General features: G+C 58.3%; 43 protein-coding genes and 1 tRNA gene (1 of these 44 cut by a window edge). 26 read left to right on the forward strand and 18 right to left on the reverse strand.

Annotated elements, in window-relative coordinates; genetic code table 11:
• Window positions 1-18 carry the start of a homoprotocatechuate degradation operon regulator HpaR gene (gene hpaR / locus QOL67_RS15150; RefSeq protein WP_283426808.1) on the reverse strand. 423 nt of this gene lie to the left of the window's left edge, so the window shows 18 of its 441 coding nt (coding positions 1-18); it begins with the start codon at window positions 16-18; its stop codon lies beyond the left edge, outside the window.
• A 235-nt stretch (window positions 19-253) separates the two neighbouring features.
• On the opposite strand from hpaR, the gene QOL67_RS15155 reads away from it, so the two are divergent.
• The 8 genes from QOL67_RS15155 to QOL67_RS15190 all read left to right on the forward strand — a co-directional run bounded on the left by QOL67_RS15155 (window position 254) and on the right by QOL67_RS15190 (window position 9,322).
• Complete coding sequence (locus QOL67_RS15155; RefSeq protein WP_283426809.1) at window positions 254-1,426, forward strand: substrate-binding domain-containing protein; 1,173 nt, start codon at window positions 254-256, stop codon at window positions 1,424-1,426.
• 79 nt (window positions 1,427-1,505) lie between these two features.
• Window positions 1,506-2,282, forward strand: coding sequence for an ABC transporter ATP-binding protein (locus QOL67_RS15160; protein WP_283426810.1), 777 nt, complete (start codon window positions 1,506-1,508; stop codon window positions 2,280-2,282).
• Window positions 2,275-2,997 carry an ABC transporter ATP-binding protein gene (locus tag QOL67_RS15165; RefSeq protein WP_283426811.1) on the forward strand — a complete coding sequence of 241 codons (723 nt, stop codon included), beginning with the start codon at window positions 2,275-2,277 and terminating at the stop codon, window positions 2,995-2,997. The genes QOL67_RS15160 and QOL67_RS15165 overlap by 8 nt, the downstream gene beginning before the upstream one ends.
• A gap of 34 nt (window positions 2,998-3,031) precedes the next feature.
• Window positions 3,032-4,063 (forward strand): branched-chain amino acid ABC transporter permease, encoded by a 1,032-nt coding sequence (locus QOL67_RS15170; RefSeq protein WP_283426812.1) that lies wholly within the window; start codon window positions 3,032-3,034, stop codon window positions 4,061-4,063.
• A gap of 2 nt (window positions 4,064-4,065) precedes the next feature.
• Complete coding sequence (locus tag QOL67_RS15175; RefSeq protein WP_283426813.1) at window positions 4,066-5,121, forward strand: branched-chain amino acid ABC transporter permease; 1,056 nt, start codon at window positions 4,066-4,068, stop codon at window positions 5,119-5,121.
• Between the two features lie 66 nt (window positions 5,122-5,187).
• Window positions 5,188-6,360 carry an MFS transporter gene (locus QOL67_RS15180; protein ID WP_283426814.1) on the forward strand — a complete coding sequence of 391 codons (1,173 nt, stop codon included), beginning with the start codon at window positions 5,188-5,190 and terminating at the stop codon, window positions 6,358-6,360.
• A 131-nt stretch (window positions 6,361-6,491) separates the two neighbouring features.
• Complete coding sequence (locus tag QOL67_RS15185) at window positions 6,492-7,514, forward strand: aspartate-semialdehyde dehydrogenase (protein ID WP_283426815.1); 1,023 nt, start codon at window positions 6,492-6,494, stop codon at window positions 7,512-7,514.
• A 167-nt stretch (window positions 7,515-7,681) separates the two neighbouring features.
• On the forward strand, window positions 7,682-9,322 hold the full coding sequence (locus QOL67_RS15190; RefSeq protein ID WP_283426816.1) for a DUF4139 domain-containing protein: 1,641 nt from the start codon (window positions 7,682-7,684) through the stop codon (window positions 9,320-9,322).
• Between the two features lie 75 nt (window positions 9,323-9,397).
• Here QOL67_RS15190 and QOL67_RS15195 read toward each other — a convergent pair whose 3' ends face one another.
• Window positions 9,398-10,048 (reverse strand): carbonic anhydrase, encoded by a 651-nt coding sequence (locus QOL67_RS15195; RefSeq protein WP_283426817.1) that lies wholly within the window; start codon window positions 10,046-10,048, stop codon window positions 9,398-9,400.
• A 150-nt stretch (window positions 10,049-10,198) separates the two neighbouring features.
• Here QOL67_RS15195 and QOL67_RS15200 point away from each other — a divergent pair, with 150 nt between their 5' ends.
• From QOL67_RS15200 to speB, 4 genes are all read left to right on the forward strand, one after another.
• A complete protein-coding gene (locus QOL67_RS15200) occupies window positions 10,199-10,579 on the forward strand; it encodes a hypothetical protein (RefSeq protein ID WP_283426818.1) in 381 nt (126 codons plus the stop codon).
• Between the two features lie 84 nt (window positions 10,580-10,663).
• A complete protein-coding gene (locus QOL67_RS15205) occupies window positions 10,664-12,055 on the forward strand; it encodes a leucyl aminopeptidase family protein (RefSeq protein ID WP_283426819.1) in 1,392 nt (463 codons plus the stop codon).
• Window positions 12,055-12,918, forward strand: coding sequence for a C40 family peptidase (locus QOL67_RS15210; protein ID WP_283426820.1), 864 nt, complete (start codon window positions 12,055-12,057; stop codon window positions 12,916-12,918). The genes QOL67_RS15205 and QOL67_RS15210 overlap by 1 nt, the downstream gene beginning before the upstream one ends.
• Window positions 12,915-13,880, forward strand: coding sequence for an agmatinase (gene speB / locus QOL67_RS15215; protein ID WP_283426821.1), 966 nt, complete (start codon window positions 12,915-12,917; stop codon window positions 13,878-13,880). Before QOL67_RS15210 ends, speB begins: the two co-directional genes overlap by 4 nt.
• Before the next feature lie 82 nt (window positions 13,881-13,962).
• Here speB and QOL67_RS15220 read toward each other — a convergent pair whose 3' ends face one another.
• The 3 genes from QOL67_RS15220 to QOL67_RS15230 all read right to left on the reverse strand — a co-directional run bounded on the left by QOL67_RS15220 (window position 13,963) and on the right by QOL67_RS15230 (window position 17,120).
• Window positions 13,963-14,799, reverse strand: a complete 837-nt coding sequence (locus QOL67_RS15220; RefSeq protein ID WP_283426822.1) for a GNAT family N-acetyltransferase — start codon at window positions 14,797-14,799, stop codon at window positions 13,963-13,965.
• Window positions 14,800-14,818: 19 nt separating this feature from the next.
• The gene (locus tag QOL67_RS15225; protein ID WP_283426861.1) at window positions 14,819-15,166 is read right to left on the reverse strand and encodes a DUF2794 domain-containing protein; all 348 of its coding nucleotides are present in this window, start codon (window positions 15,164-15,166) and stop codon (window positions 14,819-14,821) included.
• A gap of 295 nt (window positions 15,167-15,461) precedes the next feature.
• Entirely contained in the window at window positions 15,462-17,120 is a 1,659-nt protein-coding gene (locus QOL67_RS15230; RefSeq protein ID WP_283426823.1) for a DUF6504 family protein, read from the reverse strand.
• A 114-nt stretch (window positions 17,121-17,234) separates the two neighbouring features.
• Here QOL67_RS15230 and QOL67_RS15235 point away from each other — a divergent pair, with 114 nt between their 5' ends.
• Window positions 17,235-17,672 carry a c-type cytochrome gene (locus QOL67_RS15235; protein WP_283426824.1) on the forward strand — a complete coding sequence of 146 codons (438 nt, stop codon included), beginning with the start codon at window positions 17,235-17,237 and terminating at the stop codon, window positions 17,670-17,672.
• A 45-nt stretch (window positions 17,673-17,717) separates the two neighbouring features.
• Here QOL67_RS15235 and QOL67_RS15240 read toward each other — a convergent pair whose 3' ends face one another.
• Entirely contained in the window at window positions 17,718-17,999 is a 282-nt protein-coding gene (locus tag QOL67_RS15240; RefSeq protein ID WP_283426825.1) for an I78 family peptidase inhibitor, read from the reverse strand.
• A 143-nt stretch (window positions 18,000-18,142) separates the two neighbouring features.
• Here QOL67_RS15240 and QOL67_RS15245 point away from each other — a divergent pair, with 143 nt between their 5' ends.
• From QOL67_RS15245 to QOL67_RS15255, 3 genes are all read left to right on the forward strand, one after another.
• On the forward strand, window positions 18,143-19,276 hold the full coding sequence (locus QOL67_RS15245; protein WP_283426862.1) for an S-(hydroxymethyl)glutathione dehydrogenase/class III alcohol dehydrogenase: 1,134 nt from the start codon (window positions 18,143-18,145) through the stop codon (window positions 19,274-19,276).
• 3 nt (window positions 19,277-19,279) lie between these two features.
• Window positions 19,280-19,570: a hypothetical protein gene (locus tag QOL67_RS15250; protein ID WP_283426826.1), complete on the forward strand. Its 291-nt coding sequence runs from the start codon at window positions 19,280-19,282 to the stop codon at window positions 19,568-19,570.
• Between the two features lie 72 nt (window positions 19,571-19,642).
• Window positions 19,643-20,755, forward strand: coding sequence for an ATP-binding protein (locus QOL67_RS15255; RefSeq protein ID WP_283426827.1), 1,113 nt, complete (start codon window positions 19,643-19,645; stop codon window positions 20,753-20,755).
• Between the two features lie 4 nt (window positions 20,756-20,759).
• Here QOL67_RS15255 and QOL67_RS15260 read toward each other — a convergent pair whose 3' ends face one another.
• Window positions 20,760-22,628 (reverse strand): DUF3604 domain-containing protein, encoded by a 1,869-nt coding sequence (locus QOL67_RS15260; protein ID WP_283426828.1) that lies wholly within the window; start codon window positions 22,626-22,628, stop codon window positions 20,760-20,762.
• A gap of 223 nt (window positions 22,629-22,851) precedes the next feature.
• Window positions 22,852-23,475 carry a TetR/AcrR family transcriptional regulator gene (locus QOL67_RS15265; RefSeq protein WP_283426829.1) on the reverse strand — a complete coding sequence of 208 codons (624 nt, stop codon included), beginning with the start codon at window positions 23,473-23,475 and terminating at the stop codon, window positions 22,852-22,854.
• A 135-nt stretch (window positions 23,476-23,610) separates the two neighbouring features.
• On the opposite strand from QOL67_RS15265, the gene mbfA reads away from it, so the two are divergent.
• From mbfA to QOL67_RS15285, 4 genes are all read left to right on the forward strand, one after another.
• A complete protein-coding gene (gene mbfA, locus QOL67_RS15270) occupies window positions 23,611-24,585 on the forward strand; it encodes an iron exporter MbfA (RefSeq protein ID WP_283426830.1) in 975 nt (324 codons plus the stop codon).
• A gap of 52 nt (window positions 24,586-24,637) precedes the next feature.
• A complete protein-coding gene (locus QOL67_RS15275; RefSeq protein ID WP_283426831.1) occupies window positions 24,638-25,567 on the forward strand; it encodes an AEC family transporter in 930 nt (309 codons plus the stop codon).
• Window positions 25,568-25,606: 39 nt separating this feature from the next.
• Window positions 25,607-26,440, forward strand: coding sequence for an S-formylglutathione hydrolase (gene fghA, locus QOL67_RS15280; RefSeq protein WP_283426832.1), 834 nt, complete (start codon window positions 25,607-25,609; stop codon window positions 26,438-26,440).
• 101 nt (window positions 26,441-26,541) lie between these two features.
• Window positions 26,542-26,994 (forward strand): YaiI/YqxD family protein, encoded by a 453-nt coding sequence (locus QOL67_RS15285; protein ID WP_283426833.1) that lies wholly within the window; start codon window positions 26,542-26,544, stop codon window positions 26,992-26,994.
• On the opposite strand, the gene QOL67_RS15290 is transcribed toward QOL67_RS15285, so the two are convergent.
• The 5 genes from QOL67_RS15290 to QOL67_RS15310 all read right to left on the reverse strand — a co-directional run bounded on the left by QOL67_RS15290 (window position 26,991) and on the right by QOL67_RS15310 (window position 31,421).
• A complete protein-coding gene (locus tag QOL67_RS15290) occupies window positions 26,991-28,169 on the reverse strand; it encodes a serine hydrolase domain-containing protein (protein ID WP_283426834.1) in 1,179 nt (392 codons plus the stop codon). The genes QOL67_RS15285 and QOL67_RS15290 overlap by 4 nt on opposite strands.
• Window positions 28,170-28,236: 67 nt before the next feature.
• Complete coding sequence (locus QOL67_RS15295) at window positions 28,237-28,518, reverse strand: ArsR/SmtB family transcription factor (protein WP_283426835.1); 282 nt, start codon at window positions 28,516-28,518, stop codon at window positions 28,237-28,239.
• A gap of 220 nt (window positions 28,519-28,738) precedes the next feature.
• Window positions 28,739-30,478: a tetratricopeptide repeat protein gene (locus tag QOL67_RS15300; protein WP_283426836.1), complete on the reverse strand. Its 1,740-nt coding sequence runs from the start codon at window positions 30,476-30,478 to the stop codon at window positions 28,739-28,741.
• 99 nt (window positions 30,479-30,577) lie between these two features.
• The gene (locus QOL67_RS15305; protein WP_283426837.1) at window positions 30,578-31,057 is read right to left on the reverse strand and encodes an SRPBCC family protein; all 480 of its coding nucleotides are present in this window, start codon (window positions 31,055-31,057) and stop codon (window positions 30,578-30,580) included.
• Complete coding sequence (locus tag QOL67_RS15310; protein WP_283426838.1) at window positions 31,050-31,421, reverse strand: ArsR/SmtB family transcription factor; 372 nt, start codon at window positions 31,419-31,421, stop codon at window positions 31,050-31,052. Before QOL67_RS15310 ends, QOL67_RS15305 begins: the two co-directional genes overlap by 8 nt.
• A gap of 116 nt (window positions 31,422-31,537) precedes the next feature.
• Here QOL67_RS15310 and QOL67_RS15315 point away from each other — a divergent pair, with 116 nt between their 5' ends.
• From QOL67_RS15315 to QOL67_RS15325, 3 genes are all read left to right on the forward strand, one after another.
• Window positions 31,538-32,500 carry a DMT family transporter gene (locus QOL67_RS15315; RefSeq protein ID WP_283426839.1) on the forward strand — a complete coding sequence of 321 codons (963 nt, stop codon included), beginning with the start codon at window positions 31,538-31,540 and terminating at the stop codon, window positions 32,498-32,500.
• Window positions 32,501-32,571: 71 nt separating this feature from the next.
• Entirely contained in the window at window positions 32,572-33,195 is a 624-nt protein-coding gene (locus QOL67_RS15320; protein ID WP_283426840.1) for an HAD family hydrolase, read from the forward strand.
• A complete protein-coding gene (locus QOL67_RS15325; protein ID WP_283426841.1) occupies window positions 33,192-34,109 on the forward strand; it encodes an ornithine cyclodeaminase family protein in 918 nt (305 codons plus the stop codon). Before QOL67_RS15320 ends, QOL67_RS15325 begins: the two co-directional genes overlap by 4 nt.
• 117 nt (window positions 34,110-34,226) lie before the next feature.
• On the opposite strand, the gene QOL67_RS15330 is transcribed toward QOL67_RS15325, so the two are convergent.
• Entirely contained in the window at window positions 34,227-35,468 is a 1,242-nt protein-coding gene (locus QOL67_RS15330; protein ID WP_283426842.1) for an MFS transporter, read from the reverse strand.
• Between the two features lie 146 nt (window positions 35,469-35,614).
• Here QOL67_RS15330 and zapE point away from each other — a divergent pair, with 146 nt between their 5' ends.
• Both zapE and QOL67_RS15340 read left to right on the forward strand, forming a co-directional pair.
• Window positions 35,615-36,679, forward strand: a complete 1,065-nt coding sequence (gene zapE, locus QOL67_RS15335) for a cell division protein ZapE (protein ID WP_283426843.1) — start codon at window positions 35,615-35,617, stop codon at window positions 36,677-36,679.
• A 299-nt stretch (window positions 36,680-36,978) separates the two neighbouring features.
• Window positions 36,979-37,578, forward strand: coding sequence for a hypothetical protein (locus QOL67_RS15340; protein WP_283426844.1), 600 nt, complete (start codon window positions 36,979-36,981; stop codon window positions 37,576-37,578).
• Window positions 37,579-37,640: 62 nt separating this feature from the next.
• On the opposite strand, the gene QOL67_RS15345 is transcribed toward QOL67_RS15340, so the two are convergent.
• Window positions 37,641-37,716, reverse strand: a tRNA-Trp gene (locus QOL67_RS15345).
• A 126-nt stretch (window positions 37,717-37,842) separates the two neighbouring features.
• Between QOL67_RS15345 and QOL67_RS15350 the strand changes: the two genes are divergently transcribed.
• Window positions 37,843-38,571 (forward strand): lysophospholipid acyltransferase family protein, encoded by a 729-nt coding sequence (locus QOL67_RS15350; RefSeq protein WP_283426845.1) that lies wholly within the window; start codon window positions 37,843-37,845, stop codon window positions 38,569-38,571.
• A 9-nt stretch (window positions 38,572-38,580) separates the two neighbouring features.
• Here QOL67_RS15350 and QOL67_RS15355 read toward each other — a convergent pair whose 3' ends face one another.
• From QOL67_RS15355 to QOL67_RS22085, 3 genes are all read right to left on the reverse strand, one after another.
• Window positions 38,581-39,681 (reverse strand): acyltransferase family protein, encoded by a 1,101-nt coding sequence (locus QOL67_RS15355; RefSeq protein ID WP_283426846.1) that lies wholly within the window; start codon window positions 39,679-39,681, stop codon window positions 38,581-38,583.
• A gap of 1 nt (window position 39,682) precedes the next feature.
• Window positions 39,683-40,684, reverse strand: a complete 1,002-nt coding sequence (locus QOL67_RS15360) for a sterol desaturase family protein (RefSeq protein ID WP_283426847.1) — start codon at window positions 40,682-40,684, stop codon at window positions 39,683-39,685.
• A gap of 195 nt (window positions 40,685-40,879) precedes the next feature.
• Window positions 40,880-40,948: EF-Tu C-terminal domain-related protein (locus QOL67_RS22085; RefSeq protein WP_283427986.1), on the reverse strand; the 69-nt coding region annotated here is incomplete at its 5' end.

Here is a 40,948-nt window from a genome sequence, read left to right on the forward strand (position 1 = left end):
ATTGGTCTTGCCTGTCATGTTACATACATGCACTGGAATGTTTCAAAAGGCAATTTGTTTGGGTGTGACATCCTTGCATTGCGACGCCACGTGACGGACACATCCGCCATCTCGTCATGCATGAAATTGGTCTGGTTTCCCCTCCGGCGTCGACCTACGTAATTTCCCCGAATTGACCCTTTTTGCCTCGGCCACCTACCATGACCACAATCGCCGCAATCCAAATTGCGGTTGAGTTCAGGGAGGAACACTCATGAAGAAATGGCTCATCTCGGGCGCGATTTCTGCTTTGGCGCTGACCAGCGCCGCATCCGCAGACATCAAGATCGCCCATGTTTATGGCAAAACCGGCCCCTATGAGGCTTACGCCAAGCAATCCCACGACGGTCTGATGCTGGGTCTGGAGTACGCCACCGGCGGCACCATGGAGATAAACGGCGAAAAAATCGTCGTGATCGAGAAAGACACCCAGCTCAAGCCCGACAACGGCAAAGCCCTGCTCGAAGAAGCATATGGCGACGACGAAGTGGACCTCGCTGTTGGCCCGGTCAGCTCCGGCGTGGCACTCGCCATGCTGCCAGTGGCAGAAGAATACGAAAAACTGCTGATTGTGGAGCCCGCCGTAGCCGATAGCATCACCGGCGCCAACTACAACCGCTACATCTTCCGCACCGGCCGCAACAGCTCGCAAGACGCCGTGGCCAACGCCATCGCTCTCGCCGGTGAAGACGTGCACATTGCCACGCTGGCGCAAGACTACGCTTTTGGCCGTGACGGCATCTCCGCCTTCCGCGAAGCACTCGAAGGTCAGGGGCAGTCGATCACGCATGAAGAATACGTACCCACCGACACCACCGACTTCACCGCTGCGGCAGAGCGTATCTTTACCGCGATGAAAGACCTTGAGGGCGACAAAAAGCTCTTCATCATCTGGGCCGGTGGCGGCAATCCAATGGGCAAAATTCAGGCCATGGACCCGTCGCGTTTTGGCGTTGAGATCGCCACAGGCGGCAACATCTTGGCCGCAATGAAAGCCTACAAAGATTTCCCGGGCCTCGAAGGCGCAACCTACTACTACTATGACATCCCGAAAAACGACGTAAACAACTGGCTGGTGAAAACCCACCAGGACCGTTTTGGCACCCCGCCTGATTTCTTCACCGCAGGTGGCATGTCCGCAGGCATCGCCGTGGTTGAAGCGATCAAAAAGGCCGGTGGCACCGACACCGAAGAGCTGATCACCGCGATGGAAGGCATGGAGTGGGAGACCCCCAAAGGCACCATGAAGTTCCGTGCCGAAGACCATCAGGCGATGCAGACCATGTACCACTTCAAGATCAAAGTGGACGACAACGTCGAATGGGCCATCCCGGAGCTTGTACGCGAGCTGTCGATCGACGACCTGCCAATCCCGGTCCGCAACTAAGACCGTCACTTTATCTCCATGGCTGGTTCCGGACTTTGTGCCGGGGCCAGCCTCCTTTCCCTCTTAGGGACCGCACAAAATGCCCCACCCCATTCTGGAAACCACCGACCTGACCGTGCGCTTTGGCGGTCACGTGGCGGTTGACCACATCACCTGCAACTTCAACGCGGGCGAATTGACCGCAATTGTTGGCCCCAACGGTGCAGGTAAAACCACCTATTTCAATCTGATCTCCGGTCAAATTCCCGTCTCCGAAGGCCACGTAAAGTTAAACGGCACCGACATCACCCGCATGTCTGTGGCCCAGCGCACCCACCGCGGCATTGGCCGCGCCTTCCAGCTCACCAACCTGTTCCCAAACCTCTCCGTGCTGGAAAACATCCGCCTTGTGGTGCAATCAAAAGCGGGTCGCGGCTTCAACATCCTGTCGATGGCCGACAGCCACGTTGAACTAACTGGCCCGGCCTATGAGTTGCTGGAGCGCATCAACATGACGGATCAGGCAGACCAAGTGGTCTCCGAACTGTCCCACGGCGACCAACGCAAACTGGAGGTCGCGCTGCTAATTGCGCTGGACCCGCTGGTCTATATGTTTGACGAACCCACTGCGGGCATGAGCGTGGACGAAGCCCCCGTGGTGCTTGACCTCATTGCCGACCTCAAAACCCGCAAAGACCGCGCCATCCTTCTTGTGGAGCACAAGATGGACGTGATCCGCACCCTCGCGGACCGCATCATCGTGCTGCACAACGGCGCTTTGGCAGCCGATGGCGATCCCGCCGAAGTCATGGCGTCGGATGTGGTGCAAGAAGCCTACATGGGCCGCGATCTTGAGGAGGCTTTGGCCAATGTCTGATCCCATCCTGAAACTTGAGGGCGTGTTCACCAACATCGCCCAATATCACATCCTGCAAGGTGTCGAGCTGACCGTGCCGCGCGGCGAAGTCACCATGCTTCTGGGCCGCAACGGGGTGGGCAAAACCACCACTTTACGCACCATCATTGGCCACTGGCGCGCCCATCAAGGCAGTGTGATGTTTGACGGCCAAGACATCACCAAACTGCCCACCCCAGCAATTGCCCGCGCTGGCATCGGCTTTGTGCCCGAAGACATGGGCATCTTTGCTGATCTGACGGTGGAGGAAAACATGATCCTTGCCGCTATGTCTGGTGCAATTGACGACAGCCGTCTGCAATGGCTCTTCACCGTGTTTCCAGCGTTGGAAACCTTCTGGAAAAAAGACGCGGGCACATTGTCTGGTGGTCAGAAACAGATGTTGTCCATCGCCCGCGCCATGATCGAAGAGCGGGCGCTCTACCTAATTGACGAGCCCACCAAAGGCCTCGCGCCCGCAATCATCACCACCATGGCCCGCGCCATCAAAGAGCTGAAACAACAGGGGGCCTCGATCCTGTTGGTGGAGCAAAACTTTGCCGTGGCCAAAGCCCTGGGCGACAGCGCCAATGTGATGGACGACGGCCGCATGGCCTGGTCCGGTCAAATGTCCGAGCTGACCCAAAATGCCGAGCTGCAAGAGCGGCTGATGGGCCTCAGCATGGAGGCCCACTGATGTCCCCGAACACACTTAAACTGGAGGTCCGCCCATGAGCGCCGCCCCCAAACACGCCCCCACCATGGCGCAAATGTCCCTCGCAGAGCGGCTTGCGCCTTATGCACCAATCCTTTTGGTCATTGGCCTTGTGATTGCTGGCTTTCTGGCCATTCCTGCCACCTCAAGCTGGCTCACGTTGACCGTTTCCGGCCTTGCCATGGGCATGATGATCTTCATCATGGCCTCGGGCCTCACGCTGGTCTTTGGTCTGATGGACGTGATCAACTTCGGCCACGGCGCATTTGTCTCTGTCGGGGCCTTTGTTGGCGTCTCTTTCCTGCTCTTGCTGGAACACATGACCGGCGCGCCCAACCTGCTTTGGAACTTGACTGCACTGATGGTGGCCATTGTGGGGGCCATGGCCGCAACCGGCCTGATGGGCTACGCCTTTGAACGGGTGATTGTGAAACCGGTCTACGGCCACCATCTCAAACAAATCTTGGTCACCATGGGCGGCCTGATCGTGGTGGAACAGCTCATCATCGTGCTCTGGGGCCCGGAAGAGATTTACATCACCCGCCCCGAAAGCCTGAAAGGTGCCATCACATTTGCAGGCGCCGCTCTGGAGAAATACCGCCTAGTGGCCGTTGCCATTGGCCTCGTGGTGTTTCTAACCATGCGCTACACCCTGCGCCGCACCAAAATTGGCCTAATTGTGCGCGCCGGTGTGGAAAACGGCGAGATGGTGCAGGCCTTGGGCTACAATCTCCGCATGGTCTTCATTGGCGTCTTTGTCGCGGGCTCCGCCCTTGCAGGTCTCGGCGGCGTGCTCTGGGGACTCTATCAAGAGGTCATCACCGCCCACATGGGCAACCAGACCATGATCCTTGTGTTCATCGTGGTGATCATCGGCGGGCTTGGTTCCGTTGAAGGCTGCTTCATCGGCGCGTTGATGGTGGGCCTGCTACAAAACTACGTGGCCTTCCTGGAACCCAAAGCCGCCCTGATTTCCAACATCGCCCTGATGGTGGCGATCCTGATGTGGCGCCCAATGGGCATGATCCCCGTGGTAAAGGCGAAATAGACATGCTGAAAACCCTTGTTTCCGGCGACACCCCGCGTTCGCCCATCCTGCTGGCGGTCCTGCTCGCCATACTCGTTTGCCTTGCTTTGGCCCCGTTCCTCTTCCCCGGAGTACGTTCCGTGGACACGGCCGCCCGCATCTGCATCTTTATCGTGCTGGTGGCCTCTTATGACCTGCTGCTTGGCTATGGCGGCATCGTGTCCTTCGCGCATACCATGTTCTTTGGCCTTGGCGCTTACGGCGTTGCACTGGCCAGCACGCATATGGGCCGCGGCTTTGATGCGCTCTTGGTCGGCTCCGTCGCGGGGGCCGGTTTGGCCGCGCTGCTCGCGCTGGTGATCGGCCTGTTTTCCTTACGTGTCCGCGCGATTTTCTTTGCCATGATCACGCTTGCTGTGGCTTCCGCCGTGGCCGTGTTGGTCAGCCAGCTTTCCACCCTGACCGGAGGCGAAGACGGCTTGTCCTTCAAAATCCCGCGCGCCTTGGGGCCAGCCTTCAAAATCATGGACGGCGAAATCTTCGGCGTGAAAGCCAATGGCAAACTGCTGAAGTACTACCTCGTCTTTATCTCCTGCTTTGTGCTCTTCCTATTCATGCTGCGCGTGGTGAACTCACCTTTTGGCCGTGTGTTGCAAGCCATTCGTGAAAACGACTTCCGGGCCGAAGCCATCGGTTACCGCGTGGTGCATTACCGCGTCGCCGCCACCTGTCTGTCCGCTGCCATTGCCGCCCTCGCAGGCGCACTCTACGCCATCTGGCTGCGCTACGTTGGCCCGGACACCACACTCTCCATGGAGATCATGATCGACATCTTGCTGATGGTGGTGATTGGCGGCATGGGCACCATGTACGGTGCGGTGATTGGTGCAACCCTGTTTGTGCTGGCGCAAAACTACCTACAGAACGTGCTCAGCCTTGCCGGTGAAAGCGTTTCCGCCCTACCTCTGCTGCCAGACCTGCTCAACGCAGACCGCTGGCTGCTCTGGTTGGGTGTGCTCTTCATCCTGTCGGTCTACTTCTTCCCCACCGGCATCGTGGGGCGTTTGCGCGGCAAGTGACCACGCCTCTTGCAATTCCCCGTCGCTTGCGGTCCTGTCACCGTTGGCGATGGGGAGATACTTAACATGCGCATTGATTTAATCCTGCTGTGTCTGGCCTATGTGCTCAGCCAGTTTTTCCGCGCCTTCCTTGCCGTTCTCACCCAAGTGCTTGAGACCGACATCGGTGCCACGCCAGCCGATCTCGCCTTTGCTTCTGGACTTTGGTTCCTGGTCTTTGCCGCGATGCAAATCCCAGTAGGGGCCGCGCTCGACAGCATCGGCCCACGCCGCACCTCAGCTTTGCTGTTGCTGATCGGCGGCGGAGGCGGCGCAGCGCTTTTTGCCGTGGCCACGCAACCGCTGCACATCACCATCGCCATGGGGCTCGTTGGCGTTGGCTGTTCCCCGGTGCTGATGGCGAGCTACTTCATCTTCGCCCGCATGTACCCACCCGCCCGCTTTGCCACGCTGGCGGCGCTCATGCTCGGCGTTGGCTCGGTTGGCAACCTGATTGCCGCCTACCCCACCGCCTGGGCTGCCGAGACCATCGGCTGGCGCGCCACGCTCTGGGTGCTGGCCGGGATCAGCGCCACCATCGCAGCCGGCCTCTGGGCCTTGGTGCAAGACCCGCCCAAGGCGGACAGCACCGAAAAAGGCTCCGTGCTGGATCTCCTGAAGATCCCAGCACTTTGGCTGCTCTTCCCACTGATGTTTGTAAACTACATGCCAGCTGCCGGCATTCGTGGTCTTTGGATTGGGCCTTACCTGTCAGACGTCTTCACACTCACAACCAGTGAAATTGGCCAGGCCACTCTGGTCATGGGCCTTGCCATGATCATCGGCACCTTTGCCTACGGCCCAGCAGATCGCATTTTTGGCAGCCGAAAATGGGTGATCATCGGCGGCAACCTGATCGGCGCCATTGGTCTCATTGGCTTAACGGTCTTTGCCGACATCAGCCCTCTGCGGTCCGTCCTGCTGATGTCGATCGTCGGTTTTGCCGGTGCCAGCTTCCCGGTGTTGATTGCCCACGCCCGCAGCTTCTTTCCGGCCCACCTCACCGGGCGCGGCGTGACCCTGATGAACCTCTTTGGTATCGGCGGCGTGGGTGTGATGCAGTTTGGCTCTGGCAAGCTGCACGCCGCAATTGCCCCCACCAATCCCCTGCTGGCTTATCAAAGCCTGTTTGGTCTGATGGCTGGTTTGCTCCTACTTGGCGCGCTGATCTACTGCTTCTCCCAAGACCGAATGGATTGATCAAAACCTGCGGCTCAGACGCATAGATCGCAAAGCGGAATACCCCTCATAAGCAATTTCCCTTGCCCGCCCCCTTTTTTCTTGGGCCAAACAGGGCTAAGAGGGCGCGTCGTTAGAAATGGAGACCTCAGATGGGTTATCGCATCGTCGTCGCTGGCGCCACGGGCAACGTGGGCCGCGAAATGCTGAACATTCTGGAGGAACGTCAGTTCCCCGTGGATGAGATTGCTGTGTTGGCAAGCCGCCGCAGCCAGGGCACCGAGGTCACGTTTGCCGACAAAACCCTGAAGATTCAGGACATTGAACAGTTCGACTTCGCGGGCTGGGACATGGCGCTGTTTGCCATTGGCTCCGACGCGACCAAAAAATACGCACCGCTTGCTGCGCGCGCAAACTGTGTTGTGATCGACAACAGCTCGCTCTACCGCTACGATCCGGACGTGCCGCTGATTGTGCCAGAGTGCAACGCAGGCGACATTCACGGCTATTCCAAGAAAAACATCATCGCCAACCCAAACTGCTCTACCGCACAGATGGTTGTCGCGCTGAAGCCGCTGCACGACCGCGCAAAAATCAAACGCGTTGTGGTGTCGACTTACCAGTCGGTGTCCGGCTCTGGCAAAGACGGCATGGACGAGTTGTGGGAACAGACCAAAGCGGTCTACAACCCCACCAAAGACGTGCCGCCCAAAACCTTCACCAAAGAGATCGCATTTAATGTGATCCCGCACATCGATGTCTTTCTGGACGACGGCTCCACCAAAGAAGAGTGGAAGATGGTCGCCGAAACCAAGAAAATTCTCGACACCAAGATCAAAGTCACAGCAACCTGTGTGCGTGTGCCTGTGTTTGTGGGCCACTCGGAATCGATCAACATCGAATTCGAGGAGTTCCTGGACGAAGACGAAGCCCGTGACATCCTGCGCGAAAGCCCCGGTATCATGGTGATCGACAAACGCGAAGACGGCGGCTACGTGACCCCAAAAGAATGTGTTGGCGACTTCGCGACGTTCATTTCGCGCGTGCGCCAAGACAGCACTTTGGACAACGGCCTGAACCTATGGTGCGTGTCTGACAACCTGCGCAAAGGTGCAGCATTGAACGCGGTACAGATCGCCGAAACACTGGGCCGCGAAGTGCTCAAGAAGGGCTAAGTCCTTTTAAAGTAGAATTCAAAGGGCGCCCTCTTGGGCGCCCTTTTGCGTTGGTGAGACCCTGAGTTTCCGGCAACTCCCCGCCCAAGCATTCCCCACACGCAAAGCTGACTTGCCACTCTTGCCTGTCCGTGTTGGTCTCACGTCAAACAACACACAGGTGATTGATGAAACACGTGATTTTTGCCACAGCCCTTTTCCCTCTGGCCACACCGCTTTGGGCCGATGACATTCGCCTCAACGCGCCGGTCACGGCGGCTACGCTCTATTCAGAAGGCGCAACCTTGACCCGCGCGGTGCCATACTCCGCCCCCGCTGGCACCCACGAGTTGCTGATCACCAACCTGCCTGAATCACTCGATCCAATGTCTGTTCGGGTTGCTTTAGACGGTGCCAAACTGGGCGCTGTAACTGTGCGCCATGAGCGCACCCTGCCCAATGTGCAGGAAGACAGCCCCGAGCTGACCGCCGCAAAGGACAATCTGGATCAGGCGCAAGCAGATCTTCGCGCCGCCGAGGATGCCCGTGCTGACGTGCTGATGAAAGCAGACGCCGGCAAGGCCCGCCTCGCATACCTGTCAACGTTGAAAGGGCCATCTGATACGGCGGCAACGCCAGAAACCATCAGTGCCACGCTGAGCTTGATTGGACAGGAAACTCTTGCGGCCCGCCAGGACATCGCCGCAGCCGAACGCGAGGCCCGCGCCGCCACCAAAAATTTGGAAGACCTGCTGGAAGCTTATGCCGAGGCCCATCAAACCGTTGATGCCCTGACGCCAAGCGAAAGCGAAAACGCCATGCTGGCAATCTCGATTTCCGCTGAGGGCGCGTCTGAGGGGACCCTCACTCTGACCCACCTCACGCAGTTTGCCCGCTGGGTGCCTGCCTATGACGTGCACCTCAACAACGTCGAGACGCCACAACTGAACATCGAACGGGGTGCGTTTGTGAGCCAGTTCACCGACGAGGATTGGACCGACGTCGCGATCACCCTCTCAACCAGCCGTCCTGACGAACAATCCGAGCCCAGCGGCCTCTCTCCGTGGCGCCGTCATATCGAGGAAGAGCGACCGGTTCTCCCCAAAAGTGCGGGCCGCCTTGCCGAACTCAGCATGCAAGCTGCACCAATGGCAGAGACCGCCGTATTGGAGGATGCAGCCGGATACGCGGCCACCCATAGCTTTGGCGACGGCATCAACGCCACCTACATCTACCCGACCCCCGTCTCCGTGTCCTCCACCTCTGACGCGCTGCACCTCGCGCTTGGCACTTTGGATTTGACACCCGAAACCTACGCGCTCGCCAATCCAATGCGCGATGAAACCGCCTTCCTGATGGCCGAAGTCACCAACGACGCAGGTGAGTTGATCCTGCCAAGCTATGAGGCAAACTTCTTCCTCAATGGCACCTACATCGGCCAACAGAATATGCCACTGATTGCCGAAGGTGACAGTGTCGACTTCTCTTTTGGCCCCATCAACGGCCTGCGCCTGTCGGACAAAATCACCAACAAAGTCACCGGCGACAAAGGCGTGCTCACCACCCGTAATGAGCAAACCGAAACCCGCGTGCTGACCGCTGAAAACCTCACAGGCCGCACTTGGGACCTGCGCTTGCTGGGCCGCGTGCCTTTCAGCGAGCAGGAAGACCTTGTGATCACACATCAGGCCGCACCTGCGCCCACCGAAACCAACTACGAAGATCAACGCGGTATTCTGATGTGGGAACGGTCGCTTGATGCAGGCGCGAGCATCGAAGTCGAATTGTCCCACAAAATTCAGTGGCCGTCCGAAATGATTCTGCGCTGACCGGAGCCGCCACACAAAAAAGCCCGCGTCATTCGCGGGCTTTTTAACGATTAAGTCCATTTTCAATCAGGCTATTTACACCTGAGAAAACTCGTTACTACCGCTGTCATAGGCCTCAAGCCCACCTTCAGCGATGTTGTGCCACAACCCGTGCAGCGTCAGTGCGCCAGCATCGACACGCTCTTTCACAAACGGGAAGGTCATCAGGTTGTTCAAAGACACCAGCACTGACCGTTTTTCCAACGCCCGCGCCTGCTCTTCATTGTCTTCAATGTCAGCCACATCCTCATAACCGGGACGCAAAACATCCATCCAGCGGCCAACAAAGCTGTCCTTGGCTTCCAACGCGGGGGCGTTGCCTTTGCACATATCAATGCAGCCCTGAACCCCGCCACATTGGCTGTGGCCCAGTACAACCACATGCGCGACCTTTAACGCAGTGACTGCATATTCCACAGCCGCACTGGTGCCGTGCTGATTGCCATCGGGCTTAAACGGCGGCACCAAGTTGGCAATATTTCGGTGAATAAAAAATTCACCTTGGTCGGCCCCAAAAATCGACGTCACATGCACACGGCTGTCGCAACAGCTGATAATCATCGCGCGGGGATGCTGCCCTTCGGTCCCCAAATGCCGATACCAGCTCTGGTTTTCCTCATACGTGGTGGCCTTCCACCCTTGGTAACGCTGCACCAAATAGGACGGCAGGGGCTTTACATGATCCATGGTATCTCCTCACGCAGTTTCAGGGGGAATAGTGCATATTTGTCTGTAATTCGAGGGATAATCATACGTCGTAGAAACTTTTTGAGAAGGTTTGTCGGCCAAAGATATTCCTAACCGTTTGGGTGAAACGGACAAAACTTAGGGTGAGATATGTCACAAGTGGCAAAACTGAAAATGAGCGAACAGGCCGTCGTCGATCAGGACGAATTGGCCCGTGTTTTTATACGCATGAATCCAGATGAGGCCGAAGAGACCTTCATGGGATTGGTCAAATCTTTGACCGATCATCTCGCGATGGGCGAGCATCATCTGAACGCTGACAACCTATCTGAACTGGCTGACACCATGTCTTTGGTTGAGCTGATTGCCGGCCGTCTCTGCATGACCGCGCTGTCGCAGGTCGCTGGTGACGTGGTGTCCTGCTGTGATCGCGGCGACCACGTGGCCCTTTCCGCCACCCACGCCCGTCTGATCCGCGTCGGCGAAGGTGCTTTGCGGGAAATCTGGGATCTGAAGCGCAGCTACATCTGATCGGCGCGCCAATCCGCTTGCAGGGGGCGCACCAACCGTTAGGCTGGATGTCAAACAGCTTACGACCGGTCAGAAAGGTGCGCCATGTCCCTCACATTTGCTTCCGCTCAAAGCGGCCCGTCCATCCCATTGCATGTGGTGGACAGCGACCGCTTTGAAGCCTGGCGCGATGCCCAAACACAAGCCGCGCGTACCTACCTGATCGCCACCGGCTTCAAGCCAACCATTGGTAAATCCATCTTGATCCCAGACGCCTCCGGCGCGCCTGTGATGGCCGTTTCCGGCTTTGGCACGCCACACACCCGCGCCCGTGGTCGTTTTGCACTTGCCGCTACCGCAGCCTCTTTGCCGGCTGGCACTTACTCTCTTGTTGGTGGGCTGCCCGCAGGCGATCTGGAAACCGAAGCGCTTGGCTGGCTGCTCGCGCAATACGCCTTTGACCGCTATGCCAAAGCCTCCGGCGCCACAGCCCAACTGATCTGCCCCCCCGGTGTGGATGCTGCCAAAGTCGAGGCCATGGCCGCAGGCGAAGCCCTCACCCGCGACCTGATCAACACCCCCGCCTCTGACATGGGCCCGCAAGAGCTTGAGGACGCCGCCCGCGCGCTGGCCCTGAATTACGGCGCGATCTGCACCGTGACCAAAGGCGCCGCCCTGATCGAGCAAAATTTCCCGATGATCCACGCCGTGGGTCGCGCCGCCGCAGAACACCGCGCGCCGCGCCTGATCGACATGCGCTGGGGCAGCGACGGGCCCACGCTGACGTTGGTGGGCAAAGGCGTGTGTTTTGACACCGGCGGGCTGAACCTCAAGCCCGGCGGCTCCATGGCTCTGATGAAAAAGGATATGGGCGGCTCCGCCACCGTTCTGGGCCTGGCTCACATGATCATGGCACTCAACCTGCCCCTGCAACTGCGCGTCTTGATCCCTGCCGTGGAAAACGCCGTGTCTGGCGACAGCTTCCGCCCCGGCGACATCCTCACAGCCCGCAACGGCCTGACTGTCGAAATCAACAACACCGACGCCGAAGGCCGCCTTGTGCTGGCCGATGCGCTGGCTTTTGGGTCCGAGGAAAACCCCGACATGATCCTGTCCATGGCCACCCTCACCGGCGCCGCCCGCGTCGCTGTTGGCCCTGACCTCTCGCCGTATTATACCGATGACATCGGCTTTGTGAGCGCGCTCGAAACAGCCGCCACCGCCGTGTCTGATCCGGTCTGGCGCATGCCGTTCTGGGAACCGTATGAAAAGATGATCGAACCGGGCATTGCCGATCTCGACAACGCACCCGCTGGCGGCTTTGCCGGTTCCATCACCGCCGCGCTTTTCCTGCGCCGCTTTGCCAAAGATCAACGCTACGCCCACTTCGACATCTATGGCTGGAACCCAACCCCGTCTCCAGCCCGCCCCAAAGGGGGCGTTGGCATGGGGGCCCGCGCCATTTTGGCTGCCCTACCCGAGGTTTTGTCACTCTGATGGATAAGCGCCTGACCCCAAGTACCGGCAAAGTTGCTGCCGCACATCTGCGTGGCTTGGTCACGGCTGACCGTTTTGTCGAGCCCACACCGTACCGCGTGGCCATGGTGGTCACCGACCTGCTGTCAGGCCCACAGGGCACACGCGAACGCCAACTCCTGCGCGGCGAGGTGGTGAACGTGGTGCACACGATTAACGGCATGGCCTTTGGCTATACCGAGAAAGACGGCTACGTTGGCTGGGTTGATATTGGCGATCTTCTGAGCCACCCAAAACAGACCCCAACCCACAGTGTCTTCGCCGCCCGTAGCTACGCCAAAACCACACCGGGCTTAAAAACCATGGGCCACGTGACCCCACTGTCTTTTGGCACCCGCCTTGTGGTCCTCTCAGAAGACGACGGCTGGTCCCGCATCGCTTGGGACGGGGGCCAGATCACCCGTGATCTGTACGTGCCCAATCAACATCTCACGCCAATCGATACCATCGAACCCGACGCCGCCTCGGTGGCCGAACGCCTGATCGGCACGCCGTACCTCTGGGGTGGAAACTCCTCTTTTGGCATCGACTGTTCCGGCCTCGTGCAAGCCGCCCTCATGGCATGTGGCACCGCCTGCCCCGGCGACAGCGATTTGCAAGAGGCTGCCTTGCCTGACGCAACCGGTGTTTACCAACGCGGCGATCTGCTGTTCTGGAAAGGTCATGTCGCTTTGGTCACCGACACGCATACAATGATCCACGCCAACGCACATCACATGGCTGTGGCTTACGAGCCCGTAACCGAGGCCATTACCCGCATTCAGACCCAAGGCGACGGACCTGTGACCTCCCACAAACGCCCCAATTACGGAGCTCAAACATGAGCAGCGGTTTTTTCCAACCCATCTCCGGCATGGACCTGCCCCGGTTTGCCGGCGTGCCTTCCTTTATGCGCCTACCCGTCATGGATCTGGATCACGCGCGCATCAAAGACGTTGATGTTGGCCTCATCGGCGTGCCTTGGGACAGCGGAACGACAAATCGCCCCGGCCCCCGTCACGGCCCGCGTCAGTTGCGCGATGCTTCGACCATGATCCGCGCCCAAAATGGTGCGACAGGCGTGCGCCCGTTTGATTTGATCAACTGCGCGGACCTTGGTGACGTTGGCCCCAATCCGGCTGACATTCCCGACAGTATGCAGCGCATCACCGCCTTCTTTGATGACGTACTGGCCCTAGGTATCACGCCCTTGACCGCAGGCGGCGACCACCTGACCTCACTGCCCATCCTGCGCTCCCTCGCCAAAGACAACCCCGTCGGCATGGTGCATTTTGACAGCCACACAGACCTCTACCACAGCTATTTTGGCGGCACGATGTACACCCACGGCACGCCTTTTCGTCGCGCGGTGGAAGAGGGCCTGCTGGACCCCAAACGCGTGGTGCAAATTGGCATCCGCGGCAGCACTTATGACAATGAAGACACCGATTTTGCCAAGTCCGTTGGCATTCGTGTGATCCGCATTGAGGAGTTTTTCAAACGCGGCCTTGAAGACGTCATGGGTGAAGCCCGTGAAATCGTCGGCAAAGAGCCGACCTATGTCAGCTACGACATTGACTTCGTGGACCCCACCTTCGCCCCCGGCACAGGCACGCCTGAAGTGGGCGGTCCCAACAGCTTCCAGGCTTTAGAGGTGGTGCGCAAGCTTGATGGTCTCAACATCATCGGCGCTGACATGGTTGAGGTCTCGCCCCCGTTTGACAGCTCCGGTGGCACTGCCTTCCTGGGAGTCTCGGTGATGTTTGAGCTGCTCTGTGTGATGGCGACCCACCTGACCACCCGCTAACATTCAGCATTCTCATTCCACAAATATCTCAGGGATGAATTGGCGCAGCCAAGAAGGGGCTGGCCCCTTCCCTTAAGCAAGGTCAACCCAACTCCAGCGTGCTTACCGCAAAATACCCGCTTTCCGCCACACCTACCGGCACAGGCGTGCCGCGATACATCCGCGCTGTGGCAAATCCCGGCGTCAGGTTCAGCGTCTGGCACAGCGTCTTCAACGGCACCGAGGTGTCAGGCACATCCAGCGTCACCGGGCCGCCCATCTGCGCGGCCACATGCGCAATCAAGGCCAAAGCGTCCTTTTCGCTCTGCGCCCAAAGCGGGCCAATCTTCACGCCCTCACGACAACGCCGCGCGGTGCAAAAACCTGCAACACCCTCTGCGCCCTGAACCACCCATGTCTGACGGCTCTTCACTGACGCAACCCACGCGCCAAGATACGCTGGCTTGCGCACGCCAGACGCCGCCGCCTCCATGTCAATCAATGCTGCGACATCCTCAGGCGCCGCCAATCGGACACTGTCGCTCCCTGCGGCATCCACTTCGCCCGTAAACCGCGTCGTGGCGCTGAACAACTCAAACTCCGAAGCCGCATAATTGTCCTGCTGATCCGGCACGCCATCTAAGCCCACCACACGCGCCCCAGCATGCTTTAGCGCGTGTTGCCACAGCCCATAGCCAATGCCCTGCCCACGAAATGCCGGACGCGCGATATATAACCCGAGAAATGCAAAATCTTCTGTGTGGTTGACCACAGAAATCGCCGCTGCAAGCTGGCCGTCCACGACAGCCACAAAAAACCCTTCCGGATCCGCCTGCCAAAACGCCGCCGCATCCTGAAGCCCGGGGTTCCACCCTTCCTCAGCGGCCCAATCCAAAATGCGGACCAGCTCGTCTTGCGTGGCGTTGCGAAAAACTGTCATGGCGTACCTGCTTGCTGGCTCACTCCACCGCGCGGATGAGCTTGCGTTCCAACACCCGCAGCACGGTTTTCAGGTCGTGTCCACGCTTAAGCACCTGACCGTCCATGGCAATCAGCGCATAAAGCCCCTGTTTGGTGCGCAGTTTGGGACGTTTCTCAATCCGGTAGAGCGGGTTTTCCGCCGCCCGGCGAAACACCGAAAACACGGCCACTTCGCGCAAAGACGACATCCCATAGTCGCGCCACTCTCCAGCCGCCACCATTCGCCCGTAAAGGTTCATAATGACAGACAGCTCTGTGCGATGAAACGCAACCTGTTCCGGTGGTTTGGGGGGAGGGTGTAATGCGGAGGGTGTTTGGGCATTCATGCCCTCAGCCTTGCGCCAATTGAGATCAAAATCAAGCCCTGCCCATTGCGACCTGCCGTTAACCATGCCCCATTCTGGCCACAGATTCTTCCGCAAAAGGCCGCGGTGCCTTCCTTTTGTTGCCGCAACCGACCGGCATCTTGGCTCCATAGCGAAACGAAACGCTACCTCCGGCGGCGCGGCACTATTGCCCCCACCCAGTCTGCGCCGCCGGAGGGCACTTTTCTTAAGACCCAATAAAGCCGCCCTCCGGGGCGGTTTTATTTTTGGGGCAGTCCGGCCTTGTCTGATCCCCTCACGCAAAGCTGCCCTGACAGAACCACCCCGCCGACATCTGCCCACCATGGGCAAAGTAGAGCCACAGCCGTTCACCGTTTGCGCAAGTCACCCGCCAATAATCCCGCACGCCGCTGCGCCATTCCGGCTCATCCAGCCACCACTCCGGCGCAATCCGCTCCGGCCCGCGCGCGTCCGCCACGGCCAAATCCCGCCCCCGCCAGCGAAACACCTCCGGCAAGCGCGGCACCTCGGGCGCATGCACCGGCTCCGGTCGCCACAACAACAATGGCCGTTTCAACACCCCCTCCGGCCAGGTCTGCTCCCAGGGCTCTGACCAGGCCGCATGTAACACCTGCGCGGTTTTCTCCGGAATATGGCTGGAGGCCGGATGGCACCGTGTGATCTGTTCCAACCCGACCCGCGCCCCAATCCGGCCAATCAGATCCTCCAACGCCTGTCCTTGGCTCAGCCGTTTTTCCGCCGCTTGCCGCGCCTCCAGATGCCCCGCCGTGTGGCGCGCATGCAGCGTCTCCACCCGCACCGCCTCCAACCGCAGCATATCAATGCCAAACCCCGCGTCGATGTCGGTCAGCTTCATCCGCAACAACGGCCGCACCCGCTCCGGATCATCCGTCGCCCGCGCCAGCCCCACCTCCACGCTCTGCATGGTCTGATCGGTGCGAAACACCTGCAACCGCACCACCCGCAGCCCTTTGGACTTCTTCTTGAGCCGCGCGCACAATGGCCCCAGCACCTTATCCACCGCCGCCGCCACATCCTCTTCCAGCCCAATTGGGTCCGGCAGGCTCATGCGCACCGCGTAAAACGTCTCCGGCGGCGCAGGGTTCACCGGCTCCGGCACCGCCCCCAGCGCCTGATCCAGCCGCAACACCAGCCCTTTGCCAAACCGGCGTGCCAAACCCGCCCGCGGCTGCCCGGTCAAATCCCCAATCCGCCGCAACCCCAGCCGCGCCAACTCTGCCTGCGTGTCGCCCTCCAACCGCAACGCGGCCACCGGCAGCGGCGCCAACGCCCCGCGAGTCTGCCCCGGCACGGCAATCCGCCCCACCTCCGCTGTGCCACCGACCGCAGGTGGCGCCGTGCCTCCCCGTGTCCAATGTCGCCGCTTTGCCGCCCGCGCGCGCGTGGCTGGAGCTTCTTGGTCAATGTCATCCCCGCTGCGATGCGCCACCCCCGGCTGCGCCCCAAACCGCGCCAAGGCCCAAGCCGCCCCCAAGGTATCCGCCAGCCCAGCCCGCACCGTCAGTTGCAAATCAACACAATCCTCACCCACCTGCGCCAGCACACCTTCTTCACCGCCAAACAGATGTGTGCTGCCGGTCACATCCAGCACCAACGCATCCTCCTCAGCCGCCGCCACCCAGGGTGAATACTTCCCTGCCCAGCGCGTCAACACCTTCATAAAGCCCTGTTCTGACTGCACATTCCTCAGTCGCGTGATCAAATGCGGGCACATCGCCTGCGCATCCCGCAATGGCTGCCCCAGCGTGAGCCCTTCCCGCTCCGCCTGCTCTGACAACGAGCAAATCACCTGCATCTGCCCGGTGTCCCGGAGCACCGCCAAAGGCGCATCAAAGGTGCCCCGCTCCATCCGGATCAGGCGCTCGGCCCCCAATCGCGGGAACCACAGGGAAAGAATGCGACGGTTTGGCATAGGCAGCAGCCGGAACAGAATCGTGATATTTGTTCACTCTACGTTCTCACATTTTCCACTTGATTCCCACCCCCGCCATAGGCTGCATAGGGGCAGCCAACCAAAGGAGCCAAAATGCGCCGCCACATCCTGATCGCCGCTGCCTTGATGATCACCACCTCGGCCCACGCTCACAACGGCGTGAAAGACCCCGAGGTCATGGCCCGCATGATGGCGATGGAGAAAATTGGCGCGGCTTTCAAAACACTGGTCAGCATGGCGAAGCAGGACATTCCCCTGCATCAGGCCAAAGCCCGCATGGCGCGTGACACCATTGTGATGCAGTCCGGCAAAATCAACGGCTTGTTTGAAAGCCCGGCCACGGATCCCAAATCTGAGGCCCTGCCCACCATTTGGGAGGACTGGGCCGACTTTAGCGCAAAATCCGGCGATCTAACCAAAGCGGGGCTGGCGCTGGACTTCAAGGACCGCGCAGCACTTGTGGACACGCTGGCTGGCGTTGGCCTTGCGTGTAAGGCCTGCCACAAAAACTACCGCCTGAAGAAAGACTAAAGGCTTCGATGGCCCTCCTAAAAAGAGGGCCATTCTGTCATTTCGTCACCCGCAGGTGACTTGCAAAATCTTGCCGTCTGCATCGTGCACGACGTTGAGCCGGTTCTCATGGAAATCCATGGTGGCTGGGGAGTTCTCTTCCATCACCCGCACCATCTCCGGCACTGTCACGCCGTCCAGCGCGCTCTTGTCCTGACCAACGAGGAACTCAAACGTCGCCGGATCACAGGTGGTGCTGCCCTTCGCCATAACTTCTTCCTCGCCTTTACAAGCCGTCAACGCCGCCAGGCCAATAAAGCCAGCTGCTGCCAAAACCACAAACCGCATAATCTCACTCCTTGTCGCAAACACTCTAATTTGCTTCGTCCTCGCCGTGCCGATCACGTGAGGCCTTGCTACACCTCCAATAAGGTTGCAAAGACCAGATCTTTCAACCACGCTCCAAACAAACAGGGAGGATAGGCAAAATGATGCGCACCCGTGCCGCCGTCGCTTTGGAAGCCGGCAAACCACTCGAAATCATGGACGTGAACCTAGAAGGCCCAAAGGCCGGCGAAGTTCTCATTGAAATCAAGGCCACTGGCCTGTGTCACACAGACGAATTCACCCGCTCCGGGGCTGACCCCGAAGGGCTGTTCCCCTCAATCCTGGGCCACGAGGGCGCGGGCATCGTCATGGAAGTGGGAGAAGGCGTCACCACGCTGAAACCCGGCGATCATGTGATCCCGCTCTATACCCCGGAATGCCGCGAATGCCATTCCTGCCTGTCGGGCAAAACCAACCTCTGCACTGCCATCCGTGGCACCCAAGGTCAGGGCCTCATGCCCGATGGCACCACGCGTTTCTCCATGCTCGATGGCACGCCGATCTACCACTACATGGGCTGCTCCACCTTCGCGAACCACACCGTGATGCCGGAAATCGCGTTGGCCAAAGTGCGCGACGACGCGCCGTTTGACAAAATCTGCTACATCGGCTGCGGCGTCACCACCGGCATCGGCGCGGTGATCAACACTGCTGGCGTAGAGATCGGCTCAACTGCTGCGGTCTTCGGCCTCGGCGGCATTGGCCTGAATGTGATCCAAGGTCTGCGCATGGCGGGGGCTGATACAATCATCGGTGTCGACCTGAACGACGACAAAGCCGAGATGGCCAAGAAATTTGGCATGACCCACTTTGTGAACCCCTCCAAGCTGGGCGACCAATCCGTCGTGGATGCGATTGTCGAAATTACCAAAACCGAAAAAGACCAGTTTGGCGGCGTGGACTATTCCTTTGACGCCACCGGCAACGTCAAGGTGATGCGCGACGCGCTGGAATGCTCCCACCGTGGTTGGGGCGTGTCGGTGATCATCGGCGTGGCCCCTGCAGGTGCCGAAATCTCCACCCGTCCATTCCAGCTGGTCACCGGCCGCGTCTGGAAAGGCACCGCCTTTGGTGGCGCCAAGGGGCGCACTGACGTGCCAAAGTTTGTCGATTGGTACATGGACGGCAAGATCGAAATCGATTCAATGATCACCCACAAGCTGTCCTTGGATGAGATCAACCACGGCTTTGATCTGATGCACGCAGGCAAATCCATTCGTGCCGTGGTGGAGTTCTAAAGTATGCACAAACGAAGAGCCCGCCTTTTCCTCGCTATCGTGGCGTTCTGGCCGTGGCTCTTCATTGCGGTTGAAATCCTGATCATCTGGTGGGCAACGTCTCGTGGCTGCACGATTTCTGCGCGCGGCCCGGAGACTTGTATGTTTATGGGGCGGGACATCGGAGAGAATCTTTATGGCCTCTGGAGCGTGGGATATCAGATTGCCTTCTCGTTTCTCTGGGTGATCCCTGGGGTGCTGTTTTGGGGTGTAATTGAACTGATCGCCGCAATCCGAGAACGCCGAGCCTCTTGATCTTTTCATCAAGTACCCCAGAATACCCCCAACAAGAGTACCTCACTCCACTTCCCGTACTTGAGGATACCCATGTCCACCGACCACCACATCCCGCGCCCCTTTGAGGCGGAACAAGTCGCCAGCCTGCTCAACCTCGACCCTTTGGTGGGCGAAAGCGCTGGGCTGTTCCTCGCCGCCCCAAGACGCACCGGCAAAAGCACCTTCCTGCGCCGCGACCTCGCCCCGCTTCTGGAGCACCAAGGCAAATGCGTGCTTTATGTGGACCTCTGGGCCGACCGCAGCTCTGATCCGGCCAAGCTGATCACCGCCTGCCTCGCCAATGCGCTCAAAGACAACGACAGCTTGATCGCCAAGCTGCACCGCAACGTGCCGTTTACATCCGTCGGCGCGCTGGGCTTCAGCGTGAACCTGAAATCGGCAGGTCAATGGGAAGGCACCATCCCCGACGCGCTCCTACTGCTCTGCCAAGCCACCCAAAAAGACGTGGTGCTGATTATCGACGAAGCCCAGCAAAGCCTCGCCACCGAAGCCGGCAAAAACGCCATGTTTGCGCTCAAGGCCGCCCGCGACGCGGTGAACCAATCCGGCCTGTCCAACCGGCTCTACCTAGTGATGACCGGCTCCCACCGCGACAAGCTCGCCGCACTCATCCACGACCAGCAAGCTCCGTTCTTTGGCGCCCGCGTGCGCGACTTCCCCACATTGGGCAGCAGCTACAGCACGGCGCTGACCCACCGCGTCAACACCCGCCTCGCGCCCGACGCCCAACTCACCGCCGCCACCGTGGACGCGGTGTTTGACGACCTCGGCCGTCGCCCAGAAATCCTCACCGACTGCCTGCGTGATCTGATCCTGGAACCCGCCGCAGGCGACGAAGCCCTCCGCACCATCGCGCTGCGCAAAAAACGCCAAATGCGTGAAGCCCTTCTGGCCGAAATCGGAACACTCACCAAGCTGCAGCAGGCCGTGTTGCGCAAAATGGCCACCGAAGGCATCCAGTTCTCGCCTTACACCGACGCCACCCGCCAGGCGCTTGCTGGGCCTGACCGCAAGCCTTACTCCAAAGGCGGCGTGCAAAAAGCACTCGATGTGCTGCGAGAGCGTGGCCTTGTCTGGCGGCCCAGCTTTGGCAACTACGTGCTGGAAAACGCCGACCTGGCGCAAGCCCTGCGGGGCGAGTGAACGTCTACCCCGGCGTGTACCAAATCGGCGAGGTATAAGCGCGCTCCGTGGTGATCATCGGTACCGCCGCATCCATCTCCACACCAAAGCGTTTGGCCTCATAGGCGGTCCAGCGCGGCGTCGGGATTTCAATCACCCGCGCATAATAAAACGCCGACAAACTGGCCTCAAAATCCGGATCTTGCCACGTCCCTATCAACTCCGCCGCGCCAATACTGTTGGTCCAGGTCGCATTGGCCACATCCACCGTATTGCCAACATCCGGCAGCTTGCCGTTCGCACCGATCTCCCGGTCTCCGGACCACGCCACGTCGTAAATTTTTTCTTGTGTCTGGCCACCTGCATCCAGCCAGCCTTTCACAATTTGAATGCGGTCCAGATTGCCCGAAAGCGGGTCTTTGAGCGCCGCAAAAAGGAAGGTTGGCGCTTGGCCATCTTCCGTCATCGCCAAATTACCGCCCATCGGCACCCCTTTGGCATAGCCCGCATCCGCAGGCAGGCGGCTCAGCGCATCTTCATCGGTAAAATTGTATCCCGCAAAAAACCGCACCATCATGCGGGATCCGGTGGTGGCATAAGTTTCCTTGCGCATCATCGCGTCAAAAATCGCTGCCCGCGTGTTTTCGCGCGCCCAAACTGCGCCAAGACCCCCTGCGGCCTGTTTCCAACCATAGATCGACAAGTCCGGATCCGGCGCTTCAATCACAATGTGCTTCCAGCGCTCTGGCTCTGGCTCTACCCCGGAGTGCTTGCCAAAGAAGTTGTCTTCCTGAGCCGTCGCCATACCAGTGTGTGAGTCTGTCGCCCCCACCATGCCAAACTTAAACGGGTTCACCCCGAGTTCTTGTTCAATCTTCAAACCCCGCTTCAGCGCCTCCCGTGCGTATTCCGCCGGCAGCATTTCCGGCGTTTTCGACTCAGTCCCATTTAGGTTGGACGCGTCCCAGGTATCAAAATCCGCAAATTCATCATCCGGGCTCAAGAACGGATGCGCCTCTCCATCCCCTTTGATCTGTGTGGGCTCGTAAATTGGTTCAAACCGCGCCCGCATCTCGACAATCTCACGGGTCAGCTCCGATCCATCCCACGCGTTCATCGAGAACATGCGCCCATTGGACAGATTGCCGTTGTGCGCAATTGCCAAAACTTCGCCCCCGGTGCGGGCTTCATACTCCGCCAAATAGTCCCATAGGTCTTCGGGGTTTTTGCTGTCAAATTGTGAAAACGGCCGGGTCTGATTGGCCCGCAGGCTATCGTCGCGAAACAACACATTGCGGTGCAGGTTGTTGGCCCCTTCGGTGGTGTACTCATAACCAATGATCGCCGAAAACACACCCGGCTGGTTAAACCGATCCGCCAGCGCCGTGTAATTTTCCCACGCGTGTTTTATGGCCTTGGGATTATCAATTGGCGGCACATCCCCGGACAGCGAAGCCACAATCTCCATCGCAGTGTCAAAAGTAACCTGCGGATCACCAGCCGATAGTTTTTCATACCATTCTTTGCCTTTGGGTGTGGACAGTATCTCCGCATCCCCGCCCAAAAGCTGCGGCATCAACCCGTACATCTCCGCGTGGTCTGACACCACCAACCAATCCAATGGCCGCGATAGCTTTGCCCGCAGACCATGTGTGGTGGTCACCTCTTCGCCGCGCGCAAACCGGAACGCATCCTCTTGTGACAACCGCGTCATAGTACCTGCATCCACAGACACCATCGTGTGCAAATGGCTGTCGCCCCAAAGCGGCACCTGCGGGAAGTTCCGCCCGGCGTAGGGCGAATACCCATCGGGCGAGAGCACCACCTCAGTGTCCTCTTTTTCAGTACTGTATTCTTGGGCACCGGCGCTGGTTGTAAGCGTCAATCCTGTCATAGAAAGGGCGGCTAAAAAGAAATGTGCATTACGTGAGTTCCAAAGAGCCTTAGGCACGGCATCCTCCAAGCAACAATCTAAGCAAAAGTATTTGGGACGCGCCTGGCCATAAATTCACGCCAAACGCGCAAGTCAATTGGCGGCAGCCTAACACAGTTGCCCCCCCAATCCATCAACTTGTACCTGAAACAGCCGTCTAAGGCCGGTGCTGCCAACTCATTTGCTACCGCTGCGCGCCATACCGCGCCATGAACATCTCCACCGCGCCATCCACCACATAGTCGATCTCGCCCTGCGCAAAATCGGTCTGCACCCCGGTCACCTGTCGCAAAAACAACCCAGCTTTGCACAGCTCTGCAAATTGATCAGCTGCAAGGCCAAAATCGTCGACCTGCAATTCGCCGCGCTCTTCCGCCATGTAGAAGAACTCAATGAGGCGGGTTTTCAAAATCCCCGGCCCAGTCTCATAAAACTGTCGCCCAATATCCGGAAACCGGTCACCTTCAGACACACAGACGCGAAACATATTGCGCCCAAAGTCCGACAGGATGATCTCCATCAACCCACGGCCAACAATGCCCAGCACCTCTGGCACAGGCTGCCCAAGATCCACCTGCGCCTCAAGCCCTTCTGCCTGTAAAATGCACTCCCGCCGCGCTACTTCGGCAAACAACATGCGCTTGTCTGGAAAGTAGTTATACAACGTCGCCTTAGAAACGCCGGCCTTCTGCGCAATCACATCCATGCTCACGCTTTCAAAGCCGTGGGACATGAACAACGCCCTTGCGCTGTCCACCACCTGTGCAAACTTGCGCCCCTTTTTCAGGATCGCCACAGTGTCCGTCATAGTTCAGTCATAGGCGTTATCCGGCCTCCCGGTGAATGTGATGGGTACAATACACCGCCCGCTTCCTTTGCAGCAAGCGCTTGCACCTCACAAAACGGTATGGTTGTTTAGAATTATTCTAAACTGGAGTAATTCATGCGCTTTCTGCCGTCCCGCAAACGCCTCAAAGATCTCAGTGAACAGGAAGTCCTCGCACTGGCGATTGCCTCTGAGGAAGATGACGCCCGTATCTACCGCAGCTTTGCGCAACACCTGCGTGAGGATTACCCCGCCTCCGCAGCGGTGTTTGAGGACATGGCCGCAGAAGAGGACAGCCACCGCCAGACGCTGATTGACCAACACTGCGCCCGCTTTAGCGACACCATTCCGTTGATCCGCCGAGAACATGTCGCCGGATTTCACACACGCGCGCCTTTGTGGCTGACTGCCAATCTGTCGCTTGAAGCAATCCGCGCACAGGCCGCAGGCATGGAGCAGGACGCGGAAAACTTCTACCTCAATGCCATGAAACAGGTCAGCAACGCGGACACCCGCAAGCTGCTGGGCGATCTGGCCGCTGCCGAGGCAGGCCACCAATCCACCGCAGTCAAAATGGCAGAAAAGCACCTCGACCCTGCCACGCGTGATGAGGAAAACAACAAAGCCAACCGTCAGTTCCTTCTGACATGGGTGCAACCCGGCCTTGCGGGCCTGATGGATGGTTCTGTCTCCACCCTCGCGCCGATCTTTGCCACCGCCTTTGCCACCCAAGACACGCACACCACTTTTCTCGTGGGCCTTGCCGCCTCTGTCGGTGCGGGCATCTCCATGGGCTTCACCGAAGCAGCCAGCGACGACGGTGAACTCTCCGGCCGTGGCTCCCCCGTGAAACGCGGCTTTGCCTCTGGCATCATGACCACGCTGGGTGGTTTGGGCCACGCCCTGCCTTACCTGATCACCGATTTCTGGACCGCCACCGTGATTGCTCTCATCGTTGTGTTTGTGGAGCTCTGGGCGATTGTCTGGATCCAGAACCGCTTTATGAAAACCCCCTTTGGCCGCGCCACGTTCCAAGTGGTGCTGGGCGGCGCACTGGTGTTTGCAGCGGGTGCCCTCATCGGCGGCGGTTAACGCGTTAACAAGGGACATTTGCCAACATGCCCAAACCTGCTAAGGCTGGCGCATGTTGGCAATCTTTCTGAAAACACTGCCGTTTTTTGCAATCATCGGCCTGGGCTACTGGGCCGGTCGCACCCGTTTCTTTTCGGCGGAAGCCACGGCCTATCTCACCAAGTTTGTCTTCTACTTCGCCCTCTCAGCTATGCTGTTTCGCTTCTCCGCCAATCTCAGCCTCGCCGAAGTGCTCAACTGGCGCCTGATCGGCGGCTACCTCATGGGCTGCGTCGCGGTCTACGGCCTGGCGACCCTTGTGGCCATGGTACGCAAACAGGACATCGCCACCGCCGCTGTAGAGGCGCAATGCGCCACCATCGGCAATGTAGGTTTCCTTGGCGTACCCATGTTGACCCTCTTGATGGGCGCAGAGGCCATTGGCCCCGTGATGATGGTGCTGGCCGTTGACCTGATTGTCTTTTCCAGCCTGATTGTGATCCTGATCACAGGCTCACGTGACGGCCGCATGCACCTCGGCGTTTTGAAAACCGTCACCATGGGCCTGGTGCGCAATCCGATGATTGTCGCCATCTCCCTTGGTTTCATTTGGTCCGCCCTGGAAATCCCGATCCCGGACCCGATGAACGAATTCCTCGCCATTCTTGGCGGCGCGGCCACCCCCGGCGCACTCTTTGCCATCGGCGCGTCCCTTGCGGGCAAATCCGCCGAACGCGCCGAAGTCGCACTCTGGCTCACCTTTGCCAAGCTGATCCTGCACCCCCTGTGTGTCGCCATCGCCGTGTTGTGGCTGCTGCCAATTGACACCTATTCCGCCTCCGTTGTGATCGCCGCTGCAGCGCTCCCCGTGGCCGGAAACGTCTATATGCTGGCGCAACATTACGGCGTTGCGCCACACCGCGCATCGGCGGCAATCCTCTTCTCCACGCTGTTCTCCATCGCCACCGTCAGTGTTGTGATTGCATGGGTCTCTCAACTCTGACATCGTGGACCTCGACCCTTTTGGCAGGAGGCCAACCCCATGGAAATCATCTCAGAAAACCGCGCCTTTGGTGGCACCCAAGGCGTGTATAGCCACAGTTCCCACAGCACCCGCTGTGACATGACTTTTGGCCTGTTCCTGCCGGAAGAAGCCCAAATGGGCCCCGTCCCGGTGATCTGGTATCTCTCCGGCCTGACCTGTACCCACGAAAATGCCATGGTCAAAGCGGGTGCCCAGCAATGGGCGGCCGAACAAGGCATCGCCCTTGTTTTCCCAGACACCTCGCCCCGCGGCGAGACTGTTGCCGATGATCCGGCGTATGACCTTGGCAAAGGCGCAGGCTTTTACGTGAACGCCACCCAAGCGCCCTGGACCCCACATTACAACATGTGGGACTACATCACCGAAGACCTGCCATCCTTCCTGCAAGAAGACTTCCCGCTCGACCTGTCCCGCCAATCCATCATGGGCCATTCCATGGGCGGCCACGGCGCGCTGACCATGGCGATGTCCTTGCCGGGCCGTTTCCGCTCTGTGTCTGCCTTTGCCCCGATCTCAAACCCCACAGCCTCTGAATGGGGCCGCAAACAGCTCACCGCTTATCTGGGCGACGACGAGTCCACTTGGGCCGCGCATGACGCCACCCTGTTGATGCAAGACAAAGGCTTTGACGGCCCCATGCTGGTCGACACCGGCACCAACGATCAGTTCATTGACCTGCTGTGTCCCGAAGCACTCGCCGCAGCCGCCAATGCCCGCCGCCAAGAAGCCACGCTGCGCCTGCAAAAAGGCTATGATCACAGCTACTTCTTTGTTTCCACCTTCATGGAAGAGCACATCGCCTTCCATGCGGAAGCTTTGTACGCAGATTAAGGCACTTTCTGTTTTGGAGAATTAGGCGTATCGGTTCTCCGCGTTCGAGCCGAAGGTGAGAGGCAGCGGAAACCGATGCAATTAAAACGGAAAGTGCCAACATGACAGCCATCTATGTGGATGCCGACGCCTGCCCGGTGAAAGCCGAAGTTGAACGCGTGGGCACCCGTCACAAAGTGAACATCTACGTTGTCTCCAACGGCGGGCTGCGCCCCTCGCAGAACCCGCTGGTGGAAAACGTGATTGTGCCCGAAGGCCCTGATGTAGCTGACATGTGGATCGCAGACCGCGCCAAAACAGGCGACGTTGTGATCACCGGCGACATCCCTCTGGCGGCAAAATGTGTCGAAAGCGGTGCACGTGTGCTCAAACACAACGGCGAAGCTTTGACCTCCGCCAACATCGGCAACGTCTTGGCCACCCGAGACCTCATGACCGATCTGCGCGCCGCAGATCCCTTCCGTCAGGGCGGCGGCAAAGGTTTCACCAAAGCCGACCGCTCGCGATTTCTAGAGGCTTTGGAGCGAGAACTGCGCGCCGCCGCGCGCGCCTAGGGCACTTTGTTCAATCCCTCAGCAATAGCGCGAAACGCGGCCATGGCCTCAACTTCGTGAGATTTGAAGTCGGGATCTGCCGACATCTTTACAATGACCGTGTCCGTGTTTGGGCTGACGTAGATAAACTGCCCCCAGATACCAATCGCCGAGAAATCATCCTGTCGACCATCTGGCAGCCACCACTGGTAGCCATAGCCCCAATGCGTGTCGACGTTTCCTCGGGCCAATCGAGGCGCGCTTGCGGTGGTTGCCTCTGAAACCCAATCCGCAGGCACAACCTGTTGTCCCTGATACTGCCCGCCTTGCGCAAACAGGACCCCAAAGCGCGCAAAATCCCGCGCCGTGGCGTTCAACCCCCAGAAAGACAGCACATTGCCATACAAATCTGTCGACCAACTGGCTTCAGCCTCTGCCGCCAAGGGGTGCCAGAGCGTTTGCTGCATATAGCTGGCAACCGACATACCCGAGACCGATTTGATCAGCTGCCCAAGCGCCTGCGTGTTCAGGCTGGCATACTGAAACTCCTGGCCGGCCGCACCAAGCGACCCGTAGTTGCCCATAACACGCTCCACCGACCGGAATTTCAAAAACATCTTGTCATAGATCGTAAAAGCATCCGTGCTTTTGTCGTCATACACCTCGGAAAAGGCGATGCCCGAGGACATGGTCAAAACGTCTGAAATGGCCACGCCATCAAAACCGGATCCAGCAAGCGCAGGCACATATTTGGTGATCGGCTCATGAATATCGTCAATCAGCCCGTCATGCACCGCAATGCCAACCAACGTGCTGACAAACGACTTCGCGACCGAGAACGACGTCACCAGATCGCTCTCCGAATTGCCTTGGAAATAGGCCTCATGCACAAGGTCACCTCTGTGCACCACAAGAAACGCGGTGGTCTCGCTGCGCGCCAGAAACTCTGAAAGATTGCGCGCTTTACCCTCAAAAACATATGTCTCGGCAATGGGGGTGATCGCGACATCATAGGCCGCGGGTTTTGAAGCGCGTGCAATTGGCACTGTCGGAAATGCATCGGACAGGCTTCTGAAACGCTCCACGCGATGGTCCGGATCAAACAGCGTCATTTTGGGCCAGGCGTAACCAAACGCAAAATACCCAGCAGCGGCAAGTAACGCCGCCGCAAGTGTGAGGAAGAGAGGATGTGTCATAGTTTTTTCATTGTCATTTCGCGAAATTACGATATATTAAGCCAAAAAAAAGAGACAGCCGCTCAGCTCAGCAACATGTCAGCCAATGCTGCAACATGCTCAGAACCTCATTCACTGCCTTTTTGTTGACCGTGTAGCGCACCTGGCGGTCCACTTTTTCCGATTGAAGAATGCCCGCCTTACGCAGGATGGTCAGATGCTCAGACGCAGTGGATTGCGCGATCCCCATGCGTTCGGCAATTTCGCCCACGCTGTGGGCTTCTTTGTCACTGAACACCCGGAACAGGATGTCCTGCCGGTTTTCATTGGCCAGCGCCCGAAAGACGTCCAAGAGATCGCTCTGCTGCATCTGAACCCTACACTTCGCACATTCCCGATATGTCGATACTTAGAGATCAGCCTGCTGTCAATCAATGAAACTCTCTGGATCAGACTTCGAATTTGGAAACAGCAAAACCGCAGCCCCACGAGTTCTGCCAACCCCTCAGCCGAACCGTCGCGCCACGCCTAGGCGCGACGCAAAGCAGAGATCCGCCCTGATGCTCTTGGATCAGTGTGCCACACTTTGGTCAGGGTCGCGGCTGGCTCCATTCCAATTTCTTGCTGGCGATGTCTCCCGGCGCCCACTCAACCAAACTATGCAGCTCGGTTGTAGTTTTTTTCTCTGGATATTTATCGCTCCACTCAGAGCAGCTCCACATCATTGAGCAAGTTTGCCAGAAGGACTTCACCCCCTGCCGCCAGCCTGACGCTTGCTGAGTCGTCAACGTTCCGCCTGTGCATTCAATATAGTCGTAGCCACTTGTGCTGTGTTTCCATTTTGATTTCATGCGCAACACCACGCCACGCGCGCCATCGCGCTGCCAACTGCCGGAAAAATCTTCATACACATCAAAAATACCGTCACGCGCCGTGTGATTGAGCCGTTTGGCGGTACCATTTTTGTAAAGCACCCAGGGCTCACCCGAACGCCGGGTGGCTGCTCCCCACATCCAAACAGTGGTCGCACTGCCAAGATAGTCCAAATCCGCTGGCTTTAGGGTATGGTTAGGACTTTCAAGCCAAAGCCTTTGGGTTTCTGGTTCAAACTCACTGTAAAAATGGGGGGGATACTCTGCCGTTTCCACCGCTTGGCAAAACTGATCCCCGTCCTTGGTGTTTTCCTGATAATACGACGGCCCCCCAGTGTAATTCGGCTCGGGCTGAGCCCCCGTGTCGCTAACATTTGATGTGGGCGGAGACACGGGCCGGTTTGAGCTGGAGTTGCCAGTATTCACGGCTGGCGCAGGCGCACTCCGTTGCACCGCCTCAATGGCTTTGCGCGACCCCTTGAGGCCCAGGGTCATGTTCTTGAATTTATTCTGCGCATAGCTGGCTTCTGTTTGATAGCGGAACTTGATCGTGTCCCCGGACTTAAACGCCTCCAGCATCGCCGCCTGATTGCGTCCCGAAATGGGGATACGCACCTGCGCGCTGTCGCCGTAGTCAATCAAACAGTTTTGCCCGCCGCAGCCGTTCATATCCAACTCCGTGTCGCGCCCATTGGCATGTTTCACCGACACCCCCATGAAATGAATCATCGGGTCATCTGAGACGCGGTACATGCCGTAGTAATATCCGCCAGTTTCCTGATCCCGTCCTAAAAACACCCGCGCCAGCAACCCGCCGTTCTGCACCAGATCATATCCCGCCTCGCCGTCATCGTAGGCCCATCTGTCTGAAGAAACAAACGCAGGCGCTGGGGCGGCCTCTTCAAGCGCCGCCGCTAGCCGATCAATCATGTCTTGATCCGCGCCCAGCGCATAAGCATCCTCAAGCAAGAGGTCCGCCCGCGCGATGTTTTGCACGAGATGAATTCCCTCGGCGAAATAGATACCAAGCTGCGCAGCGCCTTCACCGTACCCCGCCCGCATGGCCGCTTCGAAGTAATCAATGGCCAGATCAGTGTTCTGGCCGACCCCGTCACCTTCCATGTATTTCACGCCAATGTTGCTCTGCGCCACTGGATAACCCGCATCTGCGGAGTCCTTTTGCAATTCGGCCACCGCCTCAACATCGTCAGCGTAATACTGGCATCGCTCAGTGCCAAACACCCAGGCCAAGTCGTTCTGCGCCACCGGATGCTCTTCCATGATCGCCGCTTGCATCAACTCGCGAAACGCCCCGCCATCCCCGTCACAGGCGTCATCTGACATCTTGTTGAATTTTTCCCGCGCCGGCTGCCAAAACGCCCCAGCGTCCTCCGCCATCCCCATGCCAACGCCACCAACCAGGCCCATAATGCAGGCCGCAATAACCGTGTGTCTCATTCCATCCCCTTTACGTATGTCGGCCCCAAACACCGAAACGCCTGCCCCAACGTAAGCTGAGGCAGGCGTTTTTGGCAAAGAAAATAGTGTTTTGGCGTCTTAGAGCAGTGTTTCCAAGATGTCGAAGCCTTTGCCCCAACCGCTGTCCATATTGCCCATCATCTCTGCAAAACAGGCGGCTTCTTGCGCGCTCGCATCCACCGGCACCTGCTCCAGCTTCACCTTGGTCTGCCCGCCATCCTCAGCAAATGTCACCGTGGTCAAAAGCTTCTGCGGCCAATTCGGCATCATAGGGTTTGGCTGCTGCTTCCAGTCAGCGTCCGTGCTGTGGTGCAGCCAGACAATCTTCTCGCCATTGGCCACCTCCTGAAAGTCCATACGGCTATAGTCCGATTTCTCGCCCCACTTCATCTCATTGAGCCACCGCCCCCCGGCGCGCAGGTCAAACTCGTGGATCACCGTTTCCACCCCCGGCCCATACCACACCGACAACAACTTTGGGTCGCTGAACGTCTTCCACACCATGTCCTTTGGGGCTTCAAACGTGCGGTTGAACAAATAAATTGGTAAATCAGTCATCTTTCAAATCGTCCTCTTCACTAGATTTCATCGTCTCAAGAAGCGCATCCAGCTGATCAAAGCTACCGGACCAAAACCGGCTGAACTGCTCCATCCAGTCCATCGCCTCTTTCATCGGCGCCGCCTTCAAATACGCCGGGCGGCTTTGCCCGACCTGTCCGCGTTCAATTAACCCGGAGGCCTCCAGCACCTTCAGATGCTTGGATACGGCCGGCTGGCTCATTTCAAACGGCTCTGCCAAATCACGCACATTAGCTTCGCCTTCACTCAGACGCGCCAAAATCGCCCGGCGGGTGGGGTCAGCCAATGCTGCAAACACAGCGTTCAGTTCAGGATTTTCATAACCAGGTAGTTTCATAACCATATGGTTATTTCTTTAATCCCATCGAGTCAACAATTTTAACGCGACCAAAATCACCTTTTCCTGCGAGCGTCGCTTTTGACCTAGACCCGCCCCTCGAATCCGCGCCATCTGCCCCCATGTCCCAGTCCCGCTCCACCTTGCCAGTTGGCCCGCTCTCCGCCCTGATCGCGACGATGTTCTTCGCCATCAACGACACCGCAATCAAATTCCTGTCTGGCGACTATGCCCTGCACCAGATTGTGCTGATCCGCTCGCTCATCGGCCTGACCATTCTGATGATTGTGATTGTGCCATTCCAAGGCGGGATCTCCTCCCTGCGCACCCAACGTCTGGGCATGCATATGCTGCGCGGCCTTTGCGTGGTCTTTGCCAACACCACCTTTTTTCTTGGCCTCTCCGTGCTGCCTCTGGCCGATGCCATGGCAGTGTTCTTCATCTCCCCCCTGCTGATCACCTTGTTTGGCGCGCTTCTTCTAGGTGAGGTCATTGGTCCGCGTCGCAAAGCGGCCGTGGTGGCTGGCATGATTGGCGTGTTGATCATGGTCCGCCCTGGGGCCTCTGATTTCAACATCGCACTCCTGTTACCCTTGGTTTCCGCCGTGGCCTACGCGCTGTTGCATGTGCTGACCCGCAAAATTGGCACCACCGACAGCGCCGCCACCATGGCGGTCTTCATCCAGGTTGTGTTCATTGTGGTGGCAAGTTTGGTTGGCCTTCTGCTCGGCCACGGGGCGTATGAAAATTCCGGCGGCGAGATGATCAGCTTCCTGCTGCGCGCCTGGCATTGGCCTGCCACTGCCGACTGGCCCATCCTGTTTCTATTGGGCTGCTCCATCGCCTTTGGTGGGTTTTTCATCTCGCAAGCCTACCGCGTGTCCGAGGCCAGCCTGATCGCCCCTTTGGAATATGCCGCCCTGCCCGTAGGCGTGCTGTTTGGCATCCTGATCTTTGATGAATGGCCTGCCCCCACAACCTGGATCGGCATGGCGTTGATCTCTGGCGCAGGGCTGTTTGTGTTCTGGCGCGAGGCCAAAATGGGCAGCACACCAACGCCACACCGCCCTCGCGTCCGCCGCTAGAACAATCCCACCTTGCGTCCTCCCCTGCGCCCACTAAGGTCGGCGCAAACATTTTACTTCAGGGGCAGAGTATGTCGCAAATTGACGCCGTGATTTTTGACATTGGCAATGTGCTGATCCAATGGCAGCCGGAAAACTTCTATGACCGCACCGTCGGCGAAGCCCGCCGCCGCGCCTTCTTTGCGGACACCAACATTCACCACCACCATGAACAGATCGACGCTGGCGCCTCCCTGCCCGGCATGATCGACAGCCTTGTGCCGCAATATCCCGAATATGAGGCTGAGCTGCGCATGTGGAACGACAACTGGAACGACCTTGCTGCCCCGGCCATCCCGCATTCGGTGCGCCTGCTCGATGCGCTGGTCGACAAAGGCATGACGGTTTTCACCCTGACCAACTTTGGCCATGACAACTTCCCCCTGTCCCAAGCGGTCTACCCATTTCTCAACCGTTTCAATCGCGAATATGTCTCCGGCCGCCTGAAGCTCATCAAACCTGACCCGGCAATCTACGCCCATGTCGAGGCAGACTGCGGCATCGACCCAGACCGCCTACTCTTCGCTGATGATCGTACTGAGAACATCACCGCCGCCGCCGCACGCGGCTGGCAGACCCATCTGTTTGAACACCCACAAGGCTGGGCAGACCGTCTGGTTGCCGAAGGCCTGCTCACCGCGGAGGAAGCCACATGACCACGATCATCTCCTTTGAAGAGGGCGAGAAGAACATCAACTGGATTGGCCTGACCGACGCCCTGGCCGCAGGCCATGCCCTGCCCAAAGCGGAAATCTCCGACAGCTTCCTCTACCGTGGCAAAGACACGCTGCTGCAACGCCAGGCCTGGATCGACGGTCTTGGCATCGCCGTGAAATCCGCCACCATCTTCCCGGACAACCCCTCCCAGGACGTGCCGATGATCCACGGCGCGGTCACGCTGTTTGATGACGCCCACGGCATCTTGTCCGCGCTGATCGACTTCCACCTTGTCACCAAATGGAAAACCGCAGGCGACAGCCTCTTGGCCGCCCGCCGCCTTGCCCGCCCGGACAGCTCCAAAATCCTAATCGTTGGCGCCGGCACCGTGGGCCGCAACCTGCACGCCGCCTATTCCGCCGTCTTCCCGGACGCAGAGTTCACCGTCTGGAACCGCACAGAGGCCAATGCTGAGAAAATGGCAGCCGAAATTGACGGTCTTAAAGTCGCCACCGATCTGGAACAGGCCGTGGGCGAAGCTGACATCGTGACCTCCGCCACCATGTCCACGGAACCGACCCTGCGCGGCGACTGGCTGCAACCGGGCCAACACATCGACCTCATCGGTGCCTACCGCCCCGACATGCGCGAAATCGACAACGCCGCGCTCACCCGCGCCAGCCTCTTTGTCGACAGCTACGACACCACATTGGACCACATTGGTGAGTTGAAAATCCCACTCGCCGAGGGCGTAATCACCCGCAAAGACGTGCTGGCTGACTACTACAGCCTCGACACGTTCACCCGCACCTCGGACGATCAAATCACCCTGTTCAAAAACGGTGGCGGCGCGCACCTCGACCTGATGACCAGCCGCTACATTCTCGATCAGTGGCAAGCGGCGCAGTCCTAAGCCCCCCTTAAAGCAAAGGCCGCTGCGCTAACCCGCAACGGCCCTAAAATTTCCCCACCTCCGCAAAACAGTCGCGATACAGACGTTATACCGACGTGATTTTGGCGGGTTAACGCGCTACGCGGCGACTGCAACTCGCGTGCGGTTTTCGCGGATCGGCAGGTGTACAATGGCGCTAAACGCACCAACGCCAACACCAAACCACCAGACCATCGTGTAGTCGCCGTAAAGGTCATACATCCGTCCCCCCAGCCACACACCAAGGAAGCTGCCCAGCTGGTGAGAGAAGAACACAATCCCGTAAAGCGTGCCCATGTAGCGCAGCCCATATAGATGCGCGACCAGCCCCGACGTCAGCGGCACGGTTGCGAGCCACAGCGATCCCATCACCACAGAAAACACCACCACGCTCATTGGCGTAATTGGCATCAGAATAAAGATCGCCGCCGCCAGCGTGCGCCCGGTGTAAATCCCTGCCAGCAGATACTTTTTCGGGAAGTGCTTGCCTGCCCAGCCGGCCAGCAAGGTGCCGCCAATATTGGCCAAACCAATCAAAGAAATCGCCACGGCCCCCAAAGTAGACGTCGAGGTGATGCCCATGTTTGCCAGCGTTGAGCCTGCCGCGATCGGCCCACACATCTCAGTGATCATCGCTGGAAAATGCGCCGTGACAAATGCCAGCTGATAGCCACAGCTGAAGAAGCCTAGGAAGATCAACGTATAAGACGGATCTTTAAACGCCCGCTTCAGGATCTCCCCCATGCTCTCCTGCAGCTCTTCTTTGCTGACCGCCGCCGGTGCCCGCATCGCTGGCAAAAGCAGCAAGACCGCCAAAATCGCCACCGCAAACACCACAAAGGTTTGCTGCCAAGACATAAACGACAACATCCACTCCGCCATCGGCGCCCCAAACACCTGACCGGCCGATCCCGCCGCCGTGGCAATCGCTAAGGACATGGAACGGTTCTCATCCGAACTCGCCCGGCCCACAACGGCTAGGATCACGCCAAAACCGGTACCCGCAACGCCAAATCCCACAAGGATTTCAAGCATCTGGTGCGCTTCGGGCGTCACGGCAAAGGACGACAAAACCAATCCGGCAGCATAAGTCAACGCGCCTAAAATAATCGCTTTCCGATCACCAATCTTCTCGGCAATGGCGCCAAAAATCGGCTGACCAATACCCCAAGCCAGGTTCTGAATCGCAATCGCCAGCGAGAACTCACTGCGCAGCCAGCCAAACTCTTCGGCAATTGGAATTTGAAACACCCCAAAACTCGCCCGAATGGCAAAGCTCACAAGGATGATGACACACCCCACCATCAAAACTGGGGTCATCAAAGGGGTCTTTGCACTCATCATCTCACTCCTGTCTGCGCGTCGCAAACACTGAACAAATGAACGACCTCAGGTCAATTCAGCATTTGTTCACCCGCTCATAACAGTCTGTCATAGGGTCCGGCGCGGCCCTTTTCCTCACGCTCTCAATTGGCTAAGGGACATGTATGGATAGCTTGCCCGAGATTTACGCCGCCCGCGTGGCCGACGGAACCCTACACGCCGACGACGCCCAAGTTGCGGTGCTGCCGGAACTGGAACGTATCCGCGCTGAGGTGTCCAAACCCGTCCCAAAGAAATGGTTCCGCAAATCCACGCCGGAGCCGGTGCGTGGCCTCTATCTGTGGGGCGGCGTGGGGCGTGGCAAATCCATGCTGATGGATCTGTTTGTCGACAGCCTGTCTGTCCCCGTGCGCCGCGTACACTTTCATGCCTTCATGCAGGAAATCCACGAGGCCATGCACAAGGCTCGCTCTGAAGGCGTTGAAGACACGGTCAAGCCCGTGGCCAAAGCTGTGGCAGACAGCGTTCGTGTGCTGGCCTTTGACGAAATGCAGATCACCGACATCACCGATGCGATGATTGTCGGGCGTCTGTTTGAACAGCTTTTTGAGGCTGGCGTTGTGGTGGTCACCACCTCCAATCGCACCCCGGATGACCTGTATAAAAATGGCCTCAACCGCCAGCTTTTCTTGCCCTTCATCGCTTTGATCAAAGAAAAGATGCGCAGCTGGGAGTTGGTCAGCCCAACCGATTACCGTCAAAATCGCCTTGCGGGAAATCAGGTCTATTTTGTGCAGGCAGGTTCCGAAGCCCGCGCCCAAATCCGCGCCATCTGGGATGACCTCACCGGCGGCGCCGCCGAGCCACTTGCGCTCACCGTGAAGGGTCGCGAGGTCACCCTGCCCGCCTACCGCAACGGCATTGGCCGGGCGAGCTTCTTTGATCTCTGCGGTAAGATGCTGGGCCCGGGCGACTACCTCGCGATTGCCAACGCGGTGAAGGTGCTGATCCTCGAGGACATCCCCACGCTCAGCCGCAACAACTTCAACGAAGCCAAGCGCTTCGTGACCCTGATCGACGCGCTCTATGAGGCCAAGGTTCGCCTGATCTGCTCTGCTGCCGCAGAGCCTGAAATGCTCTATCTTGAGGGCGAAGGCATCTTTGAGTTTGAACGCACCGCCTCTCGTCTGCGTGAAATGCAGGACGCAGACTGGGGCAAAGAAGCCTAATTCTTGCGGGCTAAAACGCCTCTGGTTGCAGTTTTTCACCGCAAGAGTCCTATGCACCACCCAAAATACTGGACAGCTTTCTCGCAAGCACCTCCTATGATCTCATTGCTCTACCTCAGAATGTAGAGCCCACAGGAACCGTTTTGAGAGGGACACGCAAAATGCGCAAGGTCATCCAACGGGCGGCAAACAAATACTGCCGCTGGCGGATCGGGCAAACTCTGCCCGGTGTTTTGTCCGATCTGGACGCCTACAAGAAAAAGTCCAACACCACCGGAACCCAATGGATCACTCTTTGGATGTCTGTAAAACGCATCCTCAAGCACCATCCTGAAGAAATTTTGGAATCCGGCACTGGGTCTTCCACAATGGTGCTAGCGGCAACCGTGCAAAAACTCAAAAAGGAAACACCCGGCTACAATGGCCGTGTGACCAGTATGGAAAGCGTGGCGGCGTGGCATGAAATTGCGTCAAACAACCTGCCAGATCAGTATCGGGACCACGTCGAAATCATCCTGGGGCCAAGGAAAAAATTCGAAATGGGATTTTTCCGTGGTTACGTCCATTCCAACATACCGAAGCGGAACTATGGTTTTGTTCTGCTAGATGCTCCGGCGTTTGATGACGAACACGGCCTGTCGTTTTGTGCGGATGTTTTCAAAGTTATGGATTTTGTCAATCACTCGACAATACATGGGGTGGTGGATGGCAGGGCATCCTCCGTTTTTGTATTGCAAACCCTCTACGGTCCGTCAGCGGCGCGCTATTATCACAGCCTATTTGCTGCCTCTTTTTCGATTCCAAAAATCGACTTTCGAGATCCCAAAAACAACACACCAAAGGACTGGTTCTGCACGCCATTTGGGCGCTTGGTTTATCGAAAGTTTCGCAGACTTTAGGACAGCCACCGAAACAAAAAGCCCCCGAAGGGGCTTTGAGACGTGTCCAAATCTATGGGAAATGGCAGGGGCACCAGGGTTCGAACCCGGGACCTACGGTTTTGGAGACCGTCGCTCTACCAACTGAGCTATACCCCTAACGTGGGGTGTTTCGTAAGGCACCACTGCGCCGGTGGCAAGAGGGAAAACGCGCAAAAATGGCAAGACTGGCCAGCTTTGATTTGCCCCTGTAAGAGAGGTGCGCACTCAAGAGGTTTTTACCCCATGTCGCTCAAGCAATCGCTCAACAAGCTGCGCAAAAAAATCGCCAACAGTCCGCGTTTCAACAACGCCGTCGAAGGCCTGTTGGCGGGTTACGTGCGATTCGCTTATAAGACCTCCCGATTTGAGCGCACAGGCTGCGAAGAGCTCGACGCCTGTCTGGCCCGTGGCGAGGCCGTAATAACCACAGTCTGGCACCAAAGGCTGATTCTCGGCCCCTATATGGTCAACGCCCCCACCGGCACCCGCGTCGTCTCCTTGACCTCAGCCGCCCGCGCCGGACGTCTCGCAGGTCAGATTCTCGTCCGTCTGGGCTGGGAGACCATCCCGATGTCCAGCCACCAGCGCCATATTACCCTGTCTCGGGTGGTGCTCAAACGCCACCGCGAAGGCTGTTCGCTTGGTGTGGTGCCCGACGGCCCCCGTGGCCCGGCCCGCGTCGCCTCCACTGTGCCGCTGATCTGGGCCCGCTCGACCGGAGCGCGGGTGTTCACCTTGGCCTTTGCGCAGAAACGTGTGCTGCGCCTGCCGACCTGGGACAAGCAAATGCTGCCTCTGCCCTTCAGCCGGGGCGTGATCACCTGTCAGGAATGGACGGATGAAGTGCCACGCAAACCCACTGAAGAGCAGACCGAGACCCTGCGCCTCAGTCTGCAACAATCTTTGAATGACATCACCGATGCCGCTGACGCCGCCCTTGGCAAACCCAGCGAAAAGCCCAACAGCACGTAAAACTCTGGTTTACGAAGTCTGCACCACACGGCGGTCAAACCGCTGCAACACCGGCATCATCCAGGCGCGGAACGCCTTCACCGGACGCTCAAAATACCGCGCAAACACCAGACCCACCACAATCGATCCTGCTAGCAACAGCACATCACGCCCCACCATCTCCGGCAGCATCGCATCCAACAGGTGCAGGGTCGGATAATGCGTCACATAAATCGAAAACGTCGCGCCTGCCATCCACCGGATTGCCCGCACGCCCCACATCTTCTGTGGGTTCAGGATCGCCACACCGGCCACATGCACCACCGCGCACAGCCCGATAAAGGCGTTCCAGATAAACTCATCAGAAAAGCCCAAAACCATCCGCGCATCAGCAACACCCAACCAATCCGCAGTCATCGCAGCCAAAACAACCGGCATTCCGGCCATTTGCACAGCCAAATAGAGAGTGGGGCCGGCAAGTGCCAAAGCCCAGCCCGTGCCACGAGAAAACGTGCAAGCGCGCTCAGCACGCAGCCAATGCCACAAGGCGACGCCGAGCAACCAAGCAGGCATCAACAGCAGCACATTTAGTCCAGCCAACCACACCAGCGCCATAAGGCCCAGCACACGTGCCACACCTTTGGTAAACAGCGCCACCCCAAACAACGCATAATACGCCGCCTCGTAGCTTAGCGACCACAGCGGCCCATTCGTGCCCAACCGCACCCGCTCAAACGCCGCCCATTCATTTGTGAACGTCATACCACGAAGCAGAAACTCCCCAACCGGCAACGCCTGATAAAACCCGTTTGGATAAGCGCCTGCATCAATCCGTGTGCCAAGCGTATCAAACACCAGCGTCAGGATCAGCGCAGGCACCATCACAGTCAGAAGTCGCGTCACCCGATTGAAAGCGAACTTCCCGGCCGCCCCATCTCGGTCTGATGCAAAAGCAATCACACAGCCGGACATCACAAAAAACACAATCACCGCGTCACTGCCGACGTTCCAATCCCGCAGGAAGGCATAGCTTGTGCCGGTAAAGCGCGGGTAGGCCAAATGGGAGAGGACCACGACAATCGTGGCCACCACCCGTAAGACATCCAACCAGATGGAGACGCCTTTGGTCATCTCAACGCCCTTCTGCCGGTGTCGCGTCATCCGCAGACTTGCGCTTGAGCATCTCAATGCCAGTGGCCTCTTCTAAGCTCTCAACAAACGGATTGATCAGCGCGTCTTTTAGCGTCGCATGGGGTTGCTCAATCAACTCACCTTTGCCGTCCGCCACCCCAAATTGCAGCTTCTCGTAACCTTTGGGCACATAAAGCGTGCCAAACATCCAATCCCAGATCGCAAACACTTCGCCGTAGTTCTTGTTGAAGTGCTTCTTGGCGCTGGAGTGGTGCACATGATGTTGCGCCGGGGAGATAAAGATATGCTCCAGAACCGGCCCGTAGCTCAGCCACACATGGCTGTGTCGCAGGTTGGCGCCCAGCAGGTTGAAAAGGAAGTAGCCCGCGTTTGCGCCGCCAATGGTCAGCAGGTCAATCTGGCCAATCAACAGGAACAGCACCAGCGCCTGCACCGTGCCCAACACCATGCTGTAGATCAGGTTGCGGATCAGCAGGAAGATCGGGTGGTTGCGGTTCGCGGTCAGCGGCGTCATCACCTCGGCAGAATGATGCAAGGCATGGAACGGCCACAAGATCTTGCTTTCGTGGTGAATGTAATGCGCCCAGTATTTGCAGAAATCCATCGCCAGGATCATGATCAACGTGGCCAGCGCACTGCGGCCCCATGTGACATCCAGCGGCTGGAAAGGCGTGCCTTGCCATTCGATGAAGTTTGACAACATCACCTTGGCAACGATGGGCGTGAACAACACTGCACCAAAGATACCAGCCACACCAAGCAGCAGGTTGATGGCAAAAATTTGAATGTCGATGATGTTGGATTTGTGCGTGTAGACTTCGCGCGGGAACAGAAATTTCACAAAGCTGGTTGGGCGTCCACGATAGAGCCAGATACCAAAAATCATCACCACAGTGGTGCAGAGGTAAAACACCGCTAGTCGCGATTCCCAGCCCCAAAACATACCCTTAAGTGCGGCCCAAACCTCGTAAACCCAACCCATTTCCATGCTCCCTTTCGCAGTCTGCGCATGATTGCCCCCCGGCATGGCGTCAACCTGACGGGCAAATGCGGGCAAAACATGGCGGAAAAAGGGAATGTGTCGGATATCGGGACAATCGTTTCCGATTCCCACGCAAAAAGGCCGCCCAATGGGCGGCCTTTCCGTAGTCAGTTGCAGGAATTACGCTAGGCGCAATTACTCAACGATTTTGGACACAACACCGGACCCAACGGTGCGGCCACCTTCGCGGATCGCGAAGCGCAG

Origin of the sequence: Shimia sagamensis, from assembly GCF_900182745.1 — a bacterium.
Lineage (GTDB): Bacteria > Pseudomonadota > Alphaproteobacteria > Rhodobacterales > Rhodobacteraceae > Shimia > Shimia sagamensis.

What these genes read in the sequence shown, in the direction of transcription:
- QOL67_RS15155 (WP_283426809.1), top strand. Translation starts at nt 254, where the DNA reads ATGAAGAAATGGCTCATCTCGGGCGCGATTTCTGCTTTGGCGCTGACC.
- QOL67_RS15160 (WP_283426810.1), top strand. Translation starts at nt 1,506, where the DNA reads ATGCCCCACCCCATTCTGGAAACCACCGACCTGACCGTGCGCTTTGGC.
- QOL67_RS15165 (WP_283426811.1), top strand. Translation starts at nt 2,275, where the DNA reads ATGTCTGATCCCATCCTGAAACTTGAGGGCGTGTTCACCAACATCGCC.
- QOL67_RS15170 (WP_283426812.1), top strand. Translation starts at nt 3,032, where the DNA reads ATGAGCGCCGCCCCCAAACACGCCCCCACCATGGCGCAAATGTCCCTC.
- QOL67_RS15175 (WP_283426813.1), top strand. Translation starts at nt 4,066, where the DNA reads ATGCTGAAAACCCTTGTTTCCGGCGACACCCCGCGTTCGCCCATCCTG.
- QOL67_RS15180 (WP_283426814.1), top strand. Translation starts at nt 5,188, where the DNA reads ATGCGCATTGATTTAATCCTGCTGTGTCTGGCCTATGTGCTCAGCCAG.
- QOL67_RS15185 (WP_283426815.1), top strand. Translation starts at nt 6,492, where the DNA reads ATGGGTTATCGCATCGTCGTCGCTGGCGCCACGGGCAACGTGGGCCGC.
- QOL67_RS15190 (WP_283426816.1), top strand. Translation starts at nt 7,682, where the DNA reads ATGAAACACGTGATTTTTGCCACAGCCCTTTTCCCTCTGGCCACACCG.
- QOL67_RS15195 (WP_283426817.1), bottom strand. Translation starts at nt 10,048, where the DNA reads ATGGATCATGTAAAGCCCCTGCCGTCCTATTTGGTGCAGCGTTACCAA.
- QOL67_RS15200 (WP_283426818.1), top strand. Translation starts at nt 10,199, where the DNA reads ATGTCACAAGTGGCAAAACTGAAAATGAGCGAACAGGCCGTCGTCGAT.
- QOL67_RS15205 (WP_283426819.1), top strand. Translation starts at nt 10,664, where the DNA reads ATGTCCCTCACATTTGCTTCCGCTCAAAGCGGCCCGTCCATCCCATTG.
- QOL67_RS15210 (WP_283426820.1), top strand. Translation starts at nt 12,055, where the DNA reads ATGGATAAGCGCCTGACCCCAAGTACCGGCAAAGTTGCTGCCGCACAT.
- speB (WP_283426821.1), top strand. Translation starts at nt 12,915, where the DNA reads ATGAGCAGCGGTTTTTTCCAACCCATCTCCGGCATGGACCTGCCCCGG.
- QOL67_RS15220 (WP_283426822.1), bottom strand. Translation starts at nt 14,799, where the DNA reads ATGACAGTTTTTCGCAACGCCACGCAAGACGAGCTGGTCCGCATTTTG.
- QOL67_RS15225 (WP_283426861.1), bottom strand. Translation starts at nt 15,166, where the DNA reads ATGAATGCCCAAACACCCTCCGCATTACACCCTCCCCCCAAACCACCG.
- QOL67_RS15230 (WP_283426823.1), bottom strand. Translation starts at nt 17,120, where the DNA reads ATGCCAAACCGTCGCATTCTTTCCCTGTGGTTCCCGCGATTGGGGGCC.
- QOL67_RS15235 (WP_283426824.1), top strand. Translation starts at nt 17,235, where the DNA reads ATGCGCCGCCACATCCTGATCGCCGCTGCCTTGATGATCACCACCTCG.
- QOL67_RS15240 (WP_283426825.1), bottom strand. Translation starts at nt 17,999, where the DNA reads ATGCGGTTTGTGGTTTTGGCAGCAGCTGGCTTTATTGGCCTGGCGGCG.
- QOL67_RS15245 (WP_283426862.1), top strand. Translation starts at nt 18,143, where the DNA reads ATGCGCACCCGTGCCGCCGTCGCTTTGGAAGCCGGCAAACCACTCGAA.
- QOL67_RS15250 (WP_283426826.1), top strand. Translation starts at nt 19,280, where the DNA reads ATGCACAAACGAAGAGCCCGCCTTTTCCTCGCTATCGTGGCGTTCTGG.
- QOL67_RS15255 (WP_283426827.1), top strand. Translation starts at nt 19,643, where the DNA reads ATGTCCACCGACCACCACATCCCGCGCCCCTTTGAGGCGGAACAAGTC.
- QOL67_RS15260 (WP_283426828.1), bottom strand. Translation starts at nt 22,628, where the DNA reads ATGACAGGATTGACGCTTACAACCAGCGCCGGTGCCCAAGAATACAGT.
- QOL67_RS15265 (WP_283426829.1), bottom strand. Translation starts at nt 23,475, where the DNA reads ATGACGGACACTGTGGCGATCCTGAAAAAGGGGCGCAAGTTTGCACAG.
- mbfA (WP_283426830.1), top strand. Translation starts at nt 23,611, where the DNA reads ATGCGCTTTCTGCCGTCCCGCAAACGCCTCAAAGATCTCAGTGAACAG.
- QOL67_RS15275 (WP_283426831.1), top strand. Translation starts at nt 24,638, where the DNA reads ATGTTGGCAATCTTTCTGAAAACACTGCCGTTTTTTGCAATCATCGGC.
- fghA (WP_283426832.1), top strand. Translation starts at nt 25,607, where the DNA reads ATGGAAATCATCTCAGAAAACCGCGCCTTTGGTGGCACCCAAGGCGTG.
- QOL67_RS15285 (WP_283426833.1), top strand. Translation starts at nt 26,542, where the DNA reads ATGACAGCCATCTATGTGGATGCCGACGCCTGCCCGGTGAAAGCCGAA.
- QOL67_RS15290 (WP_283426834.1), bottom strand. Translation starts at nt 28,169, where the DNA reads ATGACACATCCTCTCTTCCTCACACTTGCGGCGGCGTTACTTGCCGCT.
- QOL67_RS15295 (WP_283426835.1), bottom strand. Translation starts at nt 28,518, where the DNA reads ATGCAGCAGAGCGATCTCTTGGACGTCTTTCGGGCGCTGGCCAATGAA.
- QOL67_RS15300 (WP_283426836.1), bottom strand. Translation starts at nt 30,478, where the DNA reads ATGAGACACACGGTTATTGCGGCCTGCATTATGGGCCTGGTTGGTGGC.
- QOL67_RS15305 (WP_283426837.1), bottom strand. Translation starts at nt 31,057, where the DNA reads ATGACTGATTTACCAATTTATTTGTTCAACCGCACGTTTGAAGCCCCA.
- QOL67_RS15310 (WP_283426838.1), bottom strand. Translation starts at nt 31,421, where the DNA reads ATGGTTATGAAACTACCTGGTTATGAAAATCCTGAACTGAACGCTGTG.
- QOL67_RS15315 (WP_283426839.1), top strand. Translation starts at nt 31,538, where the DNA reads ATGTCCCAGTCCCGCTCCACCTTGCCAGTTGGCCCGCTCTCCGCCCTG.
- QOL67_RS15320 (WP_283426840.1), top strand. Translation starts at nt 32,572, where the DNA reads ATGTCGCAAATTGACGCCGTGATTTTTGACATTGGCAATGTGCTGATC.
- QOL67_RS15325 (WP_283426841.1), top strand. Translation starts at nt 33,192, where the DNA reads ATGACCACGATCATCTCCTTTGAAGAGGGCGAGAAGAACATCAACTGG.
- QOL67_RS15330 (WP_283426842.1), bottom strand. Translation starts at nt 35,468, where the DNA reads ATGAGTGCAAAGACCCCTTTGATGACCCCAGTTTTGATGGTGGGGTGT.
- zapE (WP_283426843.1), top strand. Translation starts at nt 35,615, where the DNA reads ATGGATAGCTTGCCCGAGATTTACGCCGCCCGCGTGGCCGACGGAACC.
- QOL67_RS15340 (WP_283426844.1), top strand. Translation starts at nt 36,979, where the DNA reads ATGTCTGTAAAACGCATCCTCAAGCACCATCCTGAAGAAATTTTGGAA.
- QOL67_RS15350 (WP_283426845.1), top strand. Translation starts at nt 37,843, where the DNA reads ATGTCGCTCAAGCAATCGCTCAACAAGCTGCGCAAAAAAATCGCCAAC.
- QOL67_RS15355 (WP_283426846.1), bottom strand. Translation starts at nt 39,681, where the DNA reads ATGACCAAAGGCGTCTCCATCTGGTTGGATGTCTTACGGGTGGTGGCC.
- QOL67_RS15360 (WP_283426847.1), bottom strand. Translation starts at nt 40,684, where the DNA reads ATGGGTTGGGTTTACGAGGTTTGGGCCGCACTTAAGGGTATGTTTTGG.